Source organism: Paraburkholderia fungorum, from assembly GCF_046026025.1.
In the GTDB taxonomy this organism is placed as follows: domain Bacteria; phylum Pseudomonadota; class Gammaproteobacteria; order Burkholderiales; family Burkholderiaceae; genus Paraburkholderia; species Paraburkholderia fungorum_E.
This window is the reverse complement of the sequence record NZ_JAQQFL010000001.1, coordinates 400,922-456,252: the sequence shown is the minus strand read 5'-3', so window position 1 is coordinate 456,252 and position 55,331 is coordinate 400,922. Positions and strand designations below refer to the sequence as shown.

Here is a 55,331-nt window from a genome sequence, read left to right as displayed (position 1 = left end):
CCGGCGGACGGCGCAACTTGCTAAAAACAACACGAGCGCTACCGGACGCCGCGCTTCTCCCTCAGGAAATCGATCAGCGCGCGCAACTTGAACGGCATCTGCACGCGGCTCGCCGTGTACAGATAAAAACCCGGAAAGCTTGGACACCATGCTTCCAGTACGCTTACCAGACGGCCGTCTTCGAGTTGTTCGTTCACGTAGCCATCGATCACATGGAGAAGGCCCACACCCTGCTCCGCTGCTCGCACCATCGTGCGTAGATCGTTGGTGACAAGACTCCCGCGGGTCTCGACTTCGAACACCCGTGATGAATCGTCGGGCGACGCGAACTCCCATCGATAAATTCCCCCGCTGGTCGAGAAACGATAGCGCAGGCAATCATGAGCGGCGAGATCGGCAGGGGTTGCCGGCGCCGGATAACGCTCGAAGTAAGCCGGCGAGCCGGCCACGACGATGCGGATATCGCCACCCAACGGCACCGCCACCATGTCCTGCGCGACCCTCTCGCCGAGCCGGATGCCCGCGTCAAAGCCTTCGCCCACGACGTCGGCGAAACCGTCGTCGAGCGTCAGATCGAGACGGATCTGCGGATAGCGGCGCGTGAACTCAGCGAGATGCGGCAGCACCAGCAACTCGCTCGCGACTCTCGGTAAATTGATGCGCAGCGTGCCGGCCGGCTGGTCGCGCGTTTCATCGAGCGCCTCGAAGGCGGCCTCCAGTTCCCCCAGCGCAGGGAGCACGCGCGCGAGAAATTGTGCGCCCGCCTCGGTCAGGGCGACCCGCCGGGTGGTCCGGTTGAACAGGCGCACACTCAGTTGTGTCTCGAGCGAGCGAATGCTCTGCGACAGCGCCGACGCCGTCACCCCCGATTCAGCGCCGGCGCGCGTGAAGTTGCCGTGACGCGCCACGCACACGAACGCCATCAAGGCCGGCAACTGCGCTGGATCCATCACGACCTCCATTATTAAGTCAGACTTCACAATCCTTGCAGACAGACGGCATTTTTCCAAGTAAAAAATCAGCGCACGATAACGCCATCGACTCAACTCTTCCCGTCTGACCACTCAAGGAGACTGACATGACGATGGACCGCTACACCCTGCTCGGCCGCTCGGGCCTCCGTGTGAGCCCGATCTCGCTTGGCACGATGACCTTCGGCACCGAATGGGGTTGGGGAGCCGACGAACCATCGGCGCAACGGCTGTTTGACCTGTACGTGGATGCGGGCGGCAACTTCATCGATACCGCCGACCTGTACACCGAAGGCACCAGCGAAAAATGGCTCGGCAAATTCGTCGCGGCGCGCGGTCTGCGCGACCGGCTCGTGATCGCCACCAAGTACGGCTACAACGCCGAGACCGGCAATCCGAACGCGGGCGGCAACCACCGGAAGAATCTGCTGCGGGCGCTCGACGGCTCGCTCAAACGCCTCGGCACCGACTACATTGACCTGTACTACCTGCACACGTGGGATCGCGTCACCCCGGTCGACGAAGTCATGCGCGCGATGGACGATGCGGTGCGCGCGGGCAAGATCCGCTACGTCGGCCTGTCGGATACGCCCGCGTGGTTCGCCGGGCGCGCGCAGACATTGGCCGACTGGCGCGGTTTCGAACCCGTCGCGGCAATGCAACTGGAGTACTCGATGATCGAACGCAACGCCGAAAACGAGTTCGCCGATCTCGCCGCCAATCTCGGCATGGGGCTCGTGCCGTGGAGTCCACTGGGCATGGGGGTGCTGTCGGGCAAATATCGTCCTTCGCAAAGCGGAGCAACGAGTGCCATTTCCGGCGACGGGCGCCTTGCGAGTGTAGCGAGCGCGCCGCCGCCCGGATTCGACAAACTAACTGAGCGCAACTTTCGCATCGTCGCGGAACTGGAGGCTGTTGCGAATCTGGCGGAACGGCCGATGGCGCAAGTCGCGCTGAACTGGCTGCATCAGAAGCGCGGCGTGTCGAGCATCATTGTCGGCGCGACCCGGCCGGCGCAGTTGCAGGAGTCGCTCGGCTCGCTCGATTTCACGCTCGCGCCTGAATTGATCGCACGGCTCGACGCGGTCTCGGAACCTGCCCGTCCGTTCCCGTACTACATGTTTGCGGATGGCCATCAGGCGCGAATTCACGGACAGGTCGAAGTCACCGACAAACCCGCGGCCTACTCCGCACCGGTGAAAATTCCGGCGCCGAGCGCGTAGAAGTCATCCACAGCAAGCGTCGCGTTTCGTTCGGAACGCGGCGCATTTTTATTTGCGAAAAATACTTTGAAAAACACACCCGATCGTCAACGAATTCGGGCAATCGTTCGTTTACCAACAATTAGGGGGCTGAATGAGCGCACTGAACGAATCGGTAATTAACGAACGTTCGGCCTAACGCAGAGAAAATCCTTCCAATGCGGCAGTGCACAAAAAACACTGCGATATGTTCATACGATCACAGATGAACGCGCGGTACTGTGATGCAATGGAGATAATGAGCGGAAGGCGCGCGGGGCAAGGCTGAGAAGGGAACGACGGAGATATCGGACTGTTTTGATTGGCTGCGGCGAATTCGGCTACACGCAGTCAACCGATAAATTCTATTCAAACATTCCGTTCCAATGTCGGCCTGTACCGTTAAAGCAACACACAACATCTGAGCCGCATCAGACGCTGGTGTAAAACGGGGACCGAGGCAGATAATCGGTTTGTAAAGGAGAGAGATCATGGATGCCAAACCACCGAAGATTCCGACCCCGGATAAAGTTTTTAGCCCGGATCCGGAACCCGCTGGCGTCGAATTTTTGGGTGCCGAACTGCCTGAGCACGTTCGCGCATTTTTCGACGAACAACGTAAGTCGTGCGACTCGAAGTAATTGGGCTGTGGCGCGGTGCAACATCTGCGCCCGTGCGTCCGGCGCGCGGGGAAGGAGTGCACGCGCCCCTACGATTGTTTTTTGCCGCTTGCGCGGCACGGGTTACGCCTGCTTGATCGCTACGCCTGGCTTTTGTGGCCCGGCGCAGTTGTTAGCGCACGTCTCTAACGGGCGTTTTTGAATATCCCGGCCGTTGGTTTCAATCGACCGGCGCGCCAGCTTGAACCCGCTTAGGCCCACTCAAGCCCATTTGATCTGCGCATCGTCTATTCTTCTGGTTTTTCTTCTGCGGCCAACCGGCCACTCCCGCCTTCCATGAATCGCTCGTATCGCTTTGGAGCGTCATGCGCGCTCGCGTTATTCATCGCGCTTGTGCTCGCGCCCGCTCCCGCCGTCGCGGATGGCGACGACACCGCGCTGACCAATCTGATCGCACTGGCTTCGCAGCGTCTCGCGCTCGCGGAACCCGTTGCACGTTGGAAGTGGGCAAATCATCAGCCGATTACCGATACGCCGCGCGAGCAAGCTTTGCTCGTGGACGTCGAAAAGCGCGCCGTTGCCGCGAACGTCGATCCGGCGTTTGCGCGCGCCTTCTTTCAGGATCAGATCGACGCCAGCAAGGACGTACAAAACGCGCTGTTTGCCAACTGGCGCAGCACGCGGCCGCCCGAAGGGCCCGCGCCCGACCTGGCCACCAGTACGAGGCCGCAGTTGGACAAGCTGACGCAGTCATTGGTGGCCGGTCTCGCGCGCGTGCAACCGCTGCGCGCGGCACAGGACTGTCCGTCGCGCGTCGCGCAATCGCTGGCTAACTGGAAATCGCTAACGCGCTACGACTCGACCCGCTCGAGCGCGTTGACGCGTGCGCTCGGTCACGTGTGCGAAACAGGTGGAGTCGGTGCGACGGGCTAAGCGGTCTGTGCGATCCGAGCGGTTAGACCCGGAGTTAGACCCGGGCGCTTGAACCTCGCATTGATCCAACGCTCGCTGGCGGAGATTGAGCCCGCGCTATGCGGCAGGCGGGTTTCGCTACCCAGCGAAACCCGCGTTACGCCAGACTCGCCACAGGCGTGCCGCTCGCGATACTCAACGGCATCACACGCAGGCCACGCGCCAGATGGCTTTGCAAAAGACGATAGGTCGACAGTTCGAACGGCCCGGCCACGCTCGACGCATGCAGCGCCACCGCCTGCGCGAGCGAGGGCGCATGCCCGAGGTAGCGCCACCGGTCGACAACATGAAAACTGCGTGCCTGCGACGCCTCTTCTCGCTCCTCAAATACGACCGGACCTTCGAACGGCCAGGGCGCGTCCACCGGATCGCTCTTCGTCACCCGCGGCACCCGGTTATGGCCGGGGCGCAGTGTTGCGATCAGTTGTGCCTCCGCGAGCATGGCGCCCAGTTCTCCGCCCGTCGCACGCCACTCGACCCGTCGCACTTGCAGCGCGAGCCGCATGTCCTTCGACGAACGCCGCTCGCCCGTCAAATGTGAACGCAACCGCTGACGCACGCGTACGCTTCTCCCGACATACAGCGGCAGATCGCCTTCGCCATAAAAGGCATACACGCCGCATCCTGCCGGGGCGGTATCGAGCAGGTCTTCAGTGATGTCGCCGGCCAGCCGGTAGCGCCGTGTCGTGCGGTCGATCTGCGCTTGCAAAACGTCCAGCGGCACGAGACCACCATGCAAACGCTGCCAGAACTGCCAGATCAGATCGGCATCGGCCAGCGCGCGGTGACGGTCGGACGGGACGAGAGCATGGCGTTCCACCAGCGCGTCGAGCCCATGGCGCTTTTCCGCCGGAAACAATGCGCGCGACAGCCGCACGGTGCACAGGACATCGGGATCGAACGCGATCCCGACCCGGCGAAACTCTCCGCGCAGAAAGCCGCGATCGAAACTCGCGTTGTGCGCCACGAAAAGTTTGCCGTTCAGGCGTTCGAACAAGGCCGGGGCGATGGCATCGAACGTCGGCGCGCCTCGCACCATTGCGTTCGTAATGCCGGTGAGCTGCTGAATGAAGGAGGGAATCGGTTGCTGGGGATCAACCAGGCTGCTCCAGCGCGATACGCCGGCCGGGCCTATTTCAACCACCCCGACTTCGGTGATGCGATGTTCGCTGGTCGAGCCGCCAGTGGTTTCAAGGTCGACGAAGACGATCGGCACATCCAGGGCCGACTCTGGCACAAACTGTTCAGACATGGAAAAGGATACTTTGGACGCGTGGCTTTGCGGCAAGTATGCACCAGTTAGCCGCCTCGCACCCAACCAGCATTGCTTTGCCTTGGGTGTCTCGCGTTGCAAGGACTGCTTTTCGCACGATCCAGGGATCGCTCACCAAGCTGAGAATTATTATATTTTCACAAAACTTGTTTGAGACTTCGGGAAACATCGTTTTATGGTCTAGAAGCGTTCCGATGTTGAAAACGAACCAGATAGTTAATGAATTCAGGCGCACAAATAATAACGAACGGGCGTAAAAAAGCCTTCACGAAACGCGAAGGCTTTTGGGGCGATCAGACTGAACGACGACACACCCGGAGCAGTGCAGCGCGACTTACAGCGCCTGGATGTTCGCCGCCTGCTTACCCTTCGGGCCCGCCTTGACCTCGAAGGAAACGCGCTGATTTTCCTTCAGCGACTTGAAACCTTCGGAGCGAATCTCCGAAAAGTGCGCGAACAGGTCTTCGCCACCCGAATCCGATGTAATGAAGCCAAAACCCTTAGCATCGTTGAACCATTTGACGATACCAGTTTCCATATTCCAGTTTCCCTCGATGTTTTGTCAAAATCGGGCTTTGCCCTCAAGCCGCATTTCAGGCGCCGCTGCATCTGCGGCAGAGCATTTTTTAAGGCCCTGCACAATCAAATCTGGCGATTGAAATTCAGCATTGCCGTTATACGGGGAACGAAGAATCGACGTCAAGCGAATTTTTCATATGCCCTTAGCACGGGGCACGATAACTCAATGCCGGATGAATCGAAAATCACAACAGTCTATTCAGTAACAACCGAATAACTGCGCACGTCAATATTACTCAATTGGCGTCAGATACAGTCGGCATCGGCAAAAACTTCTATTTTCTCGGGAAAATATGTAACAAGACATGTTTTTGGTAAGTGTTTGTCCGACTTGTTGCGCTGCACTCAGGGCAGCATCATGGAAATCAATAGCGAGAAGTCATTCGCTTCAGGGGAGATTACTATGCTGCGCCATGAATTCCGCCGCCTTATCGCCTGGATCACCCAATCGCACTTAAAGACGGTTCCCGCTCAATCCGGGCCGTCCGACGCCTCACCTTCGGTCTTCGAATTTGATCCGATGTGGCACGGGGACCACTGGCAAAACTTGCTGTCATCCCCCATGGACGCGCGTCACTACGTGATGGAAGACTGGAGCATCCCAGCGCCGACCGACTGGAGCGAACTGGACAACGCTGCACCGGCGCACTGATCGAGGGCCGCCAATCCGCAGCCGGGAGGCCAAAAAAAAGCGCGACTGGAAAGTCGCGCCGACAAAGGTTTGGAGATCTTTTTCGTCAACGAAAAAGTCTGCTTCGGAAAGCAGTGGTTCTAGTATAGCGGTTTCAGCGCCATCGATTATTCGCATAATTAACAACCGTCTATTTCTATAGCGACAACAATCTTTTTTATACGATTTATCGCGTTGTTTTTTTGCATCGATTACTGTCGCAAATGAGCAACGCGATTCATCTGATTCACTTCCCAGCCCCCTTCAATAGCAGCGCAAGCCTTTACCAGCAAGGCTTAAGCGGCATTCGCCTATCGTTTCATATCCAGTAATACTTTATTGCGAAAATCGGAACGTCCGCTTTGTGAGCGTCTCTCTACACTCTGCGTAACTGGAAACCAGCGCGCTTGGAGTACAGCGCGTTTCTCATGCGGATTTCGCCTCTCGCTGCCCCCGCGTGAAGGTCTCCTTAAGCCTGGGTTCAAAAAAACCCAATCTCGCTCTCGGAGTTACAAGATGAAAAAGACACTCATGGTCGCGGCCCTCACGGGCGTTTTTGCAACGGCAGCACATGCCCAGAGCAGCGTCACGCTGTATGGCTTGATCGACGCCGGCATCACCTATACAAATAACCAGCACGGCCACAGCAGCTGGCAAGAAACCAGCGGCTCGATCAACGGTAGCCGTTGGGGCCTGCGCGGCTCCGAAGATCTGGGTGGTGGCCTCAAAGCCATCTTCACGTTGGAAAACGGCTTCAATATCGCCAACGGCAAGCTCGGCCAGGGCGGTCGTGAGTTTGGCCGTCAGGCATTCGTGGGTTTGACGAGCGACCAGTTCGGCGCAGTGACCCTTGGCCGTCAATATGACAGCGTGGTGGATTATGTCGGCCCGCTGTCGCTGACAGGCACGCAATACGGCGGCACGCAGTTCGCGCACCCGTTCGATAACGACAACCTGAACAACTCGTTCCGTGTGAACAACGCGATCAAGTATCAGAGCGTGAACTACGGCGGCTTCAAGTTCGGCGCTACGTATGGCTTCTCGAACGCAGCCGGCAGTTTTGCGAACAACCGTGAATACAGCGCCGGCGCGTCGTACAACTGGGGCGGCCTGAACGTCGCCGCTGCATACTTGCAACTGAATAACGGCGGCTCGACGAACACCGGCGGCGCAGTGTCGGACGACTTCACGTTCGCGGCAACGCGTCAACAGACCTGGGGCGCAGGTGCGAACTACTCGTTCGGACCGGCAACGGCTGGCATCCTGTACACGCAGACCAACCTGACGGGCCTGACCGGCATCGGTGCAAGCGCATCGGGCTTCAGCTCGGGCGTAACGTTGCCGAGCAACAGCGCTCACTTCCAGAACTTTGAAGTGAACGGCCGCTATGCCCTCACGCCGGCACTGAGCCTGGCGGGTTCGTACACCTACACGCGTGCCAGCCTCAACGGCGTGCGTCCGAACTACAACCAGTTCAATCTGCAAACGGACTATGCGCTGTCGAAGCGCACGGACGTGTACCTGCAGGGCGTGTATCAGCGCGTGAACGAAGGTTCGGGCATGGTTGCGAACATCAATGGCGTGGGCGGCGCGTCGGCAACCAACAGCCAGGTCGCCGTGACCGCAGGTCTGCGTCATCGCTTCTAAAGCAGCTGGCAGCACCCGCAGCATCGAAGGCGCCGTTCGCGGCGCCTTTTTTTATGCCGTGCCGAAAACACGCTTTGCCAGCGAACACGAGATGGGTTGGCTGTCAGACGCCGAGCGGGAGCGAACTACCGGCGCCAGCGCCTGCGTCATAGCAGGTTGAGCCGGGCGCGCTCGCCCCCTTCTTCCGGCACACCCATGCAGCGGCCTAGCCGTCGGTATCGGGCGGCGGATACTTGACGTCCAGTATGTCGATCGGCTTCGGCCCAGCCGGGGTGTACAAAGTCACCGTATCGCCGATTTTCGCCTTGAGCAGCGCCCGCGCGATCGGCGAGATCCAGCTCACGTGGCCGACATCCAGATCGACCTCATCGACACCGACAACCGTCAGGGTGTGCTCCTCGCCGTCTTCCGTTGCGTATTCGACGGTTGCGCCAAAGAAAACCTGATCGACGTTTTCCTGCTTACTGCTGTCGACCACTTCGGCGATGTCGAGACGCTTGGTCAGAAAGCGGATCCGCCGATCGATCTCCCGCAGACGGCGCTTGCCATAAATGTAATCACCGTTTTCCGAGCGGTCGCCATTCGAGGCCGCCCACGACACCAGCCTGACCACCTCCGGCCGCTCGACATCGATCAGATGCAGCAGTTCATCGCGCATCCGCCGGTAGCCGGCAGGCGTAATGTAGTTTTTCGTACCCGGTGGGATTTCGGGCTGGGCGACGTCGAGATCGTCGTCATTCTCTTCGCTCGACTCTTTGACAAAGGCCTTGTTCATGATGGTCCGATAACCGCAGCAAACGACTGCCTATCAAGGGTACACGATCAGGGCAATGAGACAAATCGCAGTTACATGCTTCCCTTTTTCAAATCCTTTGCTATAATCTCGTTTCTGCGTGCGGCTGTAGCTCAGTTGGATAGAGTACTTGGCTACGAACCAAGGGGTCGTGGGTTCGAATCCTGCCAGCCGCACCACTTATTTCGAGGGCCTCCCTCCGGGGAGGCCCTATGTTTTACTCCGATTGTTTTATCCGGATCTACACGCAGTTTCATTGAAATTAGCGTCGTCTGTTTAGCGTGCGGCTGTAGCTCAGTTGGATAGAGTACTTGGCTACGAACCAAGGGGTCGTGGGTTCGAATCCTGCCAGCCGCACCACCTATGAAGGGCCTTCCGATTGGAAGGCCCTTTGTTTTTGCGCCGCCGTTCTGCTTTCTGCGCCCCCTCCCCGGCGAGCGTCACGGCAGCTATCGCGGCGCCGACTGAATATCACCGATCCGCCCGTCGGGGCTCGGTACATCCTCGAATGATCTTCCCACTGCATCCTCGCCAACCGGCTCCACGAGCTCGCCGGTGACCGTCTGCGCCTCGCGCAACACATCGGCTACGCTATCGCCGAAGCGACTTTCGACGAACGCCCGCAGCAGCGCGACCTGCAACGTGTCTCCCCGACCTTCCACGGTCCGATGGCCGCCCTCGAATTCCGCGATGCAGTGCGCCGCCTCGCGCTCAGTCCGCTCACGCACTTCCAGCCGTTGTGTGCGTTCCAGCACCGCGGCTGCCGCTTCCCATGACGTGGACGGCGTAAAACGGCCGTCCCATGGTCGGCCGCGGTCAATCCCGCGGATCGAGACGGTTTCGCCGCCGTCGGTAAAGTAGATTTCGCGCACGAAGTCGTGCAGGCTGCGGGCGACCCAATAGTCGAGCGCCACGCCGGTGAGGTCGGCTACGTTCATGCGTGTTCTCCCTGAGGAACAGGTGAGACTTGCTGGCGACGGATGCGTTCGGATTCGACGGGGACGGCCTGAAGCTGCTCAAAGCGACCAGAACATACTCACGCCGCCGGGCACACCTGGCCAGCCATCAGAAGATGATCAGTAATCTGCCCGCTCGCGGTCGATCCGCATCCCGCCGTCGTGGCGGTGATGCCCTTCCTCGCTCGGCCGCTCGCGCGCGATGCGCATCACGTCAGGATTCGTACGCACGCGGCGCATCACGTTGGCGAGATGGACACGATCGCTCACCTGAATCACGAAGCGCAGTACCGTGGATTCCTGCGACAGGTCCTCGTCCATTGCGATGTGGACGATGTTCGCGTCCGCCGACGTGATGTCGGCAGCCACGCGGGCAAATACGCCCTTGGTGTTCTTGACCAGCACCTTCACCGCGACGTCGAACAGACGACCCGGCTGCGGCGCCCACGCCACATCGATCCAGCGGCCTGGATCGCGCTTGTGGATACGCTGCGCGACACGGCAGTCTGTGGTGTGGATCGCCATGCCGAGACCGATACCGATGTAGCCCATGATGTCGTCGCCCGGAATCGGACGGCAGCACGCGGACAACTGCACCGACATGCCTTCCGTGCCGGTGATGACGACCGGCGGCGCATGCGGCCCCGTGCCGTCGGAACGCGAGCCGTCGTCGTCGGCGTCGCGGCCGCTCATCAGCACTTCGATACGCTTGGCCATGACCGCGGCGACACGCCGGCCAAGACCGATATCCGCAAAGATTTCCTGACGGTTCTTGTTGCCCGTCCACTGCACGAGCTTTTCCCACGCTTCCGGTGTGACGTCCGACAGCGCCAGGCCGTAGCCCTTCAACGCCTGGTCGACCAGACGCTCGCCGAGCTGCACGGACTCGTTCAAGCGCATCGTCTTCAGATAATGGCGGATGGCCGAGCGCGCCTTGCCGCTGCGCACAAAACCCAGCCACGCCGGATTTGGCTTCGAATACGGCGCCGTAATCACTTCCACAATGTCGCCGCTCTTCAGCTCGGTGCGCAGCGGCAGCAGTTCGTTGTTGATCTTCACCGCGACGCACTGGTTGCCCAGGTCGCTGTGGATCGAATACGCGAAGTCGAGCGCGGTGGCGCCGCGCGGCAGCGCCATGATCTTCGACTTCGGCGTAAACACGTAGACCGCATCCGGGAACAGATCGATCTTCACGTGTTCAAGGAATTCGCTCGAGTCGCCCGCTTCGCTCTGAATGTCGAGCAGCGACTTCAGCCACTGGTGCGCGCGCTTCTGCACGTCGTTCAGGTCCGCGCTGCCGTTCTTGTACAGCCAGTGCGCGGCCACGCCGGCTTCGGCGATCTCGTGCATCTTGCGCGTGCGCACCTGGAACTCGATCGGCGCGCCGAACGGGCCGACCAGCGTGGTGTGCAACGACTGATAGCCGTTCACCTTCGGGATCGCGATGTAGTCCTTGAACTTGCCCGGCACAGGCTTGTACAACGCATGCAGCGCGCCGATGCAGGTGTAGCACTCCAGCGCGCTTTCGACCACCACGCGGAAGCCGTACACGTCGAGCACCTGCGAGAACGACAACTGCTTGTCGCGCATCTTCTTGTAGATGCTGAAGATGGTTTTCTCGCGGCCGGTGACTTCGGCGTCGATCTTCGCGTCGGCGATCGCGCGCTGCACCGACTCCAGAATCTTGCCCACCACTTCGCGCCGGTTGCCGCGCGCCGCCTTGACGGCTTTTTCGAGCGTGGCGTAGCGGTGCGGATTGAAGTTCGCGAAGCTCAGGTCCTGCAACTCGCGATAGGTATTGTTCAGACCGAGCCGATGGGCGATCGGCGCGTAGATATCCAGCGTTTCGCGCGCGACCCGGCGACGCTTCTCGTGCGGCACTGCGCCGAGCGTGCGCATGTTGTGCAGCCGGTCGGCGAGCTTGACCAGAATCACGCGGACGTCGCGCGCCATCGCAAGCAGCATCTTGCGGAAGTTTTCCGCCTGCGCCTCTTCGCGATTACGAAACTCCATCTTGTCCAGCTTCGACAACCCGTCAACCAGTTCCGCGACCTTGGCGCCGAATCGCTCGGCGAGTTCGGCCTTGGTCACGCCCTGGTCTTCCATCACGTCATGCAGCAGCGCCGCCATGATCGACTGGGCGTCGAGATTCCAGCCGGCGCAGATTTCCGCGACGGCGACCGGATGCGTGATGTACGGCTCACCGCTCTGGCGGTACTGGCCGAGGTGGGCTTCGTCGCTGAAATGGAAGGCCGCCTTGATGTCCTTGATCTCTTCCGGCTGCAGATAGCCGGACAAGGCGGACGTCAGTTTGGCAATGGAGACGACATCATGCCGGCGCGGTTGCTCCGGCGTGGCGGTCGGCCCGAACAGATGGCGAAACGACTGTTCAAGGACCGCGTCGATGTACTTCCGTGCAGACGAGGGCGAATCGGCGTCGTGTTCCACTTCCGTGGCGGTGGGCGGGGTCGTACTCATTTTCGCCTCCGTAGCGGTTAGGGTTGGACGCCGGTCTGTACGGTGATGCTATTACGTGTAGCAAATAAGCCTGACAGATAGGCTAAGCAAATCGGCTAAGCAAATCGGCCTGGCAAATACGGGCAATCGAAAACAGAACGGTGCGGTTTAAACCGGCACCTTCTTCAGCATTTCGACGCCAACCTGGCCGGCTGCGATTTCGCGCAGTGCGACGACGGTGGGCTTGTCGCGGCTTTCGATCTTCGGCGTGTGACCTTGCGCGAGCTGACGCGCGCGATAGGTCGCGGCAAGCGCGAGTTCGAAACGGTTCGGGATCTGTTTGAGGCAGTCTTCGACGGTAATGCGGGCCATGTTGGGTTCCTTCTTGCAAGAAAACGCTGGGCCGCCCCAAGTTTTCTTGTCCCCCTCGGGGGGCCTGGCGCAAAGCGACAGGTCTGGGGGCGTTAATTGATGTTGCTTATTCTACCTTATGTGCTCGACACACCGCCGCGCTCACGCGTGCGGCAGATGGATGCCGAGCTGCACGAAAAGCTGCGTGTGGCGCGCGTATTGCGAGGCGAAGCGCGAACGCGTCGCGGCCACGAGGCAGCGCAGCTCACCGAGCGCGCGATCGAAGTTGTCATTGATCACGACATACTCCGCTTCGGCCGCGTGCGCCATCTCGCTGCCGGCTGCGAGCAGACGGCGTGTAATCACGTTCGGTTCGTCCTGGCCGCGCTTTTTCAAACGCTCTTCGAGCGCGTCGAGAGACGGCGGCAAAATGAAAATTTCCACTGCGTTGTGAAACTGCTTCTTGACCTGTTGCGCGCCTTGCCAGTCGATTTCGAGCAACACGTCATGCCCGCTTTTCATCTGCTCTTCGATCCACACGCGCGAGGTCGCGTAGTAGTTGCCATGCACTTCCGCGCTTTCCAGAAACTCTCCCGTCGCGTGACGGGTCAGGAAATCGTCGACCGTCGTGAAGTGATAGTGCTCGCCGTCCTGCTCTTTCGGACGCGGCGGGCGCGTCGTGTACGAAATCGACAGACGGATCGCGTCGTCGCCGGCGAGCAACGCGTTCACGAGCGTCGACTTGCCCGCGCCCGAAGGCGCGACCACCATGAACAGGTTGCCGGGATAAGCACCGGCGTAAGGGTTGCGCGGTGCGCTGGTTTCGCGTGTGTGGTCGGTCATGTTCTCGGGGCTCCTGCCTTACTCCAGATTCTGTACTTGTTCGCGCATCTGTTCGATGAGCAGCTTCAAGGTCATCGACGAATCGGCCAGTTCCTTCGCGGCCGCCTTCGAGCCGAGCGTGTTCGCTTCGCGATTCAGCTCCTGCATCATGAAGTCCAGGCGCTTGCCCACCTTGCCGCCCTTCTCGATCACGTGACGCGTTTCGTTCAGGTGAGCCGTGAGGCGCGAGAGTTCTTCGGCGATGTCGATGCGGATGCCGTACATCGTCACTTCCTGGCGAATCCGTTCGTTGATTTCCTCGCGCGAGACGTTCGTGGCGGCCGTATCCGGTGCGGCAATGCCGAGCGCTTCCTGCAGACGTTCAACGATCTTCTGTTGATGCTTGGCGATCAGTTCCGGCACGAGCGGGGTGATCTTCGTGACGATCGCTTCCATCTCGGTGACGTTCGCGAGCAGCATCGTCGCCAGTTGCGCGCCTTCGCGGGCACGCACGTCGATCAGATCGACAATCGCCTGCTTACCGCATGCCAGCACCGCGTCGCGAAGCACTTCCGGCGCCACGCCGGTTTCAGCCAGCACGCCCGGCCAGCGCAGAATTTCGCCGGTGCGCAGGCGCCCTGCTTCCGGGAACGTCGACAGCACGGTGCGCTCGAGCAGCGCGAGTTGCGTCAGTGCATCACGATTGACCGACCCTGCGTTGGCCGTCTGTTCGCTGCGCTGCAGGTTGATGCGAATATCGACCTTGCCGCGCGAGAGCTTGTTCATCAGCATTTCGCGCAGCGTCGGCTCGCAGACGCGCACGTCTTCCGGCATCCGGAAGTTCAGATCGAGAAAGCGCGAGTTCACGGTTCGCAGTTCGACCGATACGCTCACGCCGCCGGTGCCTGAGGCCGCGACGAGTTCGCGCGTGGCGCTCGCGTAGCCAGTCATGCTGTAGATCATCGTATTTCTCGCGATTGTGGCCATGCGTTTTGACGATGGCCGGAGAGTCGAATCGCCCGGCGTGTACGAGACGCGGGGCGGGGAATCGGTATTATCCCATTTTTGCCGGCAACGCCCTTTATACGCGGGCCGCCGCCTGCGCCGTGCCACCCCGCCGGGAGCCCCGGCGCATGCGGGTAACCACGCGGCCAACCTCCCGCGCCGCGTCCGGCGCGATCGGCTGTAAAATTGCGGTTTCCCTCCCGCTTTTCTTCCAGACCGATCCCAACATGACCAATAACACCCAACGCCCCAGCGGCCGCCAGGCCAACCAGCTACGCGACGTGCGCATCACGCGTCACTACACGAAGCATGCGGAGGGCTCGGTGCTGGTCGAATTCGGCGACACCAAGGTGATCTGCACGGCGAGCATCGCCGAGAGCGTGCCGTCGTTCCTGCGCGACCGTGGCCAGGGCTGGCTGACCGCTGAATACGGCATGCTGCCGCGTGCCACGCACACCCGCAGCGACCGTGAAGCCGCGCGCGGCAAGCAGACCGGCCGCACCCAGGAAATCCAGCGCCTGATCGGCCGGGCATTGCGCTCGGTGTTCGATCTCGAGAAGCTCGGTGCGCGCACGCTGCATATCGATTGCGATGTGATCCAGGCCGACGGCGGGACGCGCACGGCCAGTATCACGGGTGCATTCGTGGCGGCGCATGATGCCGTGGCGAAGCTGCTGGCGGCGGGCCGCATCGAAAGCTCGCCGATCACCGACTACATCGCGGCGATTTCGGTTGGCGTGTACGACGGTCTGCCGGTGCTGGACCTCGACTACGACGAAGATTCGCAATGCGACACCGACATGAATGTGGTGATGACGGGCGCGGGCGGCTTCGTCGAAATTCAGGGCACGGCTGAAGGCGTGCCGTTCTCGCGCGATGAAATGAATGCGCTGCTCGATCTGGCGAGCGACGGCATCAACACGCTGATCGCGAAACAGAAAGAAGCGCTGGAGCAAAAGAGTGAGTGAAGGCCGTCAAGACAACGGCGCGGCTGCGTCTGACTCGCCGTTGAAAAAAGTCGTGCTGGCGTCGAACAACGCGGGCAAGCTGCGCGAGTTCGCGGCGCTGCTCGGCGCAGCCGGCATCGAGCTGATTCCGCAAGGCGAGCTGAACGTACCGGAGGCGGAAGAGCCGTATCCGACTTTCGTCGAAAACGCGCTGACCAAGGCGCGTCACGCCGCAAAGCTGACCGGTCTGCCCGCGCTGGCCGACGATTCCGGCTTGTGTGTGCGCGTGCTGCGTGGTGCGCCCGGTGTTTATTCGGCGCGCTATGCGCAGCGCGCCGGTGGCGAAAAGAGCGACGCGGCGAACAATGCGCAGCTCGTTTCAGCCTTGCAAGGCGAAACCGATCGGCGCGCGTATTACTACTGCGTGCTGGCGCTCGTGCGTCACGCTGACGATCCCGAACCGCTGATCGCCGAAGGCCGCTGGCACGGCGAAATGCTGGAGGCGCCGCGCGGCGAGCACGGTTTCGGTTATGACCCGTACTTTTTCCTGCCATCGCTGAATGCGAGCGCCGCGGAACTCGAACCGGCGGTGAAGAACGCCAGCAGCCATCGCGCGATTGCGTTGCGCCATCTGCTCGCGCGGCTGACGGAGGAAGCGTGATTCCGATCAAACCGGCGCCTGCCGACATCGGCAACGGTGTCATCAAGGCGTTCACGTCGCCAGGCAGCATTCGTCTGACGTCGTTGCCGCCTTTGGCGCTATATGTGCATTTTCCGTGGTGCGTGCGCAAGTGCCCCTACTGCGATTTCAACTCGCACGAGTGGAAAGGCGACACGTTCCCGGAGACCGAGTATCTCGACGCGCTGCGCGCCGATCTGGAACTGGCGCTGCCGCTTGTGTGGGGACGCCAGGTACATACCGTGTTCATTGGCGGCGGCACGCCCAGCTTGCTGTCGGCAGCCGGGCTCGACCGGATGCTGTCCGACGTGCGCGCGCTGCTGCCGCTCGACGCCGACGCGGAAATCACGCTCGAAGCCAACCCGGGTACGTTCGAAGCCGACAAGTTCGCGCAGTTTCGCGCAAGCGGCGTGAACCGCCTGTCGGTGGGTATCCAGAGTTTCAATGAGGCGCATCTGAAAGCTCTCGGCCGGATTCACGACGCGACGCAAGCGCGCCATGCCGTCGAAGTGGCCGCGACCACCTTCGACAACTTCAACCTCGATCTGATGTTCGCGTTGCCGCAGCAGACGCTCGCGCAGTGTCAGGCTGACGTGGAAACGGCGTTGTCGTTCTCGCCACCGCATTTGTCCCTGTATCACCTCACGCTCGAACCGAACACGCTGTTTGCGAAATTCCCGCCGGCGCTCCCCGACGACGACGCTTCCGCCGACATGCAGGACTGGATTCACGAACGCACAACGGCCGCCGGTTACGGGCGCTATGAAGTGTCCGCGTATGCGCAGCCGCATCGGCAGAGCAAGCACAACCTGAACTACTGGCGCTTCGGCGACTATCTCGGCATTGGCGCGGGCGCGCATACCAAGCTGTCGTTTCCGAACCGTGTGCTGCGTCAGGTGCGCTACAAGCATCCGACTACCTTCATCGAGCAGGCCAAAGCCGGCACGGCTGTGCAGGAAGAGCATGAGGTCGGGCCGCGCGATCTGCCGTTCGAGTTCATGCTGAACGCGCTGCGGCTGGTGGAAGGGTTTCCGGTGCATCGCTTCATCGAGCGCACGGGAATGTCGATGACCTCGATTGAACCCGCCTTGCAGGAGGCGGAACAGCGCAAGCTGATTACACGCGACCACGAAAAGATCGCGCCGACGCCGCTTGGCCAAGCCTTCCTGAACGATCTGCAAGCACTGTTTCTGAAGGATCCGCAGTAATTGCAGAGCCGCGGAGCACCGCAACGGTGATTTTTCAGGTTACAATTTCGCGCTTGGAGGTGTGGCCGAGCGGTTTAAGGCACCGGTCTTGAAAACCGGCGAAGGAGTGATCCTTCCGTGAGTTCGAATCTCACCGCCTCCGCCAGAATCCATCCAGAAGCCCCGTAGAGTCAAAGACTTGCGGGGTTTTTGTTTTTCCGGCCTATTAGTTGGCCCGTCGATTAGCCCATCATCGAACATCAAGTCGCTGCCGCTCAGGTCGGCCATCCTCCGCTGAACTCCTCTCCTGTTCGTGACGTATTGGGGACCGCGCAGTGAGCTATTAAAACGGTCAGGCACCGGCCCAACCGTTGGAACCGTTCAGCTTGAGATTGCGGCCACAATTGCAATTAGTCGACTAGTTGTATCGTTGTATCTCGTCTTGCACCTGCTGCAACTCTTGATTTACGTTCTGCAGTCGATTGTTCACGTCAGCTAGACGGCCCCGCAACATGTTATCCAGGTGTGCCAGTTCCATACCTGAGCGGCCCGCATGCTGCGGACCTGGGAATTGACGTATCTGTTCTTGCAACTGGTGCTGGTCATGCTGTAATTGTTGTCGCTGATTATCCAACTGCGTCCGCCGCGTCATCAGATTGTGCGGGACAGCGGCTGTACTCCCTCCGCCCTTGAGACCAACGTCGTTGTGCACCTGCCAGTCCCCATGCTCGTCCTGTTTGACGGGGTATTGAACTTTCGCCGGATCATCCGGGTTGTACGCGCGCCACGTGCCATTGTCCTTGTCGTACCTGACCGGGTAGGTCTTGCCGGACACGTCGATATAAGATTGGCCCTTATCGTCTCTGAGCACGCCTTGAGTGTCCGGATCCGCATGCAGGTCGCCGCTTGGTTTGCGGCTGTATTGCGCGGGTACATCGAATTGCGCAGCTTTCGTGGCCGGTACATTCGTTCCCGGTTCGTGAGCAGGGGGTGTACCCGTTCGTGGCTCGCTTGACGCGCCGGGCGCACCATCCCGTACTGCGGGTTTCACTTGCGCAGATGGAGATGCCTTCGTCGAGGGCACCTCCGCCTCCCCCCCAACCAGCCCACCGCCCAGACGCCCCCTAAATGTACTTTCCGGCACTCCCGGCTGAACGTCCGGTGTCGGAACTTGTGGGCTCCCATCCGGATTACGTTCTCCGGAAATCCCACCCGTTATGGTTAGCGCCGTGCCGACAACTGGTATCTTTTGCAGGATCTTGTCGGCCTCCTCGCCCCTCGTTTTGTTACTGCCCGACTTATCGCCCGTGGCCTCATCTGCAAGCTTGCCGAAGAATCGTCCAGGGTGAGTGGCCCCTTCCTTGAGGCCGTCCAGGAAGACATCTCCCGCCGTGCGGTCCTGACTGGTGTCGTGCGGAGGACGCGGAACCGCATAGGCACCCACGAGGACGGGATTTCCGTTGGAATCCAGCTTGAACTCCGTCGCAATGTTGCCGGACGAACCGTCGGAGTTCTGCGTCGGATTGACTTCTTTAAGGACTGGCTTGCCTTGATCGTCCCGCTGCCAGTGCGTCACCATGTCGGGCGAGTTCTGCTCAACCCAGGAGCCCGGCGCCCCTTGGGCGGGAGGAGTCAGTGCGCGGTCCGGCACGGAGCTCGCATCGGCCAGGTTGCGATACTGTGCATCACCGGCACTTGATGTATCGAATTTCGCGGGCGATACCTGTGACTGCGCACCCGGGTCGTCGTTTTGTGCAACACCGGCATAGCTGGGGTCGTTCGGTTGCGTTTTGATTTGCTGGACTTTCATTTCGGGGTTCCTATCTATGTGAATGGTCAAATTTGGCTTCGCAGAAGACTGCTTCCCAAAGTAGGCGCCAGTCGGAGGCGCCAGTCCATTTCAACAGTAGGACTGGATGACAAGGTGGTACTTACATCGGTGCGAAACATGTCGAGCGGGTAAGCAACTGTAAATAAAGTCCAATCAAACCGACCCCTTGGTAATTTGCTGTCACAAGACACGCCGAACGAATGCTGTTCCAGGCTCCTCCAACTCACAAAGAGGGAGGAACCATGCTCAAGTTACTGTTTGCGATAGGTTTCGGATTGGGCCTTTCCGGTTGTATCGTCGCACCGCCCTACGGCTACGCACCGGCCTACGGATATGCCCCCGGCTACTATGCCGCCCCGAGCGTCAGCGTGGGTGTTGGCGTAGGCGGTTATTACGGCGGTCACGGAAGGTGGTAATTTCTGGCGAGACCTGCACCCCGCCTTTGCCCCTTAACTTGTCAATCCCCTGGCGCCGCCTGCATTAAGGGGAACCCCTCCCTCAACATCTCGCTCCCCGGGTCGATATCAAGACTATCCGTGCGGTCGGCACAAGCGAGGGAGCTGCTCATGAAAGTCCGAACATTAGCCGTTGCATTGATCTGGTTTGCCGCGGGCACGGGCGTATCGTCCGTGTTTGCAGGCACATTCGCGGGAACGCTTGCAGGTAGCTCAACGGCGCCTTCCGGCGATGACAGCGAGGCGGTGTTCGGCTCAGCCAGGTTGTCCAGTCTGCAGGACGTCGGCGGCAGCGCGACGGCTGGCGCGTCCGCAGCGACCGTAGGCGCGAATGCGCTGAGAAGCGCAAGCGGCAACATCGGCGTGAATCTCTCGGCCGGGGCGTTGAATGCGCAGGCCAACCAGATCGCCCTCATCGACACACCGCAGGCCGCGATCACGTCGCAACAAAATCTGCATACTGTCGCGCAGTTGACGGGCAACACCACCGCGAAACTCGGCGCCGGCTCACTGGCGGCCGTGAGCGGCAACGTCGGCGTGAACATCGCGTCCGGTGTGGGCAATGCCCAGTTCAATGGGCTCGTGATTCACTGAGCCGGCCACGCTTCGACGCAGCAGCCACGACTCAAACCAGCGCGGTCGCCTCGACCTCGACCTTCAAGCCGTAATGCAGATGAGGGACCGGCACGACGGCACGCGCCGGCCGCGTATCGCCCGCCCAACGGGCGTAAATCTGATTGAAGCTCGCCCAGTGCTCGACATCGGCGATATAGACGCGCACCTGCACCAGTTGCGCAATGCTGCTGCCGACGCCTTCGAGCGCAGCCTGAAGATTCGCCAGCACCTGCTCGGCCTGAACCTCGAACGAGGCATCAGCGAGCTTTTCGCCCTGTGCGTTGATCGGTAACTGTCCCGAGACGAAAACAAACCCATTCGCGACCGCGACGTGGCTGTAATGGCCACCCGGCTTCGCCAGAGCAGCGGGATTGTCCAGGTGCGGCAGATGCGGCTCGTACTGGCTAACAGCCATGAATACAACTCCAGAAGGGATCGCGCCTACGCGGCGCATGGTTATGCGCGGGGCACTGCATGCCACTCGCCGCGCGTGTCACACGAGGTGTCACATGCCGTGTCACACGCTAAGCAGGCACATCCAGCTTCTCGCGCGCGTCGGCGCAACGGCGATTCAGGTCGCGATGCATCAACTGGCTGTCGAGCAGCGCCGATACATCAGACAAACCGCAATCGAAGCGCAAGACGTATTCGATGTCCGTGTAATCGTGATAGGCGCCGCTGTCTGCCAGCTTCTGCGCTTCGGCAAAGGCAGCATGTTGCCGCTCGCCGTTCATCAAATCTCTGATCGCCATGATTGCCGCTCCGAGGAACAGTGACTCCATCATAGCAATGCAAATCGAAACGCACGGTAGCGCGCGCGCAACACCTGGTGTTTTCCGTAGACACGCTGACTAACGCCGCGCGCAGACACATGCTTGCCGCGCGTTTCGGCTAAGGAACACTGATCCGCCTTGAGCAATGGACTCGCACCTCATGCAGTCTCATACGGCCACAAGCAACCACAAGTAGCCCAAAGCAGCCTCAAACGGCAGCGACGGGCGCCTTCATTCCGTGCCATTTAACAACCAGAATCCGGCCGACGTAACACAACACGCCAGCAACGCCCACGACAACGCCCATGCCCTTGGGCGAGCCATCCTGCCAGAGTCCGACAGCGAGGCTCGACACCGCGCCGAGCGCCAACTGCATGGCGCCGAACACGGCGGCTGCGGCGCCGGCATTCACCGGATAGCGATGCATCAGATCGGTTGTGCAGTTAGCGGACAACAGCCCAACGACGCCGACCACGAAGAACAGACCAAAGACGATCGACCAGAGTCCGCCCCACCCCGTCAGCGAGACGAGACAGACGAACAGGGACGCGATGCAACTCACGGTCGCGGCAAAAGAAATGATCGGCAGCGAACCGAGCCGCCCGACGAGACGCGTATTCATGAAATTGCCGAGCATGATGCCGACAATGTTCAACGCAAACAGAAAGCCGTAATGCTGCGCCGACACGTGGAAATATTCGATATACACGAACGGCGTCGCGGTGATGTACGCGAACATCGACGCGAACGCCATGCCGCCGCACAGCATGTGCCCCCACGCAACCGGGTCGCGCAGCAACCTGCCGTAGGCGCCGAACGATTTCAGCAGCGCCGAATGCGCACGCTTTTCGGGCGGCCACGTTTCCGGCACCTTGAGAAACGCGGTTATCGCGCACACCGTACCGAATAGCGTCAGCACGATAAAGACGACACGCCAGCCGCCGAGCAGCAGCAACTGCCCGCCGATCAGCGGCGCGAGCAACGGCCCGATCGACGTGACGATGGCGAGCATCGACAGCACGCGGGCGGCATCGGTCGGCCCGTGGGCGTCGCGAGCGATCGCGCGCGCCAGCACCGAGGCCGCGCCCGCGCCGAGCGCCTGCACGAAACGGAAGGTCACCAGCGAGCCGATCGAAAACGACAGCGCGCAGGCCACGCTTGCCAGGGCATACATGATGATGCCGCCGAGCAGCACGGGCCGGCGGCCATAGCTGTCCGACAGCGGACCGTAGAGCAGCATGCCGATCGAGAAACCGAACATGAAGCTGGTGAGCGTGGTTTGCGCGGCGCCGGTGCTGATGGCGAATGCCTGCGCGATAGTCGGCAGGCTGGGCAAATACATATCGACGGAAATCGGCCCGCATGCGGCAAGCGCACCGAGCAACAGAATCAGCCGACCATCGGGCCGGCGTCTGGTGACGTGAGACATGGGAATCCAGATGAAGCGCCGCGCCGTGATCGGCAGCGAAACGCGGTGAAACGGGGCAAACAGCAGCTTGACGACCCCAATTGTACGCGACGGCTCAATGATCGACAGCGCCCGGCGCCTGCCAGGGCGGGCCAACCATGCGCCGCGACAGGCGCGCCGCCGATCGGTTAAGCTGCCGCGAGAACGCTTCCAGGCGGGACACAACAGTGTCCGCCGCGCCCTTGCACCCCGACCCAACCCGACCTAACCCGCCCTGTCCCGACCCTGACATGACTGCCTTCCTGTTGATCTGGAGCCCCAAGAAATGGCCGTGGCCCGAGTTACCCGATGTGGCGAAGCGGGTCGCTGCGGGCGTAGCGGTGGCTGATGTCTGGGGTTGCGGATTTGCCCGCAGCATCTTGCCGGGCGACCGCGTATTCCTGCACCGTGTCGCCCAGGAACCCAAGGGCATTTTCGGTTCGGGTTACGTCACGCGCGCGCCGTACGAAGTCTCCGACCCGGCGACGAAGCGCGGCTACCGGTTGTGCATCGACTTCGTGTATGACTGGGTGGTCGACGCCCACGAGGGTGTTGTGATTCCACGCGACATGTTGCGCACGCATCCGTTTTCGGTACAGACATGGGACGCACAGAGTTCTGGCACGGTGATCAAGCCAATTGCCGAAGGTGCATTGGAAAAGCGCTGGGCCGAGCTCACGGGTAAGCGTAAGCCACCGAAGCTCGACGCGCCGGGGGGCCCCATTCGCTCCAGCAAGGCGACGGCCCACAAGGCAGCAGCGGAGAAAACCGCGGCAGAAATTCGCGCGAGGACAAAGCCGGAGCCGGCACCAAAGAAACCGGCAGCGAAACGCGCACACAAGACCTAAGCGCCGCCCCAGGGTTGGAAAAGCACCGCTTCGGCGCGCGCAGCGCCGCCGGAAGAATGACTGCTGTGTCACCGACGCGGAGTGTGCGGGAGCACGGATTCCAGATGCACCACTACCGTGGCTGCGCGGGGGACCCGCTTAAGAATTAGCGGTTTGAGCCGCTTTCTTTTGCCTACTTTGCTTTGCGGCAGGCAAAGAAAAGTAGGTGCCGCCCCGCACAGGGGCAACGCTAATAGACCACTAACAAAGCAAGGAAAGCCACAAGAGCCAGCCACCCCCGGGCAAGTAAGCAAGCCAAAAACCCCTTCCCGCCGACTCCGGTACAATTTCCCCACCAACCAAACAGCGCCGCGCGAAGCGCAAGAACCACAGCCCGCGCGCCGCTGCGCAACCCAAATCCCAGCCATCGCCATGTCCAAGAACGAAACCCTCTTCGAGCGCGCGCAGCGCACCATCCCTGGCGGCGTGAACTCGCCGGTCCGTGCATTCCGTTCTGTAGGCGGCACCCCGCGCTTCATCGAGCGTGCGCAAGGCCCTTACTTCTGGGACGCGGACGGCCAACGCTATACCGACTACATCGGCTCGTGGGGCCCGATGATCCTCGGCCACGTCCACCCGGAAGTGCTGGAAGCCGTCCAGCGAGTACTGGCCAACGGCTTCTCCTTCGGCGCCCCGACCGAATCCGAAATCGAAATCGCGGAAGAAATCTGCAAGCTGGTGCCGTCGATCGAACAGGTCCGCATGGTATCGAGCGGCACCGAGGCGACCATGAGCGCGCTGCGTCTCGCGCGCGGCTTCACGAACCGCAGCCGCATCGTCAAGTTCGAAGGCTGCTATCACGGCCACGCGGACAGCCTGCTGGTCAAAGCCGGCTCAGGCCTGCTCACGTTCGGCAATCCGACTTCGGCGGGCGTGCCGGTCGATATCGCCAAGCACACCACAGTGCTCGAGTACAACAACGTCGCTGAACTCGAAGAAGCGTTCAAGGCGTTCGGCAACGAGATCGCTTCGGTGATCGTCGAGCCGGTGGCGGGCAACATGAACCTCGTGCGCGCCACGCCCGAATTCCTGCAAGCCTTGCGGCGCCTGTGCACCGAGTATGGCTCGGTACTGATTTTCGACGAAGTGATGTGCGGTTTCCGCGTCGCCCTGGGTGGCGCGCAAGAGGTCTATGGCATCACGCCGGATTTGACGTGTCTGGGCAAGGTGATCGGCGGAGGCATGCCGGCGGCGGCCTTCGGCGGCCGGCGCGACATCATGGCTCACCTCGCACCGCTTGGCGGCGTCTATCAGGCGGGCACCTTATCAGGTAATCCGATCGCGGTCGCCGCGGGCCTGAAGACATTGCAACTGATTCAGGCGCCGGGCTTCTACGACACGCTCACGGCTCGCACCACGCGCCTCGCGCAAGGCCTCGCCAGCGTCGCACGCGAAGCGAAGGTGCCGTTCGCGGCCGATTCGCTCGGCGGCATGTTCGGCCTCTACTTCACCGAGTCGGTCCCGACCAGCTTCGCCGAAGTCACGAAGAGCGATGTGCCGCGCTTCAATGCGTTCTTCCACAAGATGCTCGACGCGGGTGTGTACTTCGCGCCGTCGGCCTATGAAGCGGGCTTTGTTTCGATCGCGCACGACGACGCGATCATCGACGCCACGATCGACGCGGCGCGCGGCGCGTTCGCCTCGCTCGCAGCCTGAGACCGGCGTGACACGGAACCCGCCGAAACCCAATACTGCCTAGTCACCGCACCCGACCGGATACCGATGTTTTCGCAAACCGACTTCGTCCATATGGAACGCGCGCTCGCGCTGGCCAAGCGCGGCATGTACACGACCGACCCGAATCCGCGCGTCGGCTGCGTACTGGTCAAGAACGGCGAGGTGATCGGCGAAGGCTTCACGCAACCGGCCGGCCAGGATCACGCCGAAGTGCGCGCGTTGAAAGACGCGCGTTCGCGCGGCCATGATCTGCGCGGCGCCACGGCCTACGTGACACTCGAGCCGTGCAGCCATTTCGGCCGCACGCCGCCGTGCGCGAATGCGCTGATCGAAGCGCAGGTCGAACGCGTGGTGGCGGCAATGGAAGATCCCAATCCGCAAGTCTCCGGACGTGGCCTCAAGATGCTGCGCGACGCCGGCATTGAAGTGCGTTGCGGGTTGCTTGCCAACGAAGCGCACGAATTGAACATCGGCTTCGTGTCGCGCATGACGCGCGGCCGCCCGTGGGTCCGCATGAAAGTGGCCGCCTCGCTGGACGGCCGCACTGGCTTGCCGTCGGGCGCCAGCCAATGGATTACCGGCGAAGCGGCGCGCGCCGACGGTCACGCGTGGCGCGCCCGCGCGTCGGCCATCCTGACGGGCATCGGCACCGTCAGGGAAGACGATCCGCGCATGACCGTGCGCGCTGTCGACACACCGCGCCAGCCGCAACGCGTGCTGATCGACGCCCAGCTCGACGTGCCGCCCGAAGCGCAGATTCTGGCCGGCGCGCCCACGCTGATTTTCTGCGGCAACCTCGATGAGCGCCATGCCGAACGCGCCAGCGCGCTGCGCGAGCGCGGCGCGGAGATCGTGCAGCTGGCGAACGCGGCCGGCAAGGTCGATCTGCCTGCCATGCTGAAAGTGCTCGGCGAGCGCAACGTGAACGAACTGCACGTCGAGGCGGGCTACAAGCTGAACGGTTCGTTGCTGCGCGAAGGCTGCGTCGACGAGCTGCTGGTCTATCTCGCGCCTAGCCTGCTCGGCGTGGATTCGATGAGCATGTTCAATCTGAGCGCGCCGGAAACGCTCGAAGGCCGTACACAACTGAATTTCCACGCGGTCGACCGGATCGGCGACGATCTGCGGATTCTCGCGCGCTTCGTGCCCCGCTCCGTGCCGCAACCGGCAACCGATGCCGGGACCGGGCCCGCACCCCAACCAACTTCGAATTGATCAAGGATTAGCACGATGTTTACAGGAATCGTCGCGGCGGTGGGCCGCATCGAATCAGTCAAACCCCTCGGCACGGATGGGGACGCGGGCGTGCGCCTGAACGTTGAAGCGGGCGGTCTCGATCTCGACGACGTCCAGCTCGGCGACAGCATCACGATCCAGGGCGCCTGCATGACGGTCGTGGCAAAAACGGCGCATTCGTTCGAAGTCGACGTGTCGCGCGAAAGCCTGAACTGTACGGCGGGCCTGGGCGATCCCGGCGAAGTCAATCTCGAGAAGGCGCTGCGCGCGCATGACCGGCTCGGCGGCCATATCGTCTCCGGTCACGTGGACGGCCTCGGCACGGTCACGCATTTTGCGCCGGTCGGCGAATCGCACGAACTGCGCGTGCTGGCGCCGCGCGAGATCGGCCGCTATCTGGCTTACAAAGGCTCGATTACCGTCAACGGCGTGAGCCTGACCGTCAACTCGGTTAAAGATCGTGACGACGGCTGCGAGTTTTCGATCAACCTGATTCCGCACACGGTGCAGGTGACGTCGCTAAAGAATTTGCGCGAGGGTTCGCCGGTCAATCTGGAAATCGATCTGATTGCGCGGTATGTGGAGCGGATGTTGAACACGTCACAGGAAGGCCAGCAATCTTTGAAGTGATTTGGCTGCTGGGGAGTCCACGATCTTGCCGTGATCTCACTAAAGGCAACTGAATCTGCGATTGGGTGATGGTATGGTCGTCGGCCTGCACGACAACCATACCGTCACGGCCCTGGAATGCCGCAGTTATGCCCTATCGCACGGTTGCGTGCCGTTCAACCAGGCCACGCGCCATGCGACCCGTTCAGGTTCGCCCCGCTTCACTGGTGGCCAACGCAGCACCGCCTCGCCGTGCCAGACGGTCCTCCTTCAACACCCGGCGCCCCGTGCGCGAGATCAGCACGAGCGTGATTGCCAGCAAGCTGGTGCCGAACAGATAGCTCGGCGGAATGAAATGGGCGTCCGTGAAGCGCGCCACCACCGAAATGTACAAAGGCGACAGGCCGCCAAACAGCATCACAGCAGTGTTATACGAGATCGCCACACCGGTCGAACGGCCCTGCACCGTGAAGATCTGCACCAGCATCCCCGGATGCGCCGCCCCTTGCAGCGTCACAAACAGCATGCCAATCAACTGCACCACCATCAGTCTCGATTCTGTCGGCGAGTCCAGCAAATACCAGAACAGCGGAAACACACACGTCAGCCAGCCGGCAATAAAGAAGCAGAACAGCCGGTAGGCGCCGATACGATCCGCCAGCTTGCCGAATACCGGCGAGAGCACGCACGCCATGATGCTCGTGACGAACACCGCTTGCAGCGAAGAACTCAGCGACAGATGCAACTGGTACTGCGCATAATTCGGCAAATACGCATTCCATACGTAGTTCAGCGAAGTACCGGCGATCATCACGCCCATGGCGCAGACGAGCGCGTCTCCATTCTCGCGGATGAATTCGCGCATACGCTGGCCCAGGGGCGCCCGAGCAGCCGGACGCGCCTGCATGCGATGAAATTCGTCAGACTCCGCGACGTGATGCCGGATGTAAAAACCCAGCGGCCCGACCAGTGCGCCGATCAGGAACGGCACGCGCCATCCCCATGCCGCCATCTCGGCATGCGACAGATGCTTCGACAGTAAATAGCTGCACCCCGAGGACAACATCGCCGCGATGCCCAACGACAGCATGTTGAAACTGCCGTAGAACATCTTCTTGCCCGGGGGCGCGACTTCGTAAATCGTCACCGACGACAGTGCAAATTGCGCACCGACCGCGAAGCCTTGCACGAGCCGGCCGATCACCACCAGGATCGGCGCGGCGAGCCCCAGTGTCGCGGAGCCCGGCGTCAGACCCAGCAAAAGCGAACCCACCGACATCGCTACCATGATCCACGACAGCGCCTTGACGCGTCCGGCACGGTCCGCGTACATGCCCATGACGACGCCACCGATCGGTCTTACCAGAAACCCGACGGCAAACGTCGCGAACGTCAGCAGCAATGACTCGTCGCGACCGGCGCCGCCAAAAAACGCCCGCGCGATCATGCCCGAGAAATAGCCGTACACCATGAAGTCGAACCATTCGAACGTGCCGCCAATCACGGTCGAAACGATGACTTTCCGGATTTTTGTCTCCTCGCTGTCGGTATGCATGTTTTTATTCTCCGACGCGCATCTCGCGCAGTATCCGCGCAAAAAAGTCCTGAACCACCTCGACGACCTGCATGCCGTTGTGCGCGATATTGTCCAGTTCGTCAAAGCGCACCTGGATGCCGGTCGCCTCGAACGATGCCTTGAGCGTCCTGAGCCGATCCCGTCGTGTCGCCCCCGCGTCGTTGATACCCGGCAAATACATCGGGCTGTCCTCGTGCACCGTGATTTCCCAGGTTTCGAGATCCGCCCGGCCCACCACCATCTGCATCGGAACGCGCTTCAACGCTGCCAGGTCGAACGGCTTGCCGAAGTGCCGCTCGAAACCGCCGACACCCAGCCACCAGTCTTTCGATTGATCGAGCACGGTGACATTGCCCGGCGCGCCGATGGACGCCGCCCACAGACGCTCGGGATGAACATAGGCAAAGCGGTTGACGTACTGTCCGCCGCCCGAATAGCCGAACAGCGCGAATTTGTCGAAACGTTTGCCGTAACGCTCGCCGACTTCGCTCACCATGTCCAGCAGCACCTTGTCGTAGCGGATATCGCCTTCGATCAGACGCTTAAAACCGTTGCGATTGTCATCGCCGCACACGCCCACCGGAAAGAGCGGGCACAGCACGATGCAGCGGTTCCAGCGGCCAAATGGAGCGAATGCATCGCGGTATTGCGTGAATTGCCGCCCCGTGCCGTGCATCACGACGACCAGCTCGACATCGTTATCGGACGCCAGTATTTCGTGCGGCACATACAGCGCGTAGGGAAAACGGGGATCGTGCCTGCTGGCATATACCGTGGTCGAGTCCAGGTCGTACAGCGCCGTTGCTTTCTCGTGACCGGGACTGGACGGTTTCTCGGCAATATCGAACATCTGTCATTCCTCCAACACTGACTCAAACATATCGTGGGTGCCCAGCCGGATGCCGGGCGCGCGGGCAACGGCCGTTCACGCTGCTTCGTGCAGCGGCTCGTGCGCGAGGCTGTAACGGGTGAAGATCCGATTGAGTGCGGGCAATGGCGCGACATCCATCTCGCCGTTGCCCGGCTGCATGACGATCATCGCAACCGTCGCCGTCATCGTGTGGCGCGTGCCCATGCGCGGCGGACGGCACACCGAGTAGGGCGTGCCGAACGCATCGAACAACGCAGCCTTAACCGCGTTGCGGTCCACCTTGGGCGCCGCGTTCAGCAATTGGCGCACGCGCCAGTCGCGGTAATAGCTGTCCGGCGAGTTCTCGCAACCCGTGTCGCGCAGCCTGGTGCGGGCGACCGGGCTCATCCAGTGGTTCGCGTGCACGATCAGCTGATCGTCGCCCGGATAGATCGGGAAAGCCTCGTCCGGCGCGCACTCGAAATCGATGCCGAAGCCCTCGGCCATGCCGAGCATGATGTTGTTCGAGCAGGATTTCGGCGTCGTGGCGATCACGCGCAACGCGTTGGAGAACACCGGTTCTTCAAGCACGCGCCGGCGCAGAAGCGAAAGAGGCACGCCGAGCTGCGTATAGTCGCGGTCGGACTCGAGATAATTCGCCGTGATCGACACGCCCGCGGCATTCAGCCCGCTGCGCGCGAGGCCCCCTGCCTCGACGAATGTCAGAAAGTCGGGACCGTCGTCGTTGCGCACACGCAAAACGATACCGGTATCGACGCAATCGGCTTTCCAGTCCCAGTTCTGCGCGTGAATCAACTGCCCGGTCGCCGAACGCGACGGCAGCACCAGCACGCCGGTGCAGCCGTCTTCGTCCTCGGCGTCGGCGGGCATCGTCTTTTCCACCCGCGCCTTCGCCAGCACCTCGGTACGGGCGTTGATCATCACGACGTCCTCGTAAGACACCTCGGCGCCCGCAGCAATACCGCGCATTTCTTCAAGATACGCCGGCTGAAACTCACCGATAGCCTGTTCGAGCGAGCGGATCAGCGCCAACTGCGACGCTTCGCTGTAACCGATCTTGCGCAACGTCTGCCCGTATCGGGAGGCGCTCAGATGCACGCGCGCGGCGACCGCGCGGCCGTATTGCACGCCGCGCTCATACGGCTTGCCGGACACACTGACAAAAGGAAATTGCTGGATTTGCGACATCGTGTGGGACTCCTCACCCTGGAAAGCACCGAGCCGGTCAAACGCGTCAAAGGTAGCGATGGGGGCTAACTGCGGGCACTGCGCCCGGTCCGCTACGCGTGCGCGCCGCTGGCGTCGGTTCGACTTGATGAAGCGATTCTCGGGCGCGAGAAATAAAATAAAAAGCGTTATTTTATTGTCGCAAAGGAAAGATTTTTTTTCGTATCATGTGATCATGCAACGCACCGCGACATCAGGAAAGCGCGTGGTTTGCGCCCTTCCCGGTTGCCCTTCAGGAGGTTTTTACATGAGTGAAATCCGGATGCTCCGGACGTTTCTCGCGATCGAGAAACACGGCACCATGGCGGCCGCAGCCGATCGCATGGCGCTCACGCACGCGGCCGTCGGCGCCCAGATGCGTACGCTGGAGCGCGTATGCCAGCGGCAATTGTTCAACCGCAGCGGACGCAGCATCCAGTTGAACGACGCCGGCCGCTCGATCATCGAGCAGGCACGCGCCGTAGTCGCCGCCTACGATTCGCTGCTGCGCGGCGTGGCCGACCAGCGCAGCTTCGAAGGTTCGATCACCATCGGTTCGACCGTTTCTTCGATGGGCTTTCTCGCCGCAAACGTGATCCGCCTGAAGGTGTCTTACCCTGGCCTGAACGTGCGCCTCACGCATGGCAGCACCCCGGACCTGGAACGCCAGGTGCGCGCCGGCGAGATCGACGCGGCGGTGATCATCAGCGAGCCGAGGGCAACCACGCTGCCCGAATTATGGGAACGTCTGTACGACGAACCCCTTGTGCTGCTGGCCAATCCGGCGATTGCACCGGCCGACGCGCCGGTGGCCTCACTGCTCAAGCGCTTCCCGTTCATCGGCTTCGAAGCGGCATCGCTCACCGGCGCGCATGTCACCAGCTTGCTGCGCCGCTTGCGCGTAGAGGTCAATCTGGTGCTGGAAATGAACTCCATTGCCGCGATTGCCGATCTGGTGCGGCAAAACGTAGGGATATCGATCGTGCCGCGCCTGCGGCACGCGGCGTGGGATGACGATCCGCTGCTGTACGTGAAACCGATTCCCGGCACCACATGGCGCCGGCACATTGGCTGGTACGAGTTCGGCCGGCAGCCGCTGGCGACCGCGATCGTCAAGAATCAGTTGCTGTCAGCGCTGGCCGACTAGCCGGCTTGCGCCCGGCCGTTAAGCCCATCGTTTGATCGAGCATACCGGCGCCGGGTGGCGCAACACCAGTCGGCCAAACGGCCTATGCCGTCCATCCCAGGCGACTTGAGGGCGCGCGTGGCGTAAAATACGCGCTTTCTTCGAAAAATTCCGCCAACATGACGCTCGCCTCCACTCAAGAGATCATTGCCGAACTGAAAGCAGGCCGGATGGTGATCCTCGTCGACGAAGAAGACCGCGAAAACGAGGGCGACCTCGTGATCGCCGCCGAATTTGTCACGCCGGAAGCGATCAACTTCATGGCCCGCTACGGCCGCGGCCTGATCTGCCTGACGCTCACGCAGGAACGCTGCAAGCTGCTGAACCTGCCGCTCATGACTTATCGCAACGGCACGCAGTACGGCACCGCGTTCACCGTCAGCATCGAAGCCGCGGAAGGCGTGACCACCGGCATTTCGGCGGCCGACCGCGCCCGCACGATCGCGACGGCGGTCGCGCCGGACGCCAAGGCCGACCATATCGTGCAGCCGGGACACGTGTTTCCGATCATGGCGCAGCCCGGCGGCGTGCTGGTGCGCGCCGGCCACACGGAGGCCGGCTGCGATTTCACCGCGCTGGCGGGCCTTACGCCGGCCGCGGTGATCTGCGAAGTCATCAAGGACGACGGCACGATGGCGCGCCTGCCGGACCTGATGGAGTTCGCCAGCGAGCACGATCTGAAAATCGGCACGATCGCGGATCTGATCCACTACCGCAGCCGTACCGAATCGATCGTCGAACGTATTTGCGAACGCACCATGCAAACCGCGCACGGCGCGTTCCGCGCGGTGATGTATCTCGACCAGCCGAGCGGCCAGCCGCACATCGCGCTGGTGCGCGGCACGCCGGATCCGGAGCACGAGACACTGGTGCGCGTGCACGAACCGCTGTCAATGCTGGATCTGCTCGAAGTCGGCAAGTCGACTCACTCCTGGACGCTGGATGCGGCCATGAAAGAGATCGCCCAGCGCGACCTCGGTGTGATCGTGCTGTTGAACTGCGGCGATTCGAAGGAGCATCTGGTCGACGTGTTCAAGGCGTTCGACTCGAAAGAGAAAGCCGAGGCGCTCAAACGCCGACCGGTCGACTTCAAGACGTACGGCATCGGCGCGCAGATTCTTCGCGAGCTCGGCGTCGGGAAAATGCAGGTGCTGTCGAACCCGCGCAAGCTGGGCAGCATGTCAGGCTACGGCCTCGAAGTCACCGGCTTCGTACCCATGCCGGGCAGCACCGCACAGCCGCCGCAACAAGGCTGATCCGACCATTCACGCGCTTAGGCGCCCACTCAAAACACTACGGAATTCACATGGAAATCGGACAATACCAACCGAATCTCGACGGCGACGGACTGCGTATCGGCATCGTTCAAGCTCGTTTTAACGAACCCGTCTGCAACGGTCTCGCGGATTCGTGCATTGAAGAACTTGAACGCCTCGGCGTAACCGGCGAAGACGTGCTGCTGGTCACCGTGCCGGGCGCGCTGGAAATCCCGCTGGCTTTGCAAAAACTCGCCGAAAGCGCGCAATTCGACGCACTGATCGCGCTGGGCGCGGTGATTCGCGGCGAGACGTACCACTTCGAGCTGGTGTCGAACGAAAGCGGCGCGGGCATCACGCGTATCGGCCTCGACTTCGGCATTCCGGTCGCGAACGCCGTACTGACTACGGAAAACGACGAGCAAGCCGTCGCGCGCATGACCGAAAAGGGTCGTGACGCAGCACGCGTGGCCGTCGAAATGGCCAATCTCGCCGTCGCGCTCGAACAACTCGGCGGTGACGACGAAGAAGAAGACGAAGAAGAGGAAGAGGCATGAAGAGCGCACGCCGACGCTCCCGCGAACTGGCCACGCAGGGACTTTATCAGTGGCTGCTGTCGGGTTCGCCCGGCGGTGAAATCGACGCGCAGTTGCGCGGCGCGCAAGGCTTCGACAAGGCCGACCATGAACATCTGGACGCCATCCTGCACGGCGTGATCCGCGATTCGGAAGCGCTTTCCGCGGATATCGCGCCGTGTCTCGACCGCCCGATCGACCAGCTTTCACCGGTTGAACGCGCCGTGCTGCTGGTCGCAGCGTTCGAGTTGAAGAATCACGTCGACATTCCCTACCGCGTGGTCATCAACGAAGCGGTCGAGCTCGCCAAGACATTTGGCGGCGCGGACGGCTATAAGTACGTGAATGGCGTGCTGGACAAACTGTCGGCGCAACTGCGCGCCGCTGAAACACAGGCAGCCCGCAAGCATTGAGAATACGGCGCGTGACCTGATCACGCGCCTGCTCCATGCCACAGCCCCACACAGCCGGGCGCTTACAAGGACGCCGCAGCGCACATGAGCCCATCCATGTGCCATGCGCCGTCCTGCTTTTGCTTCTGAACTGGATTTGATCGTATGAATTCCGTGACCGAACCCTTGATGCGGCTTGCTGCCCGCGTCGACGCCATCCAGCCGTTCTATGTGATGGAACTGGCCAAGGAGGCCGCGCTGCTCGAGCGCGATGGGCGCGACATCATTCACATGGGCATCGGCGAACCCGATTTCACCGCGCCCGACCCGGTCATCGAAGCGGCCGCGAACGCCCTGCGCCGCGGCGTCACGCAATACACCAACGCACTCGGTTTGCACGCGCTGCGCGAGGCGATCTCAGCGCATTACGTCGAGGTCTACGGCGTCAGCGTCGATCCGGCGCGAATCGTCGTCACCGCCGGTGCGTCCGCCGCGCTGCTTCTGGCTTGCGCGGCGCTGGTCGATCGCGACGATGAAGTGCTGATGCCCGACCCGTGCTACCCGTGCAACCGTCACTTCGTGATAGCAGCCGAAGGCAAGCCGGTCATGGTGCCGAGCGGGCCGGCCGAGCGCTTCCAGCTGACCGCCGCCGACGTCGAGCGCCTCTGGAACGAACGCACCCGCGGTGTGCTGCTGGCATCGCCGTCGAACCCGACCGGCACGTCGATCGAACCCGCCGAGCTCGAACGCATCGTCAAGGCTGTGCGGGCGCGTGGTGGCTTTACGATCGTCGACGAGATCTACCAGGGCCTGAGCTACGACGCCAAGCCTGTCTCGGCGCTCTCGTTCGGTGACGACGTCATCACCGTCAACAGCTTCTCAAAGTACTTCAACATGACCGGCTGGCGTTTGGGCTGGCTGGTGGTACCGCCCGGCATGGTCGGCGCGCTCGAAAAGCTCGCGCAGAACCTGTTCATCTGCGCGTCGGCGCTCGCGCAACATGCGGCGCTGGCCTGCTTCGAGCCGGAAACTATCGCGATCTACGAAGCGCGCCGCCTGGAATTCAAGCGCCGCCGCGACTTCATTGCGCCCGCGCTCGAATCGCTGGGCTTCTCGGTGCCGGTGATGCCCGACGGCGCGTTCTATGTGTACGCCGACTGCCGGACGGTCGCGCATCAGGCGGCCGGAGACAGCGCGGCGCTAACCAGGGCAATGCTGCATGACGCGGGTGTGGTGCTGGTGCCGGGTATGGACTTCGGCACGCACGCACCAAAGGACTACATCCGGCTATCGTATGCCACCGCCTTGCCGAAACTGGAAGAAGCGGTCGAGCGGCTCGCGAAGCTCTTCGGCCGGCACTGACCGGGCCGGCGGCCCGGCATAAGGGCTGCGGCTTGTGAGCAGCCCCACAAAAGGAAAAAGGACACCCAAGGGTGTCCTTTTTTCATACCAGCCGCTTTCGTGCCCCGCTGAACTGGGTTACGCCAAACTCAGGCACCCAGCTCCGAAGCCGACGCCACGTGCTTGGGCGCGTTGGAGCTGGCGTCGTCCTGCTCGGACACCGGCGTCTTCACCGGCGTTGCCGCGCTCAGCGGATGACCCGCATCGAGCGTCATCTGCACGCGCTTGCCATTAGCCGAGCCCGTAGCAGCCGTCGCCGGAGCCGTGTTCGACGCCGTGATAACCGGAGCCTGCGGTGCATTGATCGGCACCTTGCGGCCACGCGCCACATCGCGCAGACGGCCACGCTCGGCCATCACCTTGGCGCCGTAGCCGCCGTCGTCCTGCGAGGTCGAGCCGACGTAGAGACGCAGGCCGCCCGGCAGCGAACCGCCGCGTGCGATGCAATCCTTCAGCACCAGCGCGCCCACCTTGATGTTCGCAACCGGTTCGAGCGCGGCGCTCTGTCCACCGAAATACTGGAATTTGTCCGAGTGAACCTTGGACATTACCTGCATCAGGCCCTGCGCGCCCACGCCGCTCTCGGCGTACGGGTTGAAACCCGATTCGATAGCCATCACGGACAGCAGGAGAAGCGGATCGAGACCGACTTCGCGGCCGGTGTCGAACGCAGCCTTCACGAGCTCGCTAACGGGCTCCTGAGCGACGCGATAGCGCCGCGCCAGGTAGGACGCAACCAGATCCTGCTCGCGGGTCGAGACCAGCACGCGATCGTCGCGTGCGTCGGCCGAAACGCGCTGCGCCGGGATCAGCCGGGCCAGCGCTGAGACGCTCTGCATGGTGCGCGGGTCGAGGCCGTTCAATGCCGCCACGCCCATACCGGATGTGCCGCTGCCGTCAAAGGCGCCGTCGTAGCTGGTGTTGCTGACGGTGGCGCCGCCGTTCGTGCCGCTAGCGGTGTCGCTACCGGTCGAATTCGACGACAGCGAGTCGTCAGAAGACGCGCCAGGCGGCCCGAAGGCCGGCAGCGGGTGGCCCTGCAGCAGACGGGCGGGACCGGCTTGCACAGCGGCGGAAATAACCGGCATCAACCTGGCGGCAAGGGTGCCGCGCCAGGTGGGCATCAGCCACAGCGCGAGTGCCAGCACGACAGCGATACCGCCGACGATGCTGAACAGGTGATGACTCATTCGCGTCCCGCGTCGCAACGCACCACGCACAACTTGCGCGATACGTTCATCGGGACGCCACGATAACCAGGCGTTCATTCAGATCTCCCATGTTGCATGATCCACGAACCCCGCCCGTTGAACAGGCGGTAACACACGCTCGCAGAATCAAGACATCGCGCGCTCTGTCTGGTTAGGGCAGCAGCGACGTCGGGAAAACGGTACATACCGTTTGTGGGGAGCCATCTTCAAAAGATGTCCGCGGCATGCCAAAAAAACATGCAGGCGGGGGCTCCCACGCGAAAAACCAGCGTCAGTTGGCGCTGGCGAGGACTTCAGTAAGGCCGTCAGATACCGTGCAGGGGGTCGGTAAACGGTGACGCGTTGCGTCAAAAGGGACCTGGGGCAGTGGTAAAAAGGTTCACGCCCTGCAACCAATGTGGACGGATTCTATGCAGGGTTTTATAGATCGTCAACACTATAGATAGGCAAATGTATAACTAATTGTAATAATGAACAGTGTTCAGTCCGTTCAAAACCGCATGGCGCGCGCCTCTTGAGCTATCTCAATTACGCCGTCCGAAGCAGGCGATTTGGCCAATCTACGTGCGCATGCCAACACAGGTAAAATCGACAATCGTTCTGGCGTCGTGAAATCCTACGGCGCCCTACCTTTTTGCCGCTAGCCCGGCTCTCTACCGCACCAGATGAAATACAAAGACCTGCGCGATTTTGTCGGCCGTCTCGAAACGATCGGTGAACTGCGCCGCATCTCGCAAAACGTCTCGCCTGTCCTGGAAATGACCGAACTGTGCGACCGCGTACTGCGCGCCGGCGGTCCGGCGATATTGTTTGAGAGCCAGCAGCAGCACGCGTTCCCAGTCCTTGGCAACCTGTTCGGCACGCCCCGCCGCGTCGCGCTCGGCATGGGAGTCGACGCGCAGGCAGGCGAAGGCGATGGCGCCGCGCTCGAGTCGCTGCGCGACGTCGGCCGCCTGCTGTCCGCATTGAAGGAACCGGAGCCGCCGAAGGGGCTCAAGGACGCCGGCAAGCTGTTCTCGCTCGCGAAGGCAGTTTGGGACATGGCGCCCAAAACCGTAAGCGCGCCACCCTGCCAGGAAATCGTCTGGGAAGGCAACGACGTCGACCTCGCCAGGCTCCCGATTCAGACCTGCTGGCCAGGTGACGCAGGGCCGCTGATCACATGGGGCCTGACCGTCACAAAAGGCCCGAACAAGAGCCGACAAAATTTAGGCATATATCGCCAGCAACTGATCGGACGTAACAAACTCATCATGCGATGGCTCGCGCATCGCGGCGGCGCACTCGATTTCCGCGAGTTCGCGCTGCAGAATCCGGGCAAGCCGTATCCCGTGGCGGTGGTGCTGGGCGCCGATCCGGCGACCATCCTCGGCGCAGTCACACCGGTGCCCGACACGCTCTCCGAATACCAGTTCGCCGGGCTGCTGCGCGGCGGGCGCACCGAGCTCGCGAAGTGCATCACGCCGGGGGTCGACGGCTTGCAGGTACCCGCGCGCGCGGAGATCGTTCTGGAAGGCTTCATCTACCCGCAGGAAGGCACGCCCTCACCCGCTCCCGCCGGCGCGCCGCCGCGTCCGGCGAAGGGCGCGTCGGCTGCTTACGAACACGCGCTGGAAGGCCCCTACGGCGACCACACCGGCTACTACAACGAGCAGGAGTGGTTTCCGGTCTTCACGGTCGAGCGCATCACGATGCGGCGCGACGCGATCTATCACTCCACCTACACGGGCAAACCGCCTGATGAGCCCGCGGTGCTCGGCGTCGCGCTCAACGAAGTGTTTGTGCCGCTGTTACAGAAGCAGTTCACCGAGATCACCGACTTCTATCTGCCGCCCGAAGGATGCAGCTACCGGATGGCGATCGTGCAGATGAAGAAGAGCTACCCCGGCCACGCCAAACGCGTGATGTTCGGCGTGTGGAGCTTCCTGCGGCAATTCATGTATACGAAGTTCATCGTGGTGGTCGACGAGGACGTGAATATCCGCGACTGGAAAGAAGTGATCTGGGCCATCACTACGCGTATCGATCCGGCGCGCGACACGGTGCTGGTCGATCGTACTCCGATCGATTATCTGGATTTCGCCTCGCCGGTAGCGGGTCTCGGATCGAAGATGGGACTCGACGCAACCAACAAATGGCCCGGCGAAACCGATCGCGAATGGGGGCGCCCAATCGAGATGTCCGGCGCGGTCAAACAGCGCATCGACACCTTGTGGAATGAGTTGGGGCTGTAAAAGAACGGTCTCGATTCACGCCCTTGAATTTCCTGATTCTGTCGGCATCGAAGCGCTCCCGTCACACACCGGATCGCTCCCGCTCGAACAAGTCTGAATAACAAAACTGATGGAGCAGTTGCGCGGATGCATGCCTTTTCAATGATGTCGGATGGTTTTTTCCTGTCGTTGTCCTTGTGTCTGGATATCGGTCTGGTCAACGTCGCGATGATTTCGCTGACGCTGTCGCACGGCTTCAAACCGGGCTTCTGGCTGGGCCTCGGTTCCTGTTTCGGCGACCTGGTGTACGCGGCGCTCGCGCTCGCGGGAATGGCCGCGCTGCTGCAATTCGAATCGGTGCGTTGGGTTGTGTGGATCGGCGGCGCGGCGGTCCTGCTGTTTCTCACGTGGAAGATGGCGCGTGAAGCGCTGTTCCCGACTTCGGCGCCAGCCGTTGCCGGCGAAGCGGACGCGAATGCGCCGCACCTTTCCGCGCGGCGCGGTTTCTTGCGCGGCATGTTGCTGGCAATGTCGTCGCCCTCGGCGATTCTATGGTTCGCCGCTGTGGGCGGTGCGCTAATCGCGAAAGCCGGCGCCACCAGTGCGACGACTGCACCGGTATTTCTCGGCGGCTTCTTCCTGGGCGGCTTATGCTGGACGATCTTTATCTGCGGGCTCGGCAGCCACGGGCGCAAACGCGCCGGCACCGGTTTGCTGCGCGCGTGCCACGTGTTGTCGGCGCTGCTGTTCGCGTACTTCTCGTATAGCGTGATCGTGAACGGATACCGCGATCTGATCGTGCAGACCGCACAGGCGGCGAGCTAGAAAAAACGGCTCGCCAAGGCGAGCCGTCTTCCGTCACTTCCGTCAATGTCAACGAGCGCAACCTGGCGCGTTGCAAAGCTATCAGGCCAGATACTGCGCCAGCTTTTCCAGATCGACGTTGCCGCCGCTCACCACCACGCCGACACGTTTGCCCTTCACCGGCACGATGCCGTTGAGCACGGCAGCCGCCGCGAGGCATCCCGTCGGTTCGACTACGATCTTCATGCGCTGCGCGAAGAAACGCAGGGTTTCGATCAACTGCGCGTCGCTGACCGTTTCGATCTGCGTGACCAGCTTCTGAATAATCGCGAACGTGTAGTCACCGAGATGCGTCGCCGCAGCGCCATCGGCAATCGTGCGCGGCGCGTCGATATGCACGATCTCGCCGCGCGCCAATGATTGCTGGCCGTCGTTGCCTGCTTCGGGCTCGACACCGATCACGGTGCACCCCGGGTTCAAGGCCGCCGCCGACAATGCACTGCCGCCAATCAATCCGCCGCCGCCAAGGCAAACGAACAACATGTCGAGCGGGCCGGTTTCTTCGATCAGCTCCTTCACCGCCGTGCCCTGCCCCGCGATCACATGCGGATGGTCATACGGCGGAATCAGCGTCATGCCACGTTCTTCGGCGAGCCGCCGGCCGATTTCTTCGCGATTCTCGGTGTAGCGGTCGTAGCTGATCACTTCGCCACCATAGCCCTTGGTCGCCGCGACTTTGGCGGCGGGCGCATCGTGCGGCATGATGATCGTCGCGCGAATCCCGGCGAGGCGCGCCGATAGCGCGATCGCTTGCGCGTGGTTACCCGACGAGTAGGTCAACACGCCCGCTTTGCGTTGCTCCGCGTCGAAATGTGAAATCGCGTTGTAGGCGCCGCGAAACTTGAACGCGCCCATGCGTTGAAAATTTTCGCACTTGAAGAACACCGACGCGCCCGTGCGTTCATTGAACGTGCTCGACGTCAGAACGGGGGTGCGGTGGGCGACGCCCTCAAGACGCGCGGCGGCGTCGAGTACGTCATCGAAGGTGGGGGCGGGAAGTACTTGCATCGGCAAAACTCTCCAGAAGCGGTGGCGAAGCAGCCATTCTCCCAGCTTCGCCGGTGCTTTGGTATGCCGCGGTAAAAACACGAACGGCGTAACCCGGCGATCAAGCCGGCGTTACGCCGTCAACGCATTCGTGCTCTTGTTGCGATTAGCGGCGATAGTAGCCGTGACCGTAGTAACCGCGGTAGTAGCCATGATGATAATAAGGACGGCCATAGCCGCCGTAATACCCGCCCACCACGACCGGCGGCGGTGCGTAATAGCCGGGTGCATACACCACCGGCGGAGGCGGCGGCGGTGCGTAATAGACCGGCGGCGGCGCGGCATAAACCGGATACGCCGGTGCGATCGGAATGCCAATACCGATACCGACGGAAACGTGCGCCTCAGCAGCAGTAGCGAACCCCACGCCGAGTGCGGCGGCAACGACAAACGGAACGATCTTTTTCACTTTGTTCTCCTGGCGCGGCCCACTAAGGTCGCCGACTTCGCATGCCTTGCATGCCATGAATTCAATGTATCGAAAAAGCCCGTACATAGATGTGCACATTTGTTGCAAATTGCAATCGGTGGCAATAGATCGGAATTTGCATCGGCACGGCGCCGTCAGGACGCCTGGTGTAAGAGACTGACAACCAAGGGTTTGCCAGCGGGCGGGCGAACGGGATTCCACGGTCTTGCCGCGCCAGGCGCATCAGGCATGCATTTGCCAGTAATCTTTAATTACAAATTAGCTTCAATCCTGACGGCCCAAATGAAAAATGCCCGACGCAATCGCGCCGGGCATTTCTTACCTACGAGCAGACGGTAGCTTCAGCCTACCTTCACATAGGCGAATTCTCGGGAGACGTTCGGCGGGACATACGCACCGCTGATGCACACGCGTGGCGTCAAGCGCTTCTTCTGGTCCCACCAGCGACGGCGCTGCGAGTGCGTTAAGAACCGCAAGTGCTTTCGGTAAGAAAAAATATTCATCGTTACCTCCCGAATCTGACTGCGAGACGAAAAACCCAGAACAGCAACTACCAAACCAGCTCATGAAGGAAATTGTGAGCAGTTTTCAGACCCGCGGGGCGCGCACGGCCGGATGACCGACCGGACGCGTCATATCGCGCGCGCACTGATCAGAGGAATGCCCGCGGCGAGACACGCCACTGCCTGACGGATGCGCGATACTTCTGCTTTCCCGTTCAAGCATCCCGTCTGGAGCAGGCAACCATGTCCCAGCCCTCTCTGCCGCGCCTCGGCTTCATTGGCGCGGGCCGGCTCGCGCGCTGCCTTGCGCTAAGCTTTTCGCGCGCCGGCTATCCCGTCACGGCGGTGGCGAGCCGCACGGTGGCTTCGGCCAGCCGGCTCGCCGGTCAAATCGAATCTTGCGCGGCATTCGACGACCCACAACGGGTTGTCGATGCCGCCGATATCGTCTTTTTAGCGGTTCCCGATGACAGCATCGGTACGACAGCGCACACACTGCGGTTCACAGCCGACGCGGCAGGCGCCCCGCACGGCAAAGCGCTCGTGCATTGCAGCGGCGCCTCGCCAGTGGACTTGCTGGCCGCGGCGCGCGACCAGGGCGCTGTGATCGGTGGCTTTCACCCACTCTACCTCTTTAGCGGCGATCTCGCCGACCTCGACCGGATCGCCGGCTGTTCGGTGACGATCGAGGCAGACGGCGCGCTCAAGGACGCGCTGACGGCACTGGCCGTCGCCCTGCGCTGCCATCCACTCTCGATTCCTGCGGGCGGGCGCATGCTGTACCACGCTGCCGCGCATTACGCCGCCAGCTTCGCGCTGTGCAGCCTCGCTGAATGCGTCGCACTATGGCGCACGCTGGGCTTTGCCGAAGACGACGCGCTGCGCGCGCTGCTGCCGATGCTCTCCGGCACCATCGAAACCGCCCGCGACAAGGGTCTCCCCAATGCGCTCGCCGGGCCCGTCTCGCGCGGCGATACGGGCGTGGTGGAAAAGCAGTTGGCGTTGCTGGAAGGCCTTGGCGGAGACCACGCCGCGCTGTACGGTTTGCTGACGCGGCGCGCTGTCGGACTGGCCGAACGCCGCGCCAAACCGCCCGCCGCGATCGAGGCGATTGCCCAGAGCGTGGAAGAATCGCTTAACCGCTCGCTGAATCAGGCCGCAGCAGGTGCAAGCGTCAAGTAAGCCGTGATAATGTGACGTCCGGCGCCGCGCGCAATCCGCCTGCGCTGCGCTTCGGGACCAACAGACGAGAACGCACAATGATCAAGGTCAGCATCCTCTATCCGTATCGGGAAAACGGCCACTTCGACGCGGACTATTACTGCGTCACGCACATGCCGCTCGCGGCAAGGCTGTTCGGGCCGTCGCTGAAAGGCTGGTCAGTCGATGTCGGCATCAACGCCGGGCCGCCGGGAACGCCGCCGCCGTATGTCGCCGCGGGCCACTTCCTGTTCGAGAGCGCGGACGACTTCTACAAGGTCTTCAAGCACGCCTCGGAACAGTTGCTTGCCGACATTCCGAATTACACCGACGGCGGCAACGGCACGATTCTGATTAGCGAAATCAAGATTTCTGTGTGATATCCCATGGCCGCGTGTGGCTTGGCAGCCTACAGTTTGCCGATTAGTCTCACTCGAGGTCTGGAAATAGATCGACTGCGTCCCCACCTGGACGCATACGCGCCCTCGTATGGAAACGGCGCAGGCAATTCAAATGAACACGCCGGCGCACCGATCGGTCCGCGCCGGCACCCCGCGGCCGATCGACGGCCGCCATTCGAAGGATAAGGACACGAGATGTTTGGCGATATCGCCCGTTTTCTGCTCAATACCGTCTTCACGCTGTTCGGCGCCGCGTTGCTGCTGCGCGCATGGCTGCAGGTCGTGCGCATGCCGCCGTACAACCCGGTCACGAACGCCGTGCTGCAAGTCACCAACTGGATCGTGCTGCCCTTGCGGCACGTTCTGCACAGCACCCGCAATATCGACTGGGCGAGTCTCGCCGCCGCGCTGATTGCCGCAATCGTCTATGTGGTGCTGATGGTGGTGCTCACCGGCGCCGATCCGCTCACGCTGGTGCCGACGCTGCTGATCGTCGCCGTGCTGACGGTCATCAAGTGGGCGCTGAATCTGATCATCTGGATGACGATCCTGATGGCGCTGCTGTCATGGCTCAATCCGCGCTCGCAAGCCATGCCGATCCTGTACCAGTTGACCGCACCGTTCCTGAATCCGCTGCGCCGCGTGGTGCCGCAACTCGGCGGCCTCGACCTCTCGCCGATTCTGCTGTTCGTGATCGTGCAGGTGTTGCTGATGGTGGTGACACGTGCGGCGGTTCAGTTGACCTACTTCGTGATCTGAACGGCGCGCCTTGTGGGCTGCGGGCAAGGGGGCGGTGGCGTGATTTGCGCTAACCACCCCTTCCCGAGTAGAATCATGCGCTCTGCGGGCGTCGTATAATGGTAATACCCTAGCTTCCCAAGCTAGAGCCGTGGGTTCGATTCCCATCGCCCGCTCCAGATTCTTTCAGCCAGCCTGTCGATCGACCAGGCGGCTTCGCGAAAGAATCTGAATCTGCTGCGTTGCCCACCTGCTGCATACTCCCCGTCTGTTATTCAGGAAGTCGCTCAACCGCGCGATAAAGCCGCACGGTATTCAGCACCAGTGGTTCGCTTCCCACACCAGACGCGCTGACGCAGCCGTGTGATACCGGCCGAGAATATAGCGAATCCCACCCTGGCATTCCTCGACAGCATTCCCGAACGACTTTTCGCCATTCGGATTCAATTCACATTGAGACCGCAGCAATTGATACATGCCGCGTGTGGCCAGCTTCCCGTTGCGCCTGCCCACCGCGCCGCCCGACTCCTGCGCCATGATCCACAGTAAATCGTTGAATTGCGTGAGCGGCACGCCTTCCACTGCCATGGCTTTGCGAAGTGCGTTCTGAGAAGTAGTCGGAACGGCAGTCGGATCGACCGCGATCCAGGCCGCTTTGGCCGGTTTTGCCTGACGATGATTGTGTGCGTATTTACCCATGGTGGATTTTCGTTTTGATAATCGTTGCAAAGGGATGGCTTACAACGCGATTAAATCATACGAATCGTAATCATGGTTATGAAAACGTAATCTTGCCGCCGATTTCGGGCTCCCTTCCAGCGCACCCGCGTCTGGACGCACCCTTTTCCGGTGTGCTACCTTACGCGCACTTGCAACGCCCGCTCCACCTTCCTGCTGAGCCTTCAGCAGAATCCAGCACGAGCCGCCTCCCATGAAGGCGGCTTTTTTGTAGTGGCGGCGGCAAGGCATAGCGATCCGAGCGACCCGCGCCTGTGTACCGCGGCCCGTGCCGCGCACGCGCAAAAGGCGCTCGCAACACGCCGGGCAAGCCGCCAAGCCCTTACCCTTGTAGCAGCATCGACAATGATCCACGATCCAAACGACGCCGGCCTGCCGGACCAACTCCCGCCGCCTTCCACCGCAGCCGAAGACCAACCGGCCGATGCCGACGCCGATGCCGGCGCGACGCCAGAAGAAGCCCTGCACCGGCGCCGCATCCGCAGCTTTGTCACGCGTGCGGGTCGCGTGTCCACCGGCCAGCGCCGCGCGATGGACGATCTCGGCCCGCGTTTCGTACTGCCCTTCGCACCGCAGCAACCCGACTGGAACAGCGTGTTCGGCCGTGCTGCGCCGCGCGTGCTGGAAATCGGCTTCGGGATGGGCGCGACCACGGCGGAGATCGCCTCGCACCGTCCCGACGACGACTTCCTTGGCGTCGAAGTGCACGAGCCGGGGGTCGGCGCACTGCTAAAGCTGATGGGCGAGCAAACGCTGTCGAATATCCGCATCATTCAGCACGACGCGGTCGAAGTGCTTGAGCAGATGATCGCGCCGGACAGCCTCGACGGCGTTCATATCTTCTTTCCGGACCCTTGGCACAAGGCGCGCCACCATAAGCGCCGGCTGATCCAGCCGAAGTTCGTCGCGTTGCTGGTTTCGCGTCTGAAGCCGGGCGCGTATTTGCATTGCGCAACCGACTGGCAAAACTACGCCGAGCAGATGCTCGAAGTATTGGGCGCCGATCCCGCCCTGGAAAACACCGCCGACGGCTACGCGCCGCGTCCCGAATATCGTCCGGTGACGAAGTTCGAACGCCGCGGGCTGCGGCTGGGGCATGGTGTGTGGGATCTGGTGTTCAGGAAGCGCAGCGCGGCGTAAAACCGCACGCTATAGCTCGCCCGCAATAAGAAAAAGGTCCGCCAACGCGGACCTTTTTTCATGATTCCAGAAACCGGTGAGAACTCAGTCCGCCCAGCTCAATGCGCCGCTATAGCCGACCAGCAGGATCAACAGACCGAAGCCGATCCGGTACCACGCGAATACGGTGAAATCGTGCGCGGAAATATAGCGCAGCAGCCAGCGCACGCAGGCGAAGGCGCTGATAAAGGCCGCCACGAAGCCGAGCGCGAAACTGCCGAGCGCGTCGGCGGACAGCAGGTGCCAGTCTTTGTAGAGTTCGTAAGCCGTCGCACCGAAGATGATCGGAATCGCGAGGAAGAAGGAAAACTCGGTGGCGACACGCCGTTCGAGGCCGAACAGCATCCCGCCGATGATCGTCGATCCCGAGCGCGACATGCCAGGGATCAACGCGAAACATTGAGCCAGACCGACTTTCAGCGCATCCAGCGGACTCAGATCGTCGACGTGCTGAACGCGCGCCGCCGTGTCGCCCCGCGCGCGCTGCCGCGCTTCAGCCCACAGAATCACCACCCCGCCCGCCACCAGCGCGAACGCGACCGGCACCGGCGAAAACAGCGCCGCCTTGATGGCCTTCTCGAACAGCAAGCCCAGCACAACCGCCGGAATCGTTGCGATGATCACGTTCAGTGTGAAGCGCCTTGCGTCAGGCCGGCTCGGCAAACCGACCACCACACTGCCGATGCGGCGGCGAAACTCCCAGCACACGGCCAGAATCGCGCCGAGCTGGATCACGACATCGAAGGTTTTTGCGTGCTCATCCGTGAAATTGAGCAGACTGCCCGCGACGATCAAATGGCCGGTGCTCGATACCGGCAAAAATTCCGTCAACCCTTCAACGACGCCCAGAATCAGCGCCTTGCAAGCCATTAGCCAGTCCATCCGTGACCCTCATCGCTGTAGATAGTCGGAACGAACAGGGCCCGCACGATGCGCGCGGCCCTGTCGACCGCGCGTATCGTCATTTTTCGACGATTTGCACGCGTATGCCGTTTGTAAGGATCGTGATTGTACCGGGTTCGTAATTCACCCCGGCAAATTGCAACTGCTCGGGCTTGAAGGTGTAGATCGGGTAGTTGGTCAGCAACTGCGTGGCAAGCACCGCCGCCGCGGCATTGATCTGCTGCGTGTAAGCCTGCGCCTGCCCGCTCACACTGACGTTGTCGACGTTCGGCGACTTCAGCACGACGGATTTGCTGGCCGCGTCGTAGGCCAGTTCGCTCGACAGCGTGAATACGCCGTCGACCGGCTGCTGCATGAACGGGCTCGCGAGGCGCGCGTCGAGCTTCACCGAAACGCGGTTCGCGTCCGGCAGGAAGCCGACCACCGGATTGGTCAGCGCGACCTCGAACACTTGCGAAACCGTGCGTTGATACGGGAATTTGCGCTGCACTGCGTCCTGCACCTGTTGCTGCGAGAACGTGTAATGCGAGGGGATGAACGGAAAAGTCGACGTCGCACACGCTGCCAGCGACACGGTGATGCCAAGCGCGCTGCAGCCTGTCAGCGCTGCAAGCAGGAAGCGGCGCCGGGTCGGCGCTGCGGGTCGATTCATGCGAAATCTCCTGTGGAAGCCCTCTCGAGCATGCGGTTACGTTGGGTCGTGCCTGTCTGAACGGATGGCATGACGGGATCGTTCAGGCGCTAGCGGCGCACCGCCGGCTGCGGTTGAGTCTGCATTTCCAGTTGGGTGAGCCACGCGAGCGCTTCATTGCGGCTCGCGCCGCACATGTCCGTCTGCGGTTGCAGACCGGAACAACACGCCGGCCGCTCGGGCTGACCGAAGATCGCGCAGCGCAGATCGTCACCGAGTTGCACGCAGCGCACGCCCGCCGGTTTGCCGTTCGGCATGCCCGGGATCGGGCTCGAAATCGACGGCGCGATACAGCACGCGCCGCAATCGGGGCGGCATGCGTGACCGGTCACATTGAACGGGGACTCGCGCTTCAGAACGCTGCTCGACACATCACTCACGACATTTTTCCTGAACTCGAAAACAGGCAGCACAACACACAACGCAGCGCCAGACCCGCATTGTGCCATCGCGTCGCGTGCGACCTTTTTACACAATCCGGCAGGGGGTCACCCACGTAAACTTGGTGGCTACGAAAGGCCACGCTCAAGAGGCGTTTGCGCAGTTCGATCCGGTCCCGAGAATCCTCCGGTTCGTGCCTCTTCAGGGGTGGCTGTCAAACCCGAGCGCCTTATGACCACCGCCAATCTGCTGTTCCGCCCCGACCTGCTCGCCAAGTACAACGCAAACGGTCCACGGTATACGTCCTATCCGACCGCCCTGCAGTTCCGCGACTCGTTCGATCCCGCCGACTATCTACGCGCCGCCGCCGACCCAGGCGCATCTTCCACCGACCTGTCGCTGTACTTCCACATCCCCTTTTGCGACACCGTGTGTTTCTACTGCGGCTGCAACAAGGTCGCCACGAAAAACCGCGCTCACGCGCGTCCTTATGTCGACCGCCTGAAGCGCGAAATGGCGCTGCAGGCAGCGTGTTTCGACACGCGGCGCCCCGTGTCGCAATTGCACCTGGGCGGCGGCACGCCCACGTTCCTGTCGCATGACGAAATGGCGGAACTGATGGTCGCGGCACGCGAGCACTTCGCCTTGCTGCCCGATACCGAAGGCGAATATTCGATCGAAGTCGATCCGCGCGAAGCATCGCCCGAGACCATTGCGCATTTGCGCAGGTTGGGCTTCAACCGGCTCAGTCTCGGTGTGCAGGATTTCGATCCGGTGGTGCAGCAGGCGATCAATCGCATTCAGCCGCTCGATATGACCGTGTCGGTGATGCAGGCCGCGCGCGATACGGGCTTCCACTCGATCGGCGTCGATCTGATTTACGGGCTGCCGCATCAAACGGTCGGCAGCTTCAGCCGCACGCTCGACACGATGATCGAACTCGCGCCCGACCGTCTGTCGGTGTTCGCGTACGCGCACATGCCGCAGCTCTTCAAGATGCAACGGCAAATGGATGAGGCCACGTTGCCGTCCCCGGCCGTGCGGCTTGCAATCCTGCAACGGGTGGTCGAGCGGCTCACGGACGCGGGCTACGTCTACATCGGCATGGATCACTTCGCGCTGCCCACCGACGAACTCGCGCGCGCGCAGGCGCAGCGTACATTGCATCGAAATTTCCAGGGGTACAGCACGCGTGCGGAATGCGATCTGATCGGCTTCGGCGCGTCGTCGATCGGCAAAGTCGGCGACGTGTACGCGCAGAACGTCAAGGACCTGCCCGGCTATGGCGCGGCAATCGATGCCGGCAAACTCGCGATCACGCGCGGCGTGCGCCTCACCGCCGACGACCGCCTGCGTCGCGATGTCATCACGCAATTGATGTGCAATCTGGAGTTGCGTTTCGATGAATTCGAAGCCGCGTACGGCATCCGCTTCGCCGATGCGTTCGAGCCGGAACTGGAACGCTTGCGCGGCTTCGAGCAGGACGGACTGGTGTCGGTGAGCAACAGCAAACTAGAGGTGCAGACGGCTGGGCGCATGCTCGTGCGCAACATCGCGATGGTGTTCGACCGCTATCTCGGCCAGCAGGCGCTCGAACGGTTTTCGCGCACCGTTTGATGGCCAGGCGTGCGAAGAAGGCCGGCGACTTGCCCGCGGTCGAATTTTCGGCCATAATCTGCGTCTTCGCCGCGCGCCAAAGTCTGACGCGTGCGCTGCAGGACCTGCCCAGGTGGTGAAATTGGTAGACGCAGGGGACTCAAAATCCCCCGCCGCAAGGCGTGCCGGTTCGATTCCGGCCCTGGGCACCAAAGAATTCGATTGATTCCGATTGACCGCAGTTCAGCTTCATCTTCGAACCCCGCCAGCACCTGCTGCCCGCGGGGTTTTTCGTTTCTACTGCCCAGCCACCCGCGTGCCGCCATGCAGCGCCGCGCGCCGGCACTTGAACACATAGCCGGCCCACATCACGACGAGCCAGGCGGGCACGAGCCACACCGAGACCGAGAGGCCCGGCGTCATGGCCAGAATCACGAGGATCAGCGCCATGAAGGCAAGGCAGATCCAGTTGCTGACCGGGAACCAGAACGACTTGAACACGAGCGTCTCCCCCGCCGCCAGCATCGCCTTGCGCGACTTCAGATGCGTCAGGCTGATCAGCGCCCAGTTCAGCACGAGTGCGGCCACCACCAGCGCCATCAGCACGTCGAGCGCTTCGGCGGGAATCAGATAGTTGACGATCACGCAGGTGAACGTGGCGAGCGCCGACAAACCGATCGCCATATACGGCACGCCGCGCCGGTCGACCTTCATCAGCGCGCGCGGTGCGTTGCCCTGTTCCGCGAGACCGTAGAGCATGCGGCTATTCGCATACACGCCGCTGTTGTACACCGAGAGCGCCGCGGTCAGCACCACCACGTTGAGCACATTCGCGGTCAGCGTCGAGCCGATCTGCGAGAAGATCATCACGAACGGACTGCCGCCGGCCGCGACCTGATTCCACGGGTACAACGAGAGCAGCACCGCCAGCGAGCAGATGTAGAAAATCAGAATCCGGTAGATCACCTGATTCACCGCCTTCGGAATGCTCTTCTGCGGGTCGGCTGCTTCAGCCGCCGTAATCCCGATCAACTCGAGGCCGCCGAACGAAAACATGATGACTGCGAGCATCATGAACAGGCCATGAAAACCGTGCGGGAAAAAGCCGCCGTCGGCCCACAAATTGGTAATCGAGGCTTGCGGCCCACCATGGCCGCTGATCAGCAGATAGCCGCCGAACAGGATCATGCCGATCACCGCCACCACCTTGATGATCGCAAACCAGAATTCGGTTTCGCCGTACGCTTTGACGTTGGCGAGATTGATCGCGTTGATGAGAACGAAGCACACCAGCGCCGAGACCCACGTGGGCACCGCCGGCCACCAGAAATGCACGTAGGTGCCGACTGCGGTCAGCTCGGCCATGCTCACGAGCACGTACAACACCCAGTAGTTCCAGCCGGACAGAAAGCCGGGAAAGTCGCCCCAATACTTGTACGCGAAGTGGCTGAACGAACCGGCAACCGGTTCCTGCGCGACCATTTCGCCAAGCTGCCGCATGATCATGAAGGCGATGATGCCGCCGATGGCATAGCCGAGAATCATCGACGGACCGGCTGCCTTCAACACGCTGGCGGAGCCGAGAAACAAGCCGGTGCCGATTGCCCCGCCCAGCGCGATCAACTGGATATGGCGATTTTTGAGCCCGCGCTTCAGGCCCTCTTGCTGCTGTGCACTATTCAAAATTGCGCCCCAGTGTATGGATATCGTTCACCCGACCAGGCTTATGGTCTGCCCGGGCAGAACCTGAAATTTTACCGCGACCGATATTCGCTCAATACTGGGACCAACCCGCGCTTGGTTCTGCGCCGCACTTAACGGCGAGGATAGTGATTGTCACTGGCGGAGCGCTTCGGTATGTTGCCCTAGTCAAGGTCTCGCCCTGCGGAGATTCAACATGTCGCCCAAACACCTGCTTTGCGCCGCTGTTTTGTGTCTCTGCTTCGCTGGGGAGGCCGCTCTCGCGCAAACCGCGACCCCACCGGCGGAACCCGCCGCCGAACCGGCCGACACGCCCGCCATGGAGTCGAGCGCACCGGAAGCGCCGGCCCCGCCACCCGTCGAGCCGGCCGTGGTCCCCGCCGTGCCCACGACGCCTGCCGCGACCGCCCCTACACCCGCCCCACCCGCCACCCCAAGAGCCGCTACTCCCGCAGCCCCCGCGCCGCCAATGAGCGGCCCTGTGCGCAACGTCGTGCTGGTGCATGGCGCGTTCGTCGACGGATCGAGCTGGAACGGTGTCGTCGCGAAGTTGCAGCAGAAGGGCTATCACGTGAGTTCGGTGCAGAACCCGCTCACCTCTCTCGCCGACGATGTCGCGGCCACGCGCCGCGTGCTCGCGCGCCAGGATGGCCCGACCATCCTGGTCGGCCATTCGTGGGGCGGCGTCGTGATCACGCAAGCCGGTGCGAACGCACCGAACGTCGCGGGTCTCGTCTACGTGGCGGGGATTGCACCGGACCTGCATGAAACGACAGCGGACCTGATGAAGCGCGCCCCGCCGACGCCTGCGGGTCAAAGCATGGTCGCGGACCCGACGGGCTTCCTGTGGTTCGACCGCACGAAATACCACGCCGACTTTGCCGCCGACGTGCCCGAAAACCTCACGCGCGTACTGGCCACGGCGCAAGTCCCGATCGCCGCCACGGCCTTCAGCGAAACGGTCAGCCAGGTCGCGTGGAAGGAGAAGCCGTCGTGGTACGTGCTGACCACCAAGGACCGCGCGGTGTCACCCGCCGTCGAGAAATTCATGGCCGACCGGATGAAGGCGAAGATCGTGCCGATCGCATCGAGCCATCTCGCGCCGGTTTCGCACGCGGGCGCTGTGGCGGATGTGATCGATCGCGCCGCGCGGGAGTTGAGCCGGCAACAGTAAAACAGACAGTTCAGCGCAGCATGAACGACATGGCCGACAGGCAGTTCAGCATGCGCACCGCATGTTCCACTGACTCAGCGCCAAAGCGCAACGTGACGGCGTCGACGCGCGTAAGCGTCGGCCATTGGCAGAACAGGTCGGCCAGCGCGGTGGTTTGCACACGCAACTCGCATTCCACGGACTTCGACGCAGCGCGCGTGGCTTGCGGCGCATGGCCTGTGTCGATGTAATGCCGTACCACTTCGCGGGCCGCATTTTCAATCGCACCACGGGCGCTTGCCGGCGCCTGCGTCACGCCGCTCGCCTGCCCCGTGGCGCTCTTGGTCACAACGAAACGCGCGCCAGGAAAGCGCGGCGCGGTTTCCTCGGCGAATACATCGTCGCCGGACAAAAGCGCTACCTGTGCACCATATTCTTCCGCCAGCGCGCCATACAATCCGGCCTCGCCGACTTCGACGCCGTTCAGCAAGACACGTGCGAACGCGAAGCTGTTGATCGTATGCGAAAGAATGCCGCGCGTTTGTGAGCGGGCGTGATAGCCGATCATGAACACCAGCGCCGCGCCATACTCGAGGCCGGCCATCATGCCGAGTGTGCGCGGCTTGCCGAGCACCACCTGGGCACGTGCATCGAGTAGATCGGGCAGCAGATTGCGGAAGCCGCCGTGCGAATCGTTGACCCACACGTGGGTCGCGCCACCGGCGAATGCGCCCTCAATGGCGGCATTGGCTTCGAGCGTCATCCAGCGGCGTGCCGCTTCGTATTCGCCGTTACCCGCGCGCGTTTGCTCCGGGTGGAACACGCCGGCTACGCCTTCGATGTCGGCGGAAATCAGGACTTTCATCAGGAATGCTTACTTGAGAAGTTGAGCAAGATCAGGGGCGGTGTCGTGCAGCGAGAGACGACGATGACCGTCGCGCCCCGTGACGGTGGCCGCGCTCCAAAGCGCATCGACGATTGCTTGCTCGACGCTGTCCGCGCAGGCACGGAACAGCGGATCGAGGCGTGCATCGGCGAGCACGGGCGGCAGCGCGACAAAGTCGGATTCGTGGGGTACGGTGTAGGCCGTTGAGAACGCCAGCGCGATATCGCCGCTGCCGTGGCCGTACACCGAACCGGTTCGTGCGAGACCGGCTGCGGCACGCAACGACAGACGCTTGAGTTGACGAGCGTCGAGCGGTGCGTCGGTGGCGACGATCATGATGATCGAGCCTTGCTCGGGTTTCGAGTTGGCGTTCGAGTTGGCGTTCGAGTTGGCTTTCGAAGTGGTTTTGGCCGCGCGTTCGGCCAGCACGCGACCTAGCGGCGTGCCGTCGATCGTCAACATCGGCAGGCGGCCGAAGTTCGCCAGCACCAGCGCGCCGACGCTATAGCCCTGCCCTGCTACGTCGACCACGCGCGATGCGTTGCCGATTCCGCCCTTCAGATCGAAACACGACATGCCGCGGCCCGCACCGGCCGAACCGCTCGCGACGTCCACGCTTGCGGCTGCGCACGCGTCGTTGTAATGCCGTTCACTTACCGCCAACGCCTGAATATCGTTCAGGTATCCGTCATTGCATTCGAACACCAGCGGATTGAGCGTCGACCATTCACGTCCGATCCGCGGATTGGCATGAATTGCAGCACGGATCTGCGCTTGCGCGACCGCCGCGACGCCGAAGGTATTGGTCAATGCAATCGGCGTTTCCAGCACGCCGAGTTCTTCGACCTGCACGAGCCCGATGCTTTTACCAAACCCGTTGATCACCGAAGCCGCGGCCGGCACCTTGTTCAGAAAAGGATCGCCAGAATGCGGATGAATCACGGTGACGCCGGTTTGCACGGCGCCATCGTCCAACGTGCAGTGTCCCACCGTGACGCCCACCACGTCGGCAATCGACCCGCGCGGGCCGCTCGGCAAGACTCCGATATGCGGTGCGCCTTTACCCGCAGTTCCAGTCGGACTCATGGCCGGTCGAGTTTCGGGTCGAGCGCATCGCGCAAACCGTCGCCGAGCAGATTGAATGCCAGCACGGCGAGGAAAATCGCCAGACTCGGAAACAGCGCGATGTGTGGTGCGGTCACCATATCGGCGCGCGCCTCGTTGAGCATCGCGCCCCACTCCGGCGTGGGCGGTTGCGCGCCGAGTCCGAGAAACGACAGGCTCGCCGCCGTGATGATCGACGTACCGATGCGCATCGTGAAGTACACCACGATCGACGAAATCGTCCCCGGCAGAATATGCCGCACGATGATGGTCCAGTCCGACGCGCCGATGCTGCGAGCCGCTTCGATATACGTGAGTTGCTTGAGCATCAGCGTATTGCCGCGCACGAGCCGCGCAAACGCCGGGATGCTGAAAATCGCCACGGCGCAGATCACGTTGATCATGCCGTTGCCGAGAATCGCGACCACGCCAATCGCCAGCAAAATGCCGGGGAAAGCGAACAGCACGTCGGCCACACGCATGGTGATGCGGTCCCACCAGCCTTCGTAGTACCCGGCCAGCAAACCGAAGAACGTACCAATCACCGCGCCGATCGCCACCGACAGAAAACCGGCCTCGAGCGAAATACGCGAACCCGCCAGAATACGGCTGAAGATATCGCGGCCCAGCGAATCGACACCAAACCAGTGCGCGGCCGAAGGCCCCGCGTTCAACGCGTCGTAGTCGAAGAAATTCTCCGGATCGTACGGCACGATATGCGGCGCGAGAATCGCGACCACGATCAGCAGCAGCACGAAAATACCGGCGGCGAGCGCCACATGCTGCTTACGGAATTTGCGCCAGAACTCACTCCACGGCGTGCGGATCGCGCTTTCTACGAGGGCGGCCTTGGCCGCATTCGCCTCGGTAGCAGAGATGCTCATGCGGGCCTCACTTGAAACGGATAGTCGGGTTGATGACGGCATACAGCACGTCCACAACCAGGTTGATGATGATGAATTCAAGCGAGAACAACAGTACTTCGGCCTGAATCACCGGATAGTCGCGCATCGCCACGGCGTCCACCAGCAGGCGCCCGAGTCCCGGCCAGTTGAACACCACTTCGACCACGATCGAGCCGCCCAGCAGAAAGCCGAATTGCAGCCCCATCATGGTGATGACGGGAATCATCGCGTTGCGCAGGCAGTGTTTGACGATCACGAGCCGTTCGGGCACGCCCTTCGCGCGTGCGGTGCGCACGAAATCTTCATTCATCACTTCGACAAACG

General features: G+C 61.9%; 54 protein-coding genes and 5 tRNA genes (1 of these 59 cut by a window edge). 31 read left to right on the top strand and 28 right to left on the bottom strand.

Going from position 1 to position 55,331, the window contains the following annotated elements; all coding sequences use genetic code 11:
- Nucleotides 1-38: 38 nt before the first annotated feature.
- The gene (locus PQR67_RS02110) at nucleotides 39-950 is read right to left on the bottom strand and encodes a LysR family transcriptional regulator (RefSeq protein ID WP_408453754.1); all 912 of its coding nucleotides are present in this window, start codon (nucleotides 948-950) and stop codon (nucleotides 39-41) included.
- A 128-nt stretch (nucleotides 951-1,078) separates the two neighbouring features.
- Here PQR67_RS02110 and PQR67_RS02105 point away from each other — a divergent pair, with 128 nt between their 5' ends.
- The 3 genes from PQR67_RS02105 (at nucleotide 1,079) to PQR67_RS02095 (ending at nucleotide 3,765) form a co-directional block, all read left to right on the top strand.
- Nucleotides 1,079-2,194: an aldo/keto reductase gene (locus PQR67_RS02105; protein WP_408453752.1), complete on the top strand. Its 1,116-nt coding sequence runs from the start codon at nucleotides 1,079-1,081 to the stop codon at nucleotides 2,192-2,194.
- 509 nt (nucleotides 2,195-2,703) lie between these two features.
- On the top strand, nucleotides 2,704-2,853 hold the full coding sequence (locus PQR67_RS02100) for a hypothetical protein (RefSeq protein ID WP_028200145.1): 150 nt from the start codon (nucleotides 2,704-2,706) through the stop codon (nucleotides 2,851-2,853).
- A 315-nt stretch (nucleotides 2,854-3,168) separates the two neighbouring features.
- Nucleotides 3,169-3,765, top strand: coding sequence for a chorismate mutase (locus tag PQR67_RS02095; protein WP_408453749.1), 597 nt, complete (start codon nucleotides 3,169-3,171; stop codon nucleotides 3,763-3,765).
- A gap of 136 nt (nucleotides 3,766-3,901) precedes the next feature.
- Here the strand turns inward: PQR67_RS02095 and PQR67_RS02090 are convergent, their stop codons facing one another.
- Nucleotides 3,902-5,056: an exonuclease domain-containing protein gene (locus PQR67_RS02090; protein ID WP_408453746.1), complete on the bottom strand. Its 1,155-nt coding sequence runs from the start codon at nucleotides 5,054-5,056 to the stop codon at nucleotides 3,902-3,904.
- Nucleotides 5,057-5,411: 355 nt separating this feature from the next.
- Nucleotides 5,412-5,615 (bottom strand): cold-shock protein, encoded by a 204-nt coding sequence (locus tag PQR67_RS02085; protein ID WP_408453744.1) that lies wholly within the window; start codon nucleotides 5,613-5,615, stop codon nucleotides 5,412-5,414.
- Between the two features lie 444 nt (nucleotides 5,616-6,059).
- Here PQR67_RS02085 and PQR67_RS02080 point away from each other — a divergent pair, with 444 nt between their 5' ends.
- Nucleotides 6,060-6,308: a hypothetical protein gene (locus PQR67_RS02080; protein ID WP_408453822.1), complete on the top strand. Its 249-nt coding sequence runs from the start codon at nucleotides 6,060-6,062 to the stop codon at nucleotides 6,306-6,308.
- A gap of 534 nt (nucleotides 6,309-6,842) precedes the next feature.
- Nucleotides 6,843-7,973, top strand: coding sequence for a porin (locus tag PQR67_RS02075; RefSeq protein WP_408453741.1), 1,131 nt, complete (start codon nucleotides 6,843-6,845; stop codon nucleotides 7,971-7,973).
- A 205-nt stretch (nucleotides 7,974-8,178) separates the two neighbouring features.
- Here PQR67_RS02075 and greB read toward each other — a convergent pair whose 3' ends face one another.
- Nucleotides 8,179-8,748 (bottom strand): transcription elongation factor GreB, encoded by a 570-nt coding sequence (gene greB, locus PQR67_RS02070; RefSeq protein ID WP_408453738.1) that lies wholly within the window; start codon nucleotides 8,746-8,748, stop codon nucleotides 8,179-8,181.
- Nucleotides 8,749-8,868: 120 nt separating this feature from the next.
- Here greB and PQR67_RS02065 point away from each other — a divergent pair.
- Together PQR67_RS02065 and PQR67_RS02060 are read left to right on the top strand one after the other, a co-directional pair.
- Nucleotides 8,869-8,945, top strand: a tRNA-Arg gene (locus tag PQR67_RS02065).
- Nucleotides 8,946-9,049: 104 nt separating this feature from the next.
- Nucleotides 9,050-9,126, top strand: a tRNA-Arg gene (locus tag PQR67_RS02060).
- Between the two features lie 89 nt (nucleotides 9,127-9,215).
- Here the strand turns inward: PQR67_RS02060 and PQR67_RS02055 are convergent.
- The 5 genes from PQR67_RS02055 to PQR67_RS02035 form a co-directional block, all read right to left on the bottom strand.
- Entirely contained in the window at nucleotides 9,216-9,704 is a 489-nt protein-coding gene (locus PQR67_RS02055; protein ID WP_408453735.1) for a phage protein NinX family protein, read from the bottom strand.
- Between the two features lie 138 nt (nucleotides 9,705-9,842).
- Nucleotides 9,843-12,200, bottom strand: coding sequence for a RelA/SpoT family protein (locus tag PQR67_RS02050; RefSeq protein WP_408453733.1), 2,358 nt, complete (start codon nucleotides 12,198-12,200; stop codon nucleotides 9,843-9,845).
- Nucleotides 12,201-12,347: 147 nt separating this feature from the next.
- Nucleotides 12,348-12,551, bottom strand: a complete 204-nt coding sequence (rpoZ, locus tag PQR67_RS02045) for a DNA-directed RNA polymerase subunit omega (protein ID WP_006025620.1) — start codon at nucleotides 12,549-12,551, stop codon at nucleotides 12,348-12,350.
- Between the two features lie 141 nt (nucleotides 12,552-12,692).
- On the bottom strand, nucleotides 12,693-13,373 hold the full coding sequence (gene gmk / locus PQR67_RS02040; RefSeq protein WP_211616274.1) for a guanylate kinase: 681 nt from the start codon (nucleotides 13,371-13,373) through the stop codon (nucleotides 12,693-12,695).
- Between the two features lie 18 nt (nucleotides 13,374-13,391).
- Complete coding sequence (locus PQR67_RS02035) at nucleotides 13,392-14,315, bottom strand: YicC/YloC family endoribonuclease (RefSeq protein ID WP_408453730.1); 924 nt, start codon at nucleotides 14,313-14,315, stop codon at nucleotides 13,392-13,394.
- Nucleotides 14,316-14,584: 269 nt separating this feature from the next.
- Here PQR67_RS02035 and rph point away from each other — a divergent pair, with 269 nt between their 5' ends.
- The 4 genes from rph (at nucleotide 14,585) to PQR67_RS02015 (ending at nucleotide 17,336) form a co-directional block, all read left to right on the top strand.
- Complete coding sequence (gene rph / locus PQR67_RS02030; RefSeq protein WP_408453728.1) at nucleotides 14,585-15,325, top strand: ribonuclease PH; 741 nt, start codon at nucleotides 14,585-14,587, stop codon at nucleotides 15,323-15,325.
- Nucleotides 15,318-15,965: an RdgB/HAM1 family non-canonical purine NTP pyrophosphatase gene (rdgB, locus tag PQR67_RS02025; RefSeq protein WP_408453726.1), complete on the top strand. Its 648-nt coding sequence runs from the start codon at nucleotides 15,318-15,320 to the stop codon at nucleotides 15,963-15,965. Before rph ends, rdgB begins: the two co-directional genes overlap by 8 nt.
- On the top strand, nucleotides 15,962-17,191 hold the full coding sequence (hemW, locus tag PQR67_RS02020; protein WP_408453723.1) for a radical SAM family heme chaperone HemW: 1,230 nt from the start codon (nucleotides 15,962-15,964) through the stop codon (nucleotides 17,189-17,191). Before rdgB ends, hemW begins: the two co-directional genes overlap by 4 nt.
- Before the next feature lie 55 nt (nucleotides 17,192-17,246).
- Nucleotides 17,247-17,336 (top strand) — tRNA-Ser (locus PQR67_RS02015).
- 252 nt (nucleotides 17,337-17,588) lie between these two features.
- Here PQR67_RS02015 and PQR67_RS02010 read toward each other — a convergent pair.
- Nucleotides 17,589-18,980, bottom strand: a complete 1,392-nt coding sequence (locus tag PQR67_RS02010) for a hypothetical protein (protein ID WP_408453720.1) — start codon at nucleotides 18,978-18,980, stop codon at nucleotides 17,589-17,591.
- Between the two features lie 587 nt (nucleotides 18,981-19,567).
- On the opposite strand from PQR67_RS02010, the gene PQR67_RS02005 reads away from it, so the two are divergent.
- On the top strand, nucleotides 19,568-20,050 hold the full coding sequence (locus PQR67_RS02005) for a FapB/FapC family functional amyloid domain-containing protein (RefSeq protein ID WP_408453717.1): 483 nt from the start codon (nucleotides 19,568-19,570) through the stop codon (nucleotides 20,048-20,050).
- A gap of 31 nt (nucleotides 20,051-20,081) precedes the next feature.
- Here PQR67_RS02005 and PQR67_RS02000 read toward each other — a convergent pair whose 3' ends face one another.
- From PQR67_RS02000 to PQR67_RS01990, 3 genes are all read right to left on the bottom strand, one after another.
- Nucleotides 20,082-20,486, bottom strand: coding sequence for a RidA family protein (locus tag PQR67_RS02000; protein WP_408453714.1), 405 nt, complete (start codon nucleotides 20,484-20,486; stop codon nucleotides 20,082-20,084).
- A 109-nt stretch (nucleotides 20,487-20,595) separates the two neighbouring features.
- Nucleotides 20,596-20,823, bottom strand: a complete 228-nt coding sequence (locus tag PQR67_RS01995) for a hypothetical protein (RefSeq protein ID WP_408453711.1) — start codon at nucleotides 20,821-20,823, stop codon at nucleotides 20,596-20,598.
- Between the two features lie 229 nt (nucleotides 20,824-21,052).
- The gene (locus PQR67_RS01990) at nucleotides 21,053-22,273 is read right to left on the bottom strand and encodes a Bcr/CflA family multidrug efflux MFS transporter (RefSeq protein WP_408453708.1); all 1,221 of its coding nucleotides are present in this window, start codon (nucleotides 22,271-22,273) and stop codon (nucleotides 21,053-21,055) included.
- Between the two features lie 269 nt (nucleotides 22,274-22,542).
- Here PQR67_RS01990 and PQR67_RS01985 point away from each other — a divergent pair, with 269 nt between their 5' ends.
- The 4 genes from PQR67_RS01985 to PQR67_RS01970 all read left to right on the top strand — a co-directional run bounded on the left by PQR67_RS01985 (nucleotide 22,543) and on the right by PQR67_RS01970 (nucleotide 26,721).
- Nucleotides 22,543-23,139, top strand: coding sequence for a hypothetical protein (locus tag PQR67_RS01985; protein ID WP_408453705.1), 597 nt, complete (start codon nucleotides 22,543-22,545; stop codon nucleotides 23,137-23,139).
- A 411-nt stretch (nucleotides 23,140-23,550) separates the two neighbouring features.
- The gene (gene hemL / locus PQR67_RS01980; RefSeq protein WP_408453702.1) at nucleotides 23,551-24,834 is read left to right on the top strand and encodes a glutamate-1-semialdehyde 2,1-aminomutase; all 1,284 of its coding nucleotides are present in this window, start codon (nucleotides 23,551-23,553) and stop codon (nucleotides 24,832-24,834) included.
- Between the two features lie 66 nt (nucleotides 24,835-24,900).
- Nucleotides 24,901-26,070 (top strand): bifunctional diaminohydroxyphosphoribosylaminopyrimidine deaminase/5-amino-6-(5-phosphoribosylamino)uracil reductase RibD, encoded by a 1,170-nt coding sequence (gene ribD, locus PQR67_RS01975; RefSeq protein WP_408453699.1) that lies wholly within the window; start codon nucleotides 24,901-24,903, stop codon nucleotides 26,068-26,070.
- A gap of 15 nt (nucleotides 26,071-26,085) precedes the next feature.
- The gene (locus PQR67_RS01970) at nucleotides 26,086-26,721 is read left to right on the top strand and encodes a riboflavin synthase (protein WP_408453696.1); all 636 of its coding nucleotides are present in this window, start codon (nucleotides 26,086-26,088) and stop codon (nucleotides 26,719-26,721) included.
- Between the two features lie 184 nt (nucleotides 26,722-26,905).
- Here PQR67_RS01970 and PQR67_RS01965 read toward each other — a convergent pair whose 3' ends face one another.
- The 3 genes from PQR67_RS01965 to PQR67_RS01955 all read right to left on the bottom strand — a co-directional run bounded on the left by PQR67_RS01965 (nucleotide 26,906) and on the right by PQR67_RS01955 (nucleotide 30,335).
- Nucleotides 26,906-28,255, bottom strand: a complete 1,350-nt coding sequence (locus PQR67_RS01965; RefSeq protein WP_408453692.1) for an MFS transporter — start codon at nucleotides 28,253-28,255, stop codon at nucleotides 26,906-26,908.
- Between the two features lie 4 nt (nucleotides 28,256-28,259).
- The gene (locus PQR67_RS01960; RefSeq protein WP_408453689.1) at nucleotides 28,260-29,126 is read right to left on the bottom strand and encodes an alpha/beta hydrolase; all 867 of its coding nucleotides are present in this window, start codon (nucleotides 29,124-29,126) and stop codon (nucleotides 28,260-28,262) included.
- 75 nt (nucleotides 29,127-29,201) lie between these two features.
- Nucleotides 29,202-30,335 carry a C45 family autoproteolytic acyltransferase/hydrolase gene (locus PQR67_RS01955; RefSeq protein ID WP_408453686.1) on the bottom strand — a complete coding sequence of 378 codons (1,134 nt, stop codon included), beginning with the start codon at nucleotides 30,333-30,335 and terminating at the stop codon, nucleotides 29,202-29,204.
- A gap of 286 nt (nucleotides 30,336-30,621) precedes the next feature.
- On the opposite strand from PQR67_RS01955, the gene PQR67_RS01950 reads away from it, so the two are divergent.
- The 5 genes from PQR67_RS01950 to PQR67_RS01930 all read left to right on the top strand — a co-directional run bounded on the left by PQR67_RS01950 (nucleotide 30,622) and on the right by PQR67_RS01930 (nucleotide 35,124).
- Entirely contained in the window at nucleotides 30,622-31,500 is an 879-nt protein-coding gene (locus tag PQR67_RS01950) for a LysR family transcriptional regulator (RefSeq protein ID WP_408453683.1), read from the top strand.
- A gap of 158 nt (nucleotides 31,501-31,658) precedes the next feature.
- Complete coding sequence (gene ribBA, locus PQR67_RS01945) at nucleotides 31,659-32,795, top strand: bifunctional 3,4-dihydroxy-2-butanone-4-phosphate synthase/GTP cyclohydrolase II (RefSeq protein ID WP_408453680.1); 1,137 nt, start codon at nucleotides 31,659-31,661, stop codon at nucleotides 32,793-32,795.
- Nucleotides 32,796-32,845: 50 nt separating this feature from the next.
- On the top strand, nucleotides 32,846-33,352 hold the full coding sequence (gene ribH / locus PQR67_RS01940) for a 6,7-dimethyl-8-ribityllumazine synthase (RefSeq protein ID WP_006050161.1): 507 nt from the start codon (nucleotides 32,846-32,848) through the stop codon (nucleotides 33,350-33,352).
- Nucleotides 33,349-33,783, top strand: coding sequence for a transcription antitermination factor NusB (gene nusB / locus PQR67_RS01935; RefSeq protein ID WP_054037337.1), 435 nt, complete (start codon nucleotides 33,349-33,351; stop codon nucleotides 33,781-33,783). Before ribH ends, nusB begins: the two co-directional genes overlap by 4 nt.
- 144 nt (nucleotides 33,784-33,927) lie before the next feature.
- Nucleotides 33,928-35,124, top strand: coding sequence for a pyridoxal phosphate-dependent aminotransferase (locus PQR67_RS01930; protein ID WP_408453678.1), 1,197 nt, complete (start codon nucleotides 33,928-33,930; stop codon nucleotides 35,122-35,124).
- A 128-nt stretch (nucleotides 35,125-35,252) separates the two neighbouring features.
- On the opposite strand, the gene PQR67_RS01925 is transcribed toward PQR67_RS01930, so the two are convergent.
- Complete coding sequence (locus PQR67_RS01925) at nucleotides 35,253-36,431, bottom strand: transglycosylase SLT domain-containing protein (RefSeq protein ID WP_408453675.1); 1,179 nt, start codon at nucleotides 36,429-36,431, stop codon at nucleotides 35,253-35,255.
- Nucleotides 36,432-37,039: 608 nt separating this feature from the next.
- Between PQR67_RS01925 and PQR67_RS01920 the strand changes: the two genes are divergently transcribed.
- Together PQR67_RS01920 and PQR67_RS01915 are read left to right on the top strand one after the other, a co-directional pair.
- Nucleotides 37,040-38,608 carry a UbiD family decarboxylase gene (locus PQR67_RS01920; protein ID WP_408453672.1) on the top strand — a complete coding sequence of 523 codons (1,569 nt, stop codon included), beginning with the start codon at nucleotides 37,040-37,042 and terminating at the stop codon, nucleotides 38,606-38,608.
- A gap of 126 nt (nucleotides 38,609-38,734) precedes the next feature.
- Entirely contained in the window at nucleotides 38,735-39,412 is a 678-nt protein-coding gene (locus tag PQR67_RS01915; RefSeq protein ID WP_408453669.1) for a LysE family translocator, read from the top strand.
- Nucleotides 39,413-39,493: 81 nt separating this feature from the next.
- On the opposite strand, the gene PQR67_RS01910 is transcribed toward PQR67_RS01915, so the two are convergent.
- Both PQR67_RS01910 and PQR67_RS01905 read right to left on the bottom strand, forming a co-directional pair.
- Entirely contained in the window at nucleotides 39,494-40,459 is a 966-nt protein-coding gene (locus PQR67_RS01910) for a threo-3-hydroxy-L-aspartate ammonia-lyase (protein WP_408453666.1), read from the bottom strand.
- 145 nt (nucleotides 40,460-40,604) lie between these two features.
- Complete coding sequence (locus PQR67_RS01905) at nucleotides 40,605-40,907, bottom strand: hypothetical protein (RefSeq protein WP_408453663.1); 303 nt, start codon at nucleotides 40,905-40,907, stop codon at nucleotides 40,605-40,607.
- Between the two features lie 767 nt (nucleotides 40,908-41,674).
- Between PQR67_RS01905 and PQR67_RS01900 the strand changes: the two genes are divergently transcribed.
- From PQR67_RS01900 to PQR67_RS01885, 4 genes are all read left to right on the top strand, one after another.
- Nucleotides 41,675-42,613 carry a Rossmann-like and DUF2520 domain-containing protein gene (locus tag PQR67_RS01900; RefSeq protein WP_408453659.1) on the top strand — a complete coding sequence of 313 codons (939 nt, stop codon included), beginning with the start codon at nucleotides 41,675-41,677 and terminating at the stop codon, nucleotides 42,611-42,613.
- A 77-nt stretch (nucleotides 42,614-42,690) separates the two neighbouring features.
- The gene (locus PQR67_RS01895; protein WP_408453657.1) at nucleotides 42,691-43,011 is read left to right on the top strand and encodes an EthD family reductase; all 321 of its coding nucleotides are present in this window, start codon (nucleotides 42,691-42,693) and stop codon (nucleotides 43,009-43,011) included.
- A gap of 216 nt (nucleotides 43,012-43,227) precedes the next feature.
- Nucleotides 43,228-43,791 (top strand): YggT family protein, encoded by a 564-nt coding sequence (locus PQR67_RS01890; protein ID WP_408453654.1) that lies wholly within the window; start codon nucleotides 43,228-43,230, stop codon nucleotides 43,789-43,791.
- 84 nt (nucleotides 43,792-43,875) lie between these two features.
- Nucleotides 43,876-43,949 (top strand) — tRNA-Gly (locus PQR67_RS01885).
- 136 nt (nucleotides 43,950-44,085) lie between these two features.
- Here PQR67_RS01885 and PQR67_RS01880 read toward each other — a convergent pair.
- A complete protein-coding gene (locus PQR67_RS01880) occupies nucleotides 44,086-44,469 on the bottom strand; it encodes a hypothetical protein (protein ID WP_408453651.1) in 384 nt (127 codons plus the stop codon).
- Nucleotides 44,470-44,853: 384 nt separating this feature from the next.
- On the opposite strand from PQR67_RS01880, the gene trmB reads away from it, so the two are divergent.
- On the top strand, nucleotides 44,854-45,648 hold the full coding sequence (gene trmB / locus PQR67_RS01875; RefSeq protein WP_408453648.1) for a tRNA (guanosine(46)-N7)-methyltransferase TrmB: 795 nt from the start codon (nucleotides 44,854-44,856) through the stop codon (nucleotides 45,646-45,648).
- Between the two features lie 84 nt (nucleotides 45,649-45,732).
- Here the strand turns inward: trmB and PQR67_RS01870 are convergent, their stop codons facing one another.
- The 3 genes from PQR67_RS01870 to PQR67_RS01860 all read right to left on the bottom strand — a co-directional run bounded on the left by PQR67_RS01870 (nucleotide 45,733) and on the right by PQR67_RS01860 (nucleotide 47,661).
- Complete coding sequence (locus tag PQR67_RS01870) at nucleotides 45,733-46,569, bottom strand: undecaprenyl-diphosphate phosphatase (RefSeq protein ID WP_408453646.1); 837 nt, start codon at nucleotides 46,567-46,569, stop codon at nucleotides 45,733-45,735.
- A gap of 79 nt (nucleotides 46,570-46,648) precedes the next feature.
- Nucleotides 46,649-47,242, bottom strand: coding sequence for a DUF1439 domain-containing protein (locus PQR67_RS01865; RefSeq protein WP_408453643.1), 594 nt, complete (start codon nucleotides 47,240-47,242; stop codon nucleotides 46,649-46,651).
- An 89-nt stretch (nucleotides 47,243-47,331) separates the two neighbouring features.
- Nucleotides 47,332-47,661: a YkgJ family cysteine cluster protein gene (locus PQR67_RS01860; protein WP_408453640.1), complete on the bottom strand. Its 330-nt coding sequence runs from the start codon at nucleotides 47,659-47,661 to the stop codon at nucleotides 47,332-47,334.
- 232 nt (nucleotides 47,662-47,893) lie between these two features.
- On the opposite strand from PQR67_RS01860, the gene hemN reads away from it, so the two are divergent.
- Nucleotides 47,894-49,279, top strand: a complete 1,386-nt coding sequence (gene hemN, locus PQR67_RS01855) for an oxygen-independent coproporphyrinogen III oxidase (protein WP_408453637.1) — start codon at nucleotides 47,894-47,896, stop codon at nucleotides 49,277-49,279.
- Nucleotides 49,280-49,385: 106 nt separating this feature from the next.
- A tRNA-Leu gene (locus PQR67_RS01850) sits at nucleotides 49,386-49,470 on the top strand.
- Between the two features lie 85 nt (nucleotides 49,471-49,555).
- Here PQR67_RS01850 and PQR67_RS01845 read toward each other — a convergent pair.
- Nucleotides 49,556-50,941, bottom strand: coding sequence for an amino acid permease (locus PQR67_RS01845; RefSeq protein ID WP_408453635.1), 1,386 nt, complete (start codon nucleotides 50,939-50,941; stop codon nucleotides 49,556-49,558).
- Nucleotides 50,942-51,155: 214 nt separating this feature from the next.
- On the opposite strand from PQR67_RS01845, the gene PQR67_RS01840 reads away from it, so the two are divergent.
- Nucleotides 51,156-52,133, top strand: coding sequence for an alpha/beta fold hydrolase (locus PQR67_RS01840; protein ID WP_408453632.1), 978 nt, complete (start codon nucleotides 51,156-51,158; stop codon nucleotides 52,131-52,133).
- Between the two features lie 10 nt (nucleotides 52,134-52,143).
- On the opposite strand, the gene PQR67_RS01835 is transcribed toward PQR67_RS01840, so the two are convergent.
- The 4 genes in view from PQR67_RS01835 to gsiC are tightly spaced (at most 9 nt apart) and all read right to left on the bottom strand, a layout consistent with a single transcriptional unit that may run on beyond the window.
- Complete coding sequence (locus PQR67_RS01835; protein WP_408453630.1) at nucleotides 52,144-52,977, bottom strand: M55 family metallopeptidase; 834 nt, start codon at nucleotides 52,975-52,977, stop codon at nucleotides 52,144-52,146.
- 9 nt (nucleotides 52,978-52,986) lie between these two features.
- On the bottom strand, nucleotides 52,987-54,084 hold the full coding sequence (locus PQR67_RS01830) for a DmpA family aminopeptidase (protein WP_408453627.1): 1,098 nt from the start codon (nucleotides 54,082-54,084) through the stop codon (nucleotides 52,987-52,989).
- Entirely contained in the window at nucleotides 54,081-54,986 is a 906-nt protein-coding gene (gene gsiD, locus PQR67_RS01825; RefSeq protein WP_408453624.1) for a glutathione ABC transporter permease GsiD, read from the bottom strand. Before gsiD ends, PQR67_RS01830 begins: the two co-directional genes overlap by 4 nt.
- Nucleotides 54,987-54,993: 7 nt before the next feature.
- Nucleotides 54,994-55,331, bottom strand: partial view of a glutathione ABC transporter permease GsiC gene (gsiC, locus tag PQR67_RS01820; RefSeq protein WP_120343555.1) — the end only. 583 nt of this gene lie beyond the right edge of the window; only the last 338 of its 921 coding nucleotides appear in the window; its start codon lies beyond the right edge, outside the window — the gene reads right to left on this strand; its stop codon occupies nucleotides 54,994-54,996.

Excerpts from the sequence above, each read along its gene's own strand:
- PQR67_RS02110 (WP_408453754.1), bottom strand. The coding sequence starts at position 950 with ATGGATCCAGCGCAGTTGCCGGCCTTGATGGCGTTCGTGTGCGTGGCG.
- PQR67_RS02105 (WP_408453752.1), top strand. The coding sequence starts at position 1,079 with ATGACGATGGACCGCTACACCCTGCTCGGCCGCTCGGGCCTCCGTGTG.
- PQR67_RS02100 (WP_028200145.1), top strand. The coding sequence starts at position 2,704 with ATGGATGCCAAACCACCGAAGATTCCGACCCCGGATAAAGTTTTTAGC.
- PQR67_RS02095 (WP_408453749.1), top strand. The coding sequence starts at position 3,169 with ATGAATCGCTCGTATCGCTTTGGAGCGTCATGCGCGCTCGCGTTATTC.
- PQR67_RS02090 (WP_408453746.1), bottom strand. The coding sequence starts at position 5,056 with ATGTCTGAACAGTTTGTGCCAGAGTCGGCCCTGGATGTGCCGATCGTC.
- PQR67_RS02085 (WP_408453744.1), bottom strand. The coding sequence starts at position 5,615 with ATGGAAACTGGTATCGTCAAATGGTTCAACGATGCTAAGGGTTTTGGC.
- PQR67_RS02080 (WP_408453822.1), top strand. The coding sequence starts at position 6,060 with ATGCTGCGCCATGAATTCCGCCGCCTTATCGCCTGGATCACCCAATCG.
- PQR67_RS02075 (WP_408453741.1), top strand. The coding sequence starts at position 6,843 with ATGAAAAAGACACTCATGGTCGCGGCCCTCACGGGCGTTTTTGCAACG.
- greB (WP_408453738.1), bottom strand. The coding sequence starts at position 8,748 with ATGAACAAGGCCTTTGTCAAAGAGTCGAGCGAAGAGAATGACGACGAT.
- PQR67_RS02055 (WP_408453735.1), bottom strand. The coding sequence starts at position 9,704 with ATGAACGTAGCCGACCTCACCGGCGTGGCGCTCGACTATTGGGTCGCC.
- PQR67_RS02050 (WP_408453733.1), bottom strand. The coding sequence starts at position 12,200 with ATGAGTACGACCCCGCCCACCGCCACGGAAGTGGAACACGACGCCGAT.
- rpoZ (WP_006025620.1), bottom strand. The coding sequence starts at position 12,551 with ATGGCCCGCATTACCGTCGAAGACTGCCTCAAACAGATCCCGAACCGT.
- gmk (WP_211616274.1), bottom strand. The coding sequence starts at position 13,373 with ATGACCGACCACACACGCGAAACCAGCGCACCGCGCAACCCTTACGCC.
- PQR67_RS02035 (WP_408453730.1), bottom strand. The coding sequence starts at position 14,315 with ATGATCTACAGCATGACTGGCTACGCGAGCGCCACGCGCGAACTCGTC.
- rph (WP_408453728.1), top strand. The coding sequence starts at position 14,585 with ATGACCAATAACACCCAACGCCCCAGCGGCCGCCAGGCCAACCAGCTA.
- PQR67_RS02010 (WP_408453720.1), bottom strand. The coding sequence starts at position 18,980 with ATGAAAGTCCAGCAAATCAAAACGCAACCGAACGACCCCAGCTATGCC.
- PQR67_RS02005 (WP_408453717.1), top strand. The coding sequence starts at position 19,568 with ATGAAAGTCCGAACATTAGCCGTTGCATTGATCTGGTTTGCCGCGGGC.
- PQR67_RS02000 (WP_408453714.1), bottom strand. The coding sequence starts at position 20,486 with ATGGCTGTTAGCCAGTACGAGCCGCATCTGCCGCACCTGGACAATCCC.
- PQR67_RS01995 (WP_408453711.1), bottom strand. The coding sequence starts at position 20,823 with ATGGCGATCAGAGATTTGATGAACGGCGAGCGGCAACATGCTGCCTTT.
- PQR67_RS01990 (WP_408453708.1), bottom strand. The coding sequence starts at position 22,273 with ATGTCTCACGTCACCAGACGCCGGCCCGATGGTCGGCTGATTCTGTTG.
- PQR67_RS01985 (WP_408453705.1), top strand. The coding sequence starts at position 22,543 with ATGACTGCCTTCCTGTTGATCTGGAGCCCCAAGAAATGGCCGTGGCCC.
- hemL (WP_408453702.1), top strand. The coding sequence starts at position 23,551 with ATGTCCAAGAACGAAACCCTCTTCGAGCGCGCGCAGCGCACCATCCCT.
- ribD (WP_408453699.1), top strand. The coding sequence starts at position 24,901 with ATGTTTTCGCAAACCGACTTCGTCCATATGGAACGCGCGCTCGCGCTG.
- PQR67_RS01970 (WP_408453696.1), top strand. The coding sequence starts at position 26,086 with ATGTTTACAGGAATCGTCGCGGCGGTGGGCCGCATCGAATCAGTCAAA.
- PQR67_RS01965 (WP_408453692.1), bottom strand. The coding sequence starts at position 28,255 with ATGCATACCGACAGCGAGGAGACAAAAATCCGGAAAGTCATCGTTTCG.
- PQR67_RS01960 (WP_408453689.1), bottom strand. The coding sequence starts at position 29,126 with ATGTTCGATATTGCCGAGAAACCGTCCAGTCCCGGTCACGAGAAAGCA.
- PQR67_RS01955 (WP_408453686.1), bottom strand. The coding sequence starts at position 30,335 with ATGTCGCAAATCCAGCAATTTCCTTTTGTCAGTGTGTCCGGCAAGCCG.
- PQR67_RS01950 (WP_408453683.1), top strand. The coding sequence starts at position 30,622 with ATGAGTGAAATCCGGATGCTCCGGACGTTTCTCGCGATCGAGAAACAC.
- ribBA (WP_408453680.1), top strand. The coding sequence starts at position 31,659 with ATGACGCTCGCCTCCACTCAAGAGATCATTGCCGAACTGAAAGCAGGC.
- ribH (WP_006050161.1), top strand. The coding sequence starts at position 32,846 with ATGGAAATCGGACAATACCAACCGAATCTCGACGGCGACGGACTGCGT.
- nusB (WP_054037337.1), top strand. The coding sequence starts at position 33,349 with ATGAAGAGCGCACGCCGACGCTCCCGCGAACTGGCCACGCAGGGACTT.
- PQR67_RS01930 (WP_408453678.1), top strand. The coding sequence starts at position 33,928 with ATGAATTCCGTGACCGAACCCTTGATGCGGCTTGCTGCCCGCGTCGAC.
- PQR67_RS01925 (WP_408453675.1), bottom strand. The coding sequence starts at position 36,431 with ATGAACGCCTGGTTATCGTGGCGTCCCGATGAACGTATCGCGCAAGTT.
- PQR67_RS01920 (WP_408453672.1), top strand. The coding sequence starts at position 37,040 with ATGAAATACAAAGACCTGCGCGATTTTGTCGGCCGTCTCGAAACGATC.
- PQR67_RS01915 (WP_408453669.1), top strand. The coding sequence starts at position 38,735 with ATGCATGCCTTTTCAATGATGTCGGATGGTTTTTTCCTGTCGTTGTCC.
- PQR67_RS01910 (WP_408453666.1), bottom strand. The coding sequence starts at position 40,459 with ATGCAAGTACTTCCCGCCCCCACCTTCGATGACGTACTCGACGCCGCC.
- PQR67_RS01900 (WP_408453659.1), top strand. The coding sequence starts at position 41,675 with ATGTCCCAGCCCTCTCTGCCGCGCCTCGGCTTCATTGGCGCGGGCCGG.
- PQR67_RS01895 (WP_408453657.1), top strand. The coding sequence starts at position 42,691 with ATGATCAAGGTCAGCATCCTCTATCCGTATCGGGAAAACGGCCACTTC.
- PQR67_RS01890 (WP_408453654.1), top strand. The coding sequence starts at position 43,228 with ATGTTTGGCGATATCGCCCGTTTTCTGCTCAATACCGTCTTCACGCTG.
- PQR67_RS01880 (WP_408453651.1), bottom strand. The coding sequence starts at position 44,469 with ATGGGTAAATACGCACACAATCATCGTCAGGCAAAACCGGCCAAAGCG.
- trmB (WP_408453648.1), top strand. The coding sequence starts at position 44,854 with ATGATCCACGATCCAAACGACGCCGGCCTGCCGGACCAACTCCCGCCG.
- PQR67_RS01870 (WP_408453646.1), bottom strand. The coding sequence starts at position 46,569 with ATGGACTGGCTAATGGCTTGCAAGGCGCTGATTCTGGGCGTCGTTGAA.
- PQR67_RS01865 (WP_408453643.1), bottom strand. The coding sequence starts at position 47,242 with ATGAATCGACCCGCAGCGCCGACCCGGCGCCGCTTCCTGCTTGCAGCG.
- hemN (WP_408453637.1), top strand. The coding sequence starts at position 47,894 with ATGACCACCGCCAATCTGCTGTTCCGCCCCGACCTGCTCGCCAAGTAC.
- PQR67_RS01840 (WP_408453632.1), top strand. The coding sequence starts at position 51,156 with ATGTCGCCCAAACACCTGCTTTGCGCCGCTGTTTTGTGTCTCTGCTTC.
- PQR67_RS01835 (WP_408453630.1), bottom strand. The coding sequence starts at position 52,977 with ATGAAAGTCCTGATTTCCGCCGACATCGAAGGCGTAGCCGGCGTGTTC.
- PQR67_RS01830 (WP_408453627.1), bottom strand. The coding sequence starts at position 54,084 with ATGAGTCCGACTGGAACTGCGGGTAAAGGCGCACCGCATATCGGAGTC.
- gsiD (WP_408453624.1), bottom strand. The coding sequence starts at position 54,986 with ATGAGCATCTCTGCTACCGAGGCGAATGCGGCCAAGGCCGCCCTCGTA.